Source organism: Streptomyces sp. NPDC002795 (assembly GCF_042888725.1).
Lineage (GTDB): Bacteria > Actinomycetota > Actinomycetes > Streptomycetales > Streptomycetaceae > Streptomyces.
Genome location: NZ_JBIAQB010000007.1, coordinates 229,185 through 285,680, shown reverse-complemented (window position 1 = coordinate 285,680; position 56,496 = coordinate 229,185). Strand labels below are relative to the sequence as shown.

The following is a 56,496-nucleotide window of genomic DNA, read 5'->3' as shown; positions in this document are numbered from 1 at the left end:
CCGCGCAGGGCGGTGAGGGCGTCGGCGGCCATGGAGGAGGCGAGGATGCCGTCGAGGGCGGCGCGGGCGGAGGAGAAGGGGTCGCGGGCGGGGCCGATGCCGTCGGGTGAGGGGTAGAGGACGACGCCGAAGTCGTGTTGGGCCGCGATGCGGGCCGCTCCGGTGTAGACCCCGGCGAAGAACTCGTTGGTGAGTGCGGGGACGACGAGGAGGGCGGTGCGGGTGCGGCCGGTGCGGAGGTTGCGGGCCGCGAGGTTGGGGCGGTAGCCGAGCCGTTCTGCGGCGGCGCGTACGCGTTCGGCGGTGGCCTCGGAGACTCGGCCGCGCCATTTGCCGCCCATGACGAGCGAGACGGCCGCCTGGGAGACGCCGGCCGCGCGGGCGACGTCCCTGCTGGTGGGGCGGGCGGTCGTGGTGCCGTCCGGGCCGCTGGTCACTGGTGCCTCCGTGGGTGTCGTTCAGGGTTCCCGACGTTATCGGGTGGCTCTGTCTGCCGGGCACGTGGTACGTATAACGCCGAGACGTTATACGTAAAACTTCAGGGTGGGGGCGGGGCGATGGCCGCGGGGTATGCGGAGATCCTCAGGACGCGGCACGCGATGCGGTTGCTCACGGGGACCTTGGTGGGCAGGCTGCCGAACGCGACGGCGCCGATCGCCGTCGTGCTCTTCATCCGGGCCGAGGGCGGCTCGTACAGCCTGGCGGGTGCGCTCGCGGCGGTGTACGGGGTGGCGAACGCGATCGGGCAGCCGCTCCTCGGCCGCCTCGTCGACCTGCGGGGGCAGCCGAAGGTGCAGCTGCCGGCGGCGGTCCTGTCGGCGCTGGCGATGACGGTGTTCGCGTTCGTCGGGATGGACTCGCTGCCGTTGGCGTACGCGGCGATGGCCCTGGCCGGACTGTTCACGCCGCCGCTGGAGGGTGGCCTGCGCGCGTTGTGGCCCAGCGTGCTGTCGCGCGAGGGGCAGGTGCACACGGCGTACGCGATGGACGCGATCGCGCAGGAAGTCATGTTCACCGTCGGGCCGTTGCTGGTGACGCTGTGCGTGTCGCTGTGGTCGGCGCAGGTCGCGCTCGTGGTGCTCAACGTGATCGGTGTGCTCGGCGCGCTCTCTGTGGTGCTGTCGAAGCCTTCGCGCGCGTGGCGTTCGGCTCCGCGTGAGGCGCACTGGCTGGGTGCGTTGCGTTCGCCGGGGCTGCTGGTCCTGCTCGTCACCTTCTTGTTCATCGGGACCGCGCTCGGTTCGATCACCGTGGCGGCGATGTCGTACGCGGAGGGGCGGGGCGGTGATGCCGTGTACGGCTGGCTGATGGCCGCGGTCGGGATGGGCGCGTTGGTGGGCGGCAGTGTCTACGGGGCGCGGCAGTGGAGTGGCGCTCCGGAGCGGCGACTTCGGTGGCTGGTGGCTCTGCTCGCGTTGTTCTACGTGCCGTTGGTCCTGATGCCGGGGCCGGTGGCGATGGTGGCTCTGACGGCGGTGGCGGGGGTGTTCCTGGCGCCGTGCATCGCGTGTGCGTTCATCGTCGTGGACCGGCATGCGCCGCTGGGCACGGTGACGGAGGCGTTCTCGTGGCTCGTGACGACGTTCATGGTGGGCTCCAGCGTGGGAACGGCCGTTGCGGGCCCGGTCGTCGAGTGGGCCGGCACGCGGTGGGGGTTCGCCGTTCCGGCCGTCACTGGCGCGCTCGCACTGGTCGTCCTGCTTTCAACGGCTCGGGTCCTGGCGGAGCCGCGCACGTCCGGGCGTGTCGCACGCTGGCTCGGGTCCTGGCGGAGCCGCGCACGTCCGGGCGTGTCGCACGCTCGTCGGAAAATGATCCAAACCGTGCCGTCGAACCCCGTTTCAGCTCGGGGGATCGGGCGTAATGTTCAGTCATGGACCGCCGCATTTTCGGGCTGGAGAACGAGTACGGCGTCACGTGTACGTTCAGGGGACAGCGCCGCCTGTCTCCTGACGAAGTGGCGCGGTACCTCTTCCGCCGTGTCGTGTCATGGGGCCGCAGCAGCAATGTCTTTCTGCGGAACGGCGCCCGCCTTTACCTTGACGTCGGGTCGCATCCGGAATACGCAACTCCCGAGTGCGACAACGTGACCGAGTTGGTCACGCACGACAAGGCGGGCGAGCGCATTCTGGAAGGCCTGCTCGTCGACGCCGAACGCCGCCTGCATGAGGAGGGAATCGCGGGCGACGTATACCTGTTCAAGAACAACACCGACTCGGCGGGTAACTCCTACGGCTGCCATGAGAACTACTTGGTGGCGCGGCACGGGGAGTTCTCGCGGCTCGCGGACATTCTCATCCCCTTCCTGGTCACAAGGCAGTTGCTGTGCGGTGCGGGCAAGGTGCTGCAGACTCCGCGCGGTGCTGTGTACTGCGTGAGCCAGCGTGCCGAGCACATCTGGGAGGGCGTCAGTTCCGCGACGACGCGTTCCCGGCCGATCATCAACACCAGGGACGAGCCGCACGCGGACGCCGAGCGCTATCGCCGTCTGCACGTCATCGTCGGCGACTCGAACATGTCAGAGACGACGATGCTGTTGAAGGTCGGTGCCACCGATCTCGTCCTGCGCATGATCGAGGCGGGCACGGTGATGCGGGACCTGACGCTGGAGAACCCGATCCGGGCGATCCGCGAGGTGAGCCACGACATCACGGGCCGCCGTAAGGTGCGGCTCGCCAGTGGCCGGGAGGCCTCGGCTCTCGAGGTGCAGCGCGAGTACTACGAGAAGGCTGTGGACTTCTGCGAGCGCAGGGGTATCCGCAGCGGCACCGTGGAGCAGGTTCTGGAGCTGTGGGGTCGCACGCTCGACGCGATCGAGTCCGAGGACCTGGACCGGGTGGGCACCGAGATCGACTGGGTCATGAAGTACAAGCTCATCGAGCGTTATCGCGCGAAGCACAACATGACGATGTCGCACCCGAGGGTCGCGCAGATAGACCTCGCGTATCACGACATCCACCGGCAGCGCGGTCTCTACTACCTCCTGGAGAAGAAGGGCCAGGCCGAGCGGATCTGCAACGATCTGAAGATCTTCGAGGGCAAGTCGGTGCCGCCGCAGACCACGCGCGCGCGGTTGCGCGGTGACTTCATTCGCCGTGCACAGGAGCAGCGTCGTGACTTCACGGTCGACTGGGTGCATCTGAAACTGAATGATCAGGCGCAGCGCACGGTGCTGTGCAAGGACCCGTTCCGCAGTGTGGACGATCGGGTGGAGAAGTTGATCGCCGGTATGTGATCGCCGGTATGTGGGCGCACACGCTGAGCAATCCGGCCAGGGGCCTCGTACGAATCATTCGTACGAGGCCCCTGGCTGTCCCCTGGAATGACAGGGGGAGGGCCTAGAGTGGCCGGACCCCATTCGAGCGACTTGAGGACCACTGTGCGACGCCGACTTGCAGCACTACTGATCGTGCCGGCACTGGCGCTGACCGCGACGGCTTGCGGCAGCGACGACGGCAAGAAGGATTCGGCGGACAAGGCCGACTCGTCGTCCTCCTCGCCGAAGGCGGCCGCGGTGCCGAAGGCGGTCGACAAGGCCGACCCGATGCCGGGGGTGTCGGGGGCGTACGGCAAGCAGGCGAAGATCTCGCTGCCGAAGGGTGACCCGAGCGACAAGTTCGTCGTGCACACGGTGTCCCAGGGCGACGGTCCGGCGGTGAAGAAGAACGACCTGGTGTCGATGAACTTCACCGGCAAGGTCTGGAAGGGCGGCAAGGACCTCGGGTCCACGTACGGCTCGCAGGGCGGTGGCGACCAGATGGTGACCGCGGGCGCCGAGGGTCAGCTTCCGGCGTTCTCGCAGGCCGTGCTCGGGCAGAAGGAGGGCAGCCGGGTCCTCGTCGTGGCGCCGCCGGCCGCGGGCTTCGGCAGCCAGGGCAACCAGCAGGTGGGCATCAAGGGCACGGACACGCTCGTCTTCGCCCTGGACGTCGGCAAGGTCATCCCGAAGAAGGCCGAGGGCGAGCAGGCCTCGATCCCGTCGGACCTGCCGCAGATCCAGGCCGACAAGGAGGAGCCGGCGACGATCTCGATCCCGAAGAGCGACCCGCCGAAGGACCTGGTCGACAAGGTCCTGATCCAGGGCAAGGGTGGCGAGGTCAAGAAGGGCCAGACGGTCACCATGCAGTACAGCGGTGCCGCCTGGAAGATCAACGAGGGCAAGAAGAAGGCCGAGCTGTTCGACTCGTCCTGGAAGAGCGGTCAGCCGTTCACGACGCCGATCGGCGCCGGTCAGGTCATCAAGGGCTGGGACAGCGGGCTCGTCGGCAAGCACGTCGGTGACCGGGTGCTCCTGGTGATCCCGCCGGAGCAGGCGTACGGCAAGAAGGCGCAGGGCAAGACGCTGCCGGCCAACTCGACGCTGGTCTTCACGGTCGACATCCTCGCGGCGCACTGAGCCACAGAAGATGGCAGACTGTCCCGGTTCCAGAGCAGTCAACAAGCAGGAGCGCTTCACGTGAACATCGACAAGCCCGAGGTCGACTTCCCGATCGGTGACGCACCGACGGACCTCCAGATCGAGGAGATCTGGGAGGGCGACGGCGCCGAGGCCAAGGCCGGCGACTTCGTGAAGGTCCACTACGTAGGCGTGGCCTTCTCCACCGGCGAGGAGTTCGACGCCTCCTGGAACCGGGGCAACCCGCTGGAGTTCCAGCTGGGCGCCGGTCAGGTCATCGCGGGCTGGGACAAGGGCGTGCAGGGCATGAAGGTCGGCGGTCGTCGTCGGCTGACCATCCCGGCGCACCTCGCGTACGGCGACCGTGGCGCCGGTGGCGGCCGCATCGCCCCCGGCGAGACGCTGATCTTCGTGTGTGACCTGATGGGCGTCTGAGTCCGGTCGCACTCCGACCGCAAGCGGTCAACGGAAGGCCCATGCCGTCTGGCATGGGCCTTCGGCTTTTGCCAGGACACGCCCGAGCGGTACGGTCGTCCGTCGGGAGTCACCTTCAGGAAAGGGCGTCGATGGCGATTGCCAAGGCCGAGCGGCTGATGAATCTGGCGCTGTGTCTGCTCGGGACGCGGCGTCCGCTCAGCAAGCGCGAGCTGCGTGGCTCCATCGAGGCCTACCTCGAAGCGGGCAGCGACGATTCCTTCAACCGGATGTTCGAGCGCGACAAGGACGATCTGCGCGAACTCGGCCTGGTCATCGAGACCGTGGAGAACCTGGACGGTGAGGTCGGCTATCTGGCCGGCCGCGACAGCAACCGCCTGCCGCCCGTCACGCTCGACGCGGAGGAGGCCGCCGCCCTCGGTCTCGCCGCGAAGGTCTGGCAGCAGGCCCGGCTCGCCGGAGCGGCGAGCGGCGCCCTGCAGAAGCTGCGCGCGGCCGGGATGCCCGAGGACATGGACCCCTACGAGAGCCATGGCGCGCTCGAACCGAGGATCCCGGCGCACGAGGCGTCCTTCGAGCCGCTGATGCTGGCCTGCCGCGACCGGCGCCCCGTCGTCTTCGACTACCGCAAGGCCACGGCCGCCCGGCCCGAGCAGCGGCACGTCGAGCCGTGGGCCCTGGAGTGCTGGCGCGGCCACTGGTACCTCGCGGGCTGGGACCGCGACCGGCAGGCCGAGCGGGTCTTCCGGCTGTCCCGGATCACCGGCAAGGTGCGCTCGCGCGCGGGACAGTTCAAGGTGCCCGTGCCGGACGTGGTGACCGTGCGGGAGACCGTCGCGAGCTGGGCGGGGGAGACCGCCGACCGCTCCGCGCTGATCAGGCTGCGGGCGGGCAGCGGCTACCCGCTGCGCGCCAAGGCCGCCTCCGTGCGCGAGCTCGGCGACGGCTGGGACGAGATGGAGATCCCGTACGGGCACGGGCTCGACGCCTGGCTCGTGGAGTTCGGTCCGGACGTGGTGGTGCTGGAGCCCGCCGAACTGCGGGCCGATGTCGTGGACCGGCTGCGCGCCGTGGCCAAGGGCTGAGGGGGAGTACGTACAAGCATGGCTTCCAATGCCATTGACCAGACCCGGCGGATGTTGTCCCTGGTGACGTATCTGCGCGAGCGCCCCGGCGCGCGCGTGGAGGACGTCGCGCGGGCCTTCGGCATCACCGAGGACGAGCTGATCTCCGACCTGGACGTGCTGCCGCTGTGCGGGACGAGCTTCCGCGGCGGCGACCTCCTCGACATCGACACCGACGGCGACCGCATCTGGTGGCACAACCCCGACGATGTCGCGGAGCCGCTGCGGATCGCCGCCGACGAGGCGACCGCGCTTCTTGTGGCGGCCCGTGCGGTGGCGACGCTGCCGGGGCTGCGGGAGAGCGACCGTCTCGCGCTGCTGCGGGCGACCGCGAAGCTTGAGACCGCGGCCGGTGAGGTGGCAGGCGCCAGTGCGCGCCTGAGCGTCACCTTCGAGTCGGAGGGCGGCGTCTTCGCGGACGTCGACCGGGCGATCTCGGAGCGGCGCCGGCTGTGGATCCGCTACTACTCACCCGCCCGCGACGAGGTCACCGAGCGGGAGATCGACCCGATCCGGCTGGTGAGCGTGGGCCACACCTACGTAGAGGCGTGGTGTCGTCGTTCGGAGGCGCGGCGGACGTTCCGGCTCGACCGGGTCGCCGAGATCAAGGTTCTGGACGAGCCGTCGGCGCCGCCGCAGGTCGAGCTGCGGGATCTGTCCGAGGGGCTTGTGCAGCCGGCGGCCGAGGACCCCGAGGTGGTCGTCGAGGTCGGTCCCGGTGGCCGCTGGGTAGCGGAGTACTACCCGCACGACAGCGCCGAGGAGTTGCCGGAGGGTGGGCTGCGGATCACGCTGCGCACGCCGGAGCCGTCCTCGCTGCGCCGGCTCGCGCTGCGGCTCGGCCGGGACGGGCACATCGTGGCGCCCGCCGAGCTGGCGACCAGTGCGCGGGACGCGGCGCGTGAGGCGCTCTTGGCGTACGACGGGGCGGCGTGAGGTGCGCGACATGACTGGTGTGGCCGGTTTCACCGGTATTGCCGAACTGCCCGCCACGGCGTCGACCGTGGTGCCCGTCGTCTTCAGGGCCGCGTGCCCCGACTGTCGTGCCCGCTTCGAACTGGCCGCGTCGGCGATCCGGTTGGCGATCGGGGCCAGCCGCCGCACCACGTTCTACTCGTTCACCTGCCCTGAGTGCGAGACCTCGGTGCGCAAGCACGCGGGCGAGCGCATCATCGAACTCCTCACCGGTGGCGGGGTGCGCACGCTGCGCCTCCACCAGACCGTCTAGGCTCGGCGCATGTTCTGGGCGATGCTGGCGGTTGCTGTGGGTTTCGTGGGGCTCGCCGTGCTGGCGGTCCTCGCGGTGCGGGTCTTCGTCGAGGCGCAACGCCTCGGGCGTCAAGTGGCCGACACCACGCAGCGGATCAACCGTGCGGCGGAGGATCTCGAGCGGGCCGCCGTGGGGGTCGCGAAGGCCGGCGGCGACGTGGTCTGACACCCTGTCGGCGCCCTCGGCGAGAGAGTGGAAAGCGCTTTACCGCCGCGGCCTGTCCTGTTGTCGGTGTCGGCGGGTACGCTCCCTTTGGCGGTCCGGTAGTGAGGCGCGGTCCGCAATTGGGAGGATGCACGGGCATTGCCTCGTGTTTACCCCCACGGGATACGATCGCTGCCAGCACGGTGGTCGGACACCAGTCCGAGGTCCGATCGGTACCGGCAGCCCCGCCCCTGCCGCCTCAGTGAGAAGGTAAACGGATATGTTCGGAAGGCTCGGTGCACCCGAGATCATCCTGATCCTCGTAGTGGTCATTCTGCTGTTCGGCGCGAAGAAGCTTCCCGACATGGCGCGCTCGCTGGGCAAGTCGGCCCGCATCCTCAAGAGCGAGGCCAAGGCCATGAAGAGCGAGGGCGGAGACAAGTCGGCCGCTCCCTCGGACCCGCCGCAGGACGCCTCGACCCCGCCGGCGCAGCGCACCATCAAGGCGGCCCCCGGTGACGTGGACAGCTCGCGTCCCGTGAACGAGCAGACGAACCAGACGACCAAGAGCTGATCGAAGGCCGCCCCTGCCGTGGCGGCCTGCCGCACGAGATGAGGACGTGGGTTGCTCAAGTCTGCCCGCAAAGAGGAGAAGGATCCCGAGGGGCGGATGCCTCTCGCGGAGCACCTGCGTGAGCTCCGCAACCGGCTCGCGAAGGCGCTCCTGGCCATCGTTGCGATCACGGTCGTCGCCGCGTTCTTCTACAACGACATCATCAACCTGATCACCCGGCCGATCCTCGACTCGGTCGGCTGTGAGCAGTCGTTCTCGGAGCTGGCGAGGACCACATCGGACAAGCCCTGCGCCCAGATCACCCTCAATGGTCTGCTCACCCCCTTCACGCTGGCGCTGAAGGTGTCGCTGATGGCCGGTGTCGTGGCGGCCTGCCCGGTCTGGCTGTACCAGCTCTGGGGCTTCGTCGCGCCCGGACTGCACGGGCACGAGAAGAAGTACGCGTACGCGTTCGTGGGCACGGGTGCCCCGCTCTTCGTGGCCGGCGCCTACTTCGCCTACTCGGTGCTGCCGACGACGGCGAAGGTCCTCATCGAGTTCACTCCGGGCAACGCCCAGAACCTGCTGCCCCTCGATGACCTGCTCGACCTCGTGCTGCGCATGGTGCTCGTCTTCGGCCTCGCCTTCGAGCTGCCGCTGCTGCTCATCTTCCTCAACCTGATCGGGGCGATCACCGGCAAGCGGATGCTCGGCTGGTGGCGCGCGATGATCATGGGCATCACGGTGTTCGCCGCCGTCGCGACGCCGAGCACGGACCCGCTGACCATGCTGGCGCTCGCCGGTCCCATCTGGGTCCTCTACTTCGCGGCGGTGTGCTTCTCACTCCTCAACGACCGGCGCAGGCGGCTGAGCGAGGCCGCGGGGCCCGATGACGACGAGGCGTCGGAGCTGGACCTGACGCCCGACGACATCGGCGAGATCGAGTCCGTCCCGGCTAGCCGGGCGCTCCCTGAGCAGACGACCTCCGAGCGGGGGGACGTGGCGACACGGACCGACCGGGTCAACGGTTACGACGATGTGACCTGAGGTAACTCCAGTTCAGGGCGGGGCACTTGCTAGGGTCCGCCCGTGAGCAGTGAGATCACCCTCTTCGTCAATCCCACCGCGGGACGCGGCCGGGGCGCACAAGCTGCGCAGCCGGCCGCTTCCGCTTTGCGGGCAGCCGGTTTCCAGGTGCGCACCGTCGTCGGAGCGGACGCCGACGACGCCCTCGTACGCGCGCGTGAAGCGGTGGCGGAGGGGACCGGTGCGCTGGTGGCCGTCGGCGGGGACGGCCTCGTGAACCTCGCGCTCCAGGCGGTCGCCGGGACCGACACACCGCTCGGGATCGTCGCCGTGGGCACCGGCAACGACTTCGCCCGCGCCCTCGGGCTCCCGATACGTGACCCGGCCGCGGCCGGGAGACTCGTCGCCGACGGGCTGTTGGGCTCGCTGACCCGCGAGATCGACCTCGGCAGGATCGGCGACCAATGGTTCGGCACGGTGCTCGCCTCCGGCTTCGACTCCCGCGTCAACGACCGCGGCAACCGGATGCGGCTCCCGCTCGGCCGCTTCAAGTACGACCTGGCGATCGCGCTGGAACTGGCCACCTTCAAGGCGGTGCCGTTCAAACTGACCCTCGACGACGGCTCCGTACGCGCGGTCGCGGCGACCCTGATCGCCGTCGGCAACGGGACCTCGTACGGCGGTGGCATGCGGATCTGCGCGGAGGCCGACATGAGCGACGGGCTGTTCGACGTGACCGTGGTCGGGGACTGTTCCCGTACGACGCTGTTGAAGGTGTTCCCGCGCGTCTACAAGGGGACCCACCTCGACCACCCGGCGGTGAGCGTGTACCGGGCCGCGCGTGTCGAGCTGGCCGCCCAGGACATCACGGGCTACGCGGACGGGGAGCCGGTCGGCGCGTTGCCGCTGGTCGCGCAGTGCGTGCCCGGGGCGGTGCGAATCCTCACCGGAGGCCGTACCGGATAATGATCGTCCGATGTCAGTGGTCGTCGGTAGGCTGGAAAGCACGATGACAGAGGACCTCTCTCCGGCCGAGCGGTATGCGGCAGCCCGTAAGCGGGCCGCCGAGCAGGCCACCGCACTCGCGACCTTCCGCGAGATGTACGACTTCGGCCTCGACCCCTTCCAGATCGAGGCGTGCCAGGCGCTGGAGGCGGGCAAGGGCGTCCTGGTCGCGGCGCCCACCGGCTCCGGCAAGACGATCGTCGGCGAATTCGCCGTACACCTTGCCCTGGAGCAAGGCAAGAAGTGTTTCTACACGACCCCCATCAAGGCCCTGTCGAACCAGAAGTACCAGGACCTCGCGAAGCGCTACGGCGCGGACAAGGTCGGCCTCCTCACGGGCGACAACAGTGTGAACAGTGACGCGCCCGTGGTCGTGATGACCACCGAGGTGCTGCGCAACATGCTGTACGCGGGCTCGCAGTCGCTCCTCGGGCTCGGCTACGTCGTCATGGACGAGGTGCACTATCTCTCCGACCGCTTCCGTGGCGCCGTCTGGGAAGAGGTGATCATTCACCTCCAGGAGTCCGTGACACTCGTCTCCCTGTCGGCGACGGTGTCGAACGCGGAGGAGTTCGGCGACTGGCTCGACACCGTGCGCGGCGACACCGAGGTGATCGTCTCCGAGCACCGGCCCGTGCCGCTGTTCCAGCACGTGCTCGCCGGGCGCCGGATGTACGACCTCTTCGAGGAGGGCGAGGGCAGCAGGAAGGCGGTCAACCCCGACCTGACGCGGATGGCGCGCATGGAGGCCAGCCGCCCCTCGTACCAGGACCGCAGACGCGGCCGGCACATGCGCGAGGCCGACAGGGAGCGGGAGCGCAGGCAGCGCTCCCGGATCTGGACGCCGGGCCGCCCCGAGGTCATCGAGCGCCTCGACTCCGAGAACCTGCTGCCCGCCATCACGTTCATCTTCAGCCGGGCCGCCTGCGAGGCCGCGGTCCAGCAGTGCCTGTACGCGGGCCTTCGGCTCAACGACGAGGACGCGCGGGCCGAGGTCCGTTCGATAGTCGAGGAGCGCACGGCGGCGATTCCCGACGAGGACCTGCACGTCCTCGGCTACTTCGAGTGGCTCGAAGGCCTTGAGCGCGGCATCGCGGCGCACCACGCGGGCATGCTGCCGACCTTCAAGGAGGTCGTCGAGGAGCTCTTCGTACGCGGCCTGGTGAAGGCCGTGTTCGCGACGGAGACGCTGGCGCTGGGCATCAACATGCCCGCCAGGTCGGTGGTGTTGGAGAAGCTCGTCAAGTGGAACGGCGAGCAGCACGCGGACATCACGCCCGGCGAGTACACGCAGCTCACGGGCCGCGCCGGACGCCGCGGCATCGATGTCGAGGGCCACGCCGTGGTGCTGTGGCAGCGCGGCTTCAGCCCCGAGTACCTGGCGGGGCTCGCGGGCACGCGCACGTACCCGCTCAAGTCGAGCTTCCGGCCGTCGTACAACATGGCGGTGAACCTGGTCGAGCAGTTCGGCCGCCACCGGTCGAGGGAGCTTCTGGAGACCTCCTTCGCCCAGTTCCAGGCGGACCGTTCGGTCGTGGGCATCTCGCGGCAGGTGCAGAAGAACGAGGAGGGGCTCGAGGGCTACCAGGAGTCCATGACCTGCCACCTCGGCGACTTCGAGGAGTACGCGCGGCTGCGGCGTGAACTCAAGGACCGCGAGACCGAGTTGGCCAAGCAGGGCGCCGCGCAGCGCCGTGTGCAGGCGGCCGCGGCGCTGGAGAAGCTCAAGCCGGGCGATGTCATCCACGTACCGACGGGGAAGTTCGCGGGCCTCGCGCTCGTGCTCGACCCGGGCCTGCCGGCCGGCCGGTCCAACGGGCATCGCGGCTTCGAGCACCACGACGGGCCGAGGCCGCTGGTGCTGACCGCCGAGCGGCAGGTCAAGCGGCTCGCCTCGATCGACTTCCCGGTGCCCGTGGAGGCGCTGGAGCGGATGCGGATCCCGAAGTCGTTCAACCCGCGCTCGCCGCAGTCCCGGCGCGATCTCGCCTCCGCGCTGCGCACCAAGGCAGGCCACATCGTGCCCGACCGGCACAAGAAGAAGGGCCGCTCGCAGGCCGCGGACGACCGGGAGATCACCCGTCTGCGGGCCGAGCTGCGGGCGCACCCGTGCCACGGCTGCTCCGACCGCGAGGACCACGCGCGGTGGGCCGAGCGCTACTACCGGCTCAAGCGGGACACCGGGCAGCTGGAGCGGCGGATCGAGGGGCGCACGAACACGATCGCGCGGACCTTCGACCGCATCGTCAAGCTCCTCACCGAGATGGACTATCTGCGCGGCGACGAGGTGACCGAGCACGGCAAGCGGCTCGCCCGCCTCTACGGCGAGCTGGACCTGCTCGCCAGTGAGTGCCTGCGGGACGGTGTCTGGGAGGGTCTCAGCCCGGCCGAACTCGCGGCGTGCGTCTCGGCGTTGGTCTTCGAGGCACGGGTCGCGGACGACGCGCTCGCGCCCAAGCTGCCCGCGGGCAGGGCGAAGGCGGCGCTCGGCGAGATGGTGCGGATCTGGGGGAGGCTCGACGCCCTGGAGGAGGAGTTCCGGATCAACCAGGCGGAGGGGGTGGGCCAGCGCGAGCCCGACCTCGGCTTCGCCTGGATCGCGTACCAGTGGGCCTCCGGCAAGGGGCTCGACGAGGTGCTGCGGGAGGCGGAGATGCCGGCCGGTGACTTCGTGCGCTGGTGCAAGCAGGTCATCGACGTGCTGGGGCAGATCGCGGCGGCCGCGCCCAGGGAGGGCTCCACGGTGGGGCAGAACGCGCGCAAGGCCGTGGACGCCGTGCGCAGGGGAGTCGTCGCCTACTCCTCGGTGGGGTAGCGGCCCCGGAGCGGAAGCAGGACGTACGTCGGCGGGCCCACCTGGATTCCGGGTGGGCCCGCCGCTGCGTTCGGAGGCGTTGCGCTTCGGAGGCGTTGCGCTGGGGTGCGTTCGCGCGCGCGGACGCCATTGCTCCACGTGTGCGAATCACGACCGAGCGTGTAAATGCAGCGAGTGTATTCCTGTCGTGGGGCCGATTTCAGGGCCTTGCTGAATATGACACGGCAATGATCCGGCGGGACTAAGCTCGCTCGCAGCGCACCGAGTTGAGATGGATTCGGCCGCTTGTTCCCTTCTGCGCCAAAGTTCCGTAATGCGGCGCACATGAAGCGTGACGAACCATCCTGAATCTCAGACGTTCCCAGACCCGACCGTTCAGAGGGCATACATGGTGAGTGTTCAATCGCCTCCCGGTGGCCGAGAAGTCCCCTATCTGCGCGTGCTGTTGCTGCCCGCCATGGTCTTGGCGGCCGCCACCGGAGCAGCCGCCGCCCTGGTCACGGAGCCCGCCCGGCCGGCCGTCGCCCTGTGCGGCGCGCTCGGCGTGCTCCTCGTGCTCGCCGTCTCCGCCGAAGCGGTCCGCCGTGGCCGCGTCAACAGGGCACAGCGCGCCCGGTACACCCAGCACGTAGCCGAGTTGGAAGCCCATATAGCCGCCCAGGAGCACCGCACGATGCGGGTGGCCAAGGAGGTCTTCCCGCACGCCCTGGACCGGTTGATCATCGGCGACAAGCCGTACGACGCCGTCCGCAACACCTGCGACTCCGAGCCCGCCTTCCGTGATGTCACGGCCGGCGAGCGCGAGTTGATGAGTGCGGCCCTCAGGGAGATCGACAACGAGATCACGATGCGGGACGCCGCGCAGCGCGCCTTCGTCTCCGTCGCCCGTCGCGTCCAGGCCATCGTGCACAAGCAGGCAGAGGAACTCCGCGAGATGGAGGAGGACCACGGCCGCAACCCCGAGGTCTTCGACGACCTGCTGCGCGTCGACCACGGCACGGCCCTGATCGGCCGCCTCGCCGACTCCGTCACCGTCCTCGGCGGCGCCCGCCCCGGGCGCCAGTGGCCCAAGCCCGTCAAGCTCTACAGCGTGCTGCGCGGCGCCATGTCGCGCATCCTCGAATACCCCCGTATCGACCTGCACGCCATCTGCGACGTGGCCGTCAGGGGCGTCTCCGTCGAGCCCGTCATCCACGCCTGCGCCGAACTCCTCGACAACGCGACCCGCTACTCGCCGCCGACGACCCGAGTGCACGTCACCGCGGTGGAGGTGCAGACAGGCGTCGCCATCGAGATCGAGGACGGCGGCGTCAGCCTCAGCGAGGAGCAGCGCCGCAAGACCGAAGGAATGCTGGACAAGGCCAAGGCCGGCTACGACCTCAACGACCTCGGCGAGAATCCGCGGCTCGGTCTCGCGATCGTGGGCCGGCTCTGCGCGATGTACGACATGCAGATCTCGCTGCGCCAGTCCGCCTACGGCGGCGTGCGCGCGGTGCTCGTCGTGCCGCGCGCCATGCTGAGCACCCAGCCCGCCCCCGGCCTCGCCCACGGCATCGGCGCCTCCGCCGTGCCCCGCGTCGACCACAAGGGCCTACCGGTCAAGGAGGAGCCGCGGCTGAAGAAGACGCGCCGTCCCACCACGGGCCCGCGTCCCGTCACTGGCCCGCGCCCCTCCGCCCCGCTCGTCGCCGCAATGGAGGACGACGTTCCCGTGGTCACGGAATGGCGGCCCAACGGCCTGCCGCAGCGGCGCAGGAAGTACGACACGAAGGTCATCGAGGACCAGATCATCGTGACGCCCCGCAACCCGGACCTGTCGATGCCGCCACCCGCGGCGGAGCCCGGCCCCGCGGCGTACGGGGCCCCGGCCTCCGCCGCACCCGGCGAGCCGGACCGGCACGGAGGGGCCGAACAGCCCGAACCCGGCCTGTGGGTCGAGGCGTTCATGAATGGACTGAGGCCCGAGGGGGGCTCGGCGGAGACGGCCGACGCGGTGGGGCACACCGCGCAGGACCCGGAGATCTCGGCCAAGCCGCATGACGACGCGTACAACCAGCAGGTCGACGAGGGAGACCGTCAGTGATCCAGCAACGGGCCAATTTCGACTGGATGCTCAAGGAGCTCGCCGAGTGCGTGCCCAATGTGAAGCAGGTGGTCGTGCTCTCCTCGGACGGGCTGCGCATCGCCCGCTACGGCGGTGACCCCGACGCCGCCGACCGGATCGCCGCCGCCTGCGCGGGACTTCAGTCCCTGGCCTCCGCCGTCGCCACGGAAATCCCGGAGAGCAGCGGCAAGATGAACATGGTCATCATCGAGGTCGACGGCGGCTTCTTCTATCTGATGGCCGCGGGCAAGGGCGCGTATCTCGCCGTGCTCGCCGACCAGTTCGTCGACGCGGGCCTCGTCAGCCACCAGATGCGCGACCTCGTCATCCGGATCGGCGCCCATCTGACGAGCCCGCCCCGGCGCAACGGCCAGACCGTATGACGTACCGTCCCCCCGAACCACCGTTCAGGGAACCGCCGCCCAAGCGTGAGCGACGCCCGCAGCAGGGCGACGGAAAACCCGACCCCGAGCGTCTCTACGTCATCACGGGCGGCACCGACGGAAGCGACCGCGTGCCGCTCGACCTGGTGAGCCTGATCGTGGCGCGCGGTGATCCGCCACCGTCGTCGCCGCCCGAGCAGGCCGCCGTCATCCGCCTGTGCAAGACGCCCCTGTCGACGGCTGAGATCTCGGCCTACCTCCAACTGCCGTTCAGCGTGGTCACCGTGCTGCTCGGCGAACTCCTCGCGGCCGAGCTGGTGCAGGCGCGTGCGCCGGTGATCCGAGGCGCGGTCGCGGACCGTTCCCTTCTCGAAGCGGTGATGCATGGACTACAGAAGCTCTGACAGCACGGCCGGGACCGACACCGCGATGAGCGCTCACATCCCGGGGCCCCGGGCCGAGGAACGACTGCCCGACACCGTCACGTCGGCCGTCAAGATCGTCATCGTGGGCGGCTTCGGTGTCGGCAAGACCACCATGGTCGGCTCCGTCAGCGAGATCCGGCCGCTCACCACCGAAGAGACCATGACGCAGGCGGGCATCGGCGTCGACGACAACTACGGTTCGGAGACCAAGACTGCCACGACCGTGGCCATGGACTTCGGCCGGATCGGCATCACCGAGGAACTCGTCCTGTACCTCTTCGGCACGCCGGGGCAGGAGCGGTTCTGGTTCCTGTGGAACGGCCTGTTCGAGGGCGCGCTCGGCGCCGTCGTGCTCGTCGACACCCGTCGTCTCGAAGTGAGCTTCGATGTGATCGGGCGGCTCGAGGAGCGCGGAGTGCCGTTCGTGATCGCCAACAACACCTTCCCCGACGGGCCGAGTTACCCCACGGAGGAGCTGCGCACGGCGCTCGACCTGGACCCCCACGTCCCCATCGTCGAGTGCGACGTGCGCCGCAGGGCGTCGAGCCGCGAGGTGCTGCTCACGCTGATGCGATTCCTGCACGAGATGGCGCTGCACCACGCCTGAGTGCCGCTCAACCGAATTTCTGTCGACCACACCGACCGGAGCCAACCCGTGACGTCACCCTCCCAACCTCCGCAGTCGCCCGCCGGATTCGACGCACCCGCAGACGCCGCGCTCGCGCCGCCGCCCGGCTGCCCCGCCCACGCCCTCGGCCCCGACGGCCTGCGCCGGCTCTACGGTCCCGAGGCCGACGCGGACCTCGCCGGCGTCTACGAGAAACTCCGCGCGGAGTACGGCCCGGTCGCCCCGGCGCTCATCCACGAGGACGTACCCATGTGGGCGGTGCTCGGGCACAGCGAGAACCTCCAGATGGTGAGCACCACCTCGCTGTTCAACCGGGACTCACGGAACTGGACCGCCGTCAGGGACGGCACCGCGGGGCCCACGCACCCGCTCGCCCCCGTCTTCACCTGGCAGCCGATGTGCGCGATGGAGGAGGGCGCCGAGCATCTGCGGCTGCGCAGCCCGGTCACCGCCGCCGTCGAGACCGTCCAGCACCGTGAGCTGCGCCGCTCCATCAACAGGGCCACGCAGGAGATCATCAACCGGTTCTCCGAGCGCGGCAGGTGCGAGGTCGTCAGCGAGTTCGCCGAGCACCTCCCGATGATGGTGATGCTGGAGCTGCTCGGTGCCCCCGAGGCCTACAGCGAGCGCATCGTGCAGGCGACCCGCGATCTGCTCAAGGGCGGTGAGTCGGCCATCGCTTGCAACGAGTACCTGATGGGCATCCTGATGGACCTCGCCGTGCGGCGCCGCGCCGCGCCGCTCGAGGAGGACTTCACCAGCACCCTCATCGCCTCCCCCTCCGGGCTCACCGACGACGAGGTGGCGCAGACCCTGCGGCTCATCCTCATCGCCACGTACGAGGGGTCGGCCAACCTCATCGCGAACGTGCTGCGTGTGGTGCTCACCGACCCCCGGTTCCGCGCGCGGCTCAACGGCGGGCAGATGACCGTGCCGGAGGCGGTCGAGCAGTCGCTGTGGGACGAGCCGCCGTTCAGCGCCAACGTCGGCTACTTCGCCAAGGCGGACACGGAGCTGGGCGGGCAGCGCATCCGCGCGGGCGACGGCCTGATCTTCGGCATCCAGCCGGGCAACGCGGACCCGAGGGTGCGCCCCGAACCCGGCGCGCACATGATGGGCAACCGCTCGCACCTCGCGTTCGGTGGCGGCCCGCACGAGTGCCCCGGGCAGGACATCGGGCGTGCGGTGGCGGAGATCGGGGTCGACGCGTTTCTGATGCGGCTGCCCGACGCCGAACTCGAGGTCGCCGAGAGCGAGTTGAGGTGGGTCTCGACGATCATGGGGCGGCACCTGGTGGAGCTGCCGGTGGACTTCACGCCGCGTCCGCCGCAGGACGTGAAGACCCAGCCGGGCCAGCTGCCCTCGCAGCGGCCGGACTGGAAGATCACTTCGGGCCTGCCGTCCACGTCGCCGCCGGCCACGCCACGGTCGGCCACGCCGCCGTCGGTCACGACGCCCGTGGCCGCGCCCGCCCCGCCGGTGGCCCCCGAACCGGTCGTGCAACCGCCGCGCCCGTCCGCGCGTCCGCACCGGCAGGAGCCGGCCGGGGGCGGCGTCTGGCAGCGTTTCCTGCGCTGGTGGCGCGGTGAGTGAGCCGGTTTCCTAACCCGGTCCCCGCTCCCACTCCTCGTGCGAGGTCCAGGCCGTGAGTTCCCTTCGGCTCGCGAAGCGGTGCTCGCGGCCGCTCACCGGGTCCGTGAACTCCAGGGTCCGGGAGAGGAGTTGGAGGGGACGCCGGAAGTCGTCGTCCGCCGCCCGCTCGGCGACTTCCGGGAAGAACGGGTCGCCGAGGATCGGCAGGCCGACACGGTTCATATGGACGCGCAGCTGGTGCGTGCGGCCGGTGTGCGGGGTGAGCCGGTACAGCGCCAAGTCCCCTTTGCGCTCGGCGAGTTCGATGCGGCTCTCGGCGTTCGGCTCGCCGTCCGGCACCTCGAACGCGGCGAGCCGTCCCGGCTCCTTCTCGATCCGGCCGCGCAGGGTGACGGGGAGCTCCACCGCCGGGTCGTACGCGGCCACCGCCTCGTACTCCTTGGTGACCCGGCGGTCGCGGAACAGGGTCTGGTAGCTGCCGCGCTCCTCGGGCCGCACCACGAACAGGACGAGCCCGGCCGTGAGGCGGTCGAGGCGGTGGGCCGGGCTCAGCCGCTCGATGCCGAGGTCGTGGCGGAGCCGGGCGAGCACGGTCTCGGTGACATGGCTGCCGCGCGGCGTCGTGGCGAGGAAGTGCGGCTTGTCGGCGACCACGATGTGCTCGTCGCGGTACACGACGTCGACGGCGAACGGTACGGGGACCTCGGGCGCGAGCTCCCGGTGGAACCACACGGTGCCGCCCACCTCGTACGGGCTGTCGGCGGTGACCGGACGGCCGTCCGCGGTCACGAACGCCCCCTGCGCGATCATCTGGTCGATCACCGCGTCCTCGGCGGGGAGCCGGTGCACGAGGTGATCCCGGACGGTGCGCCCCGGCCCGCCCTCGGGCATCCGTACGCGAACGGCGTCGATGCCTGCGCGCTGCGGGAGCGGGGAGGGCGGTGGGGTGGGGCGCTTGCGTCTTCTCACAGAGGGAAAGGGTACGGCGGCCGGGGCGCGGGATCAGGCCTCCTGCTCGGCCTCCACCTGCGCGTTCCAGTCGCGCTTCGAGGCCTGCCAGCCGTCCTCGTTGTGCCCGAGGCGCCAGTAGCCGGAGATCGACAGGTCCTCGCGCGGGATCGCGCGGTCGACCCGCAGATGCCGGCGCAGCTCCTTCACGAAGCCCGCCTCGCCGTGCACGAACACGGACGGGCGGCCCTCGGGGAAGTCGAGCCCGGTCACCGCGGAGATGAGCGCCTGCCCGACCGGGCGGCCCGCGCGGTGCAGCCAGGTGACCTCGACGGGGGAGTCGATCTTCTGCTCCTCCTCGGGGCCCTCGACCTCGACGAAGGCGTGTGCCCGCGCGCCCTCGGGCAGCGCTTCGAGGGCGGCGGCGATCGCCGGCAGGGCGCTCTCGTCACCGGCGATGAGGTGCCAGTCCGCCGTGGTGTCGGGGTGGTAGGCGCCGCCGGGGCCCATCATGTGGATGGTCTCGCCCCCTTCGACGCCCGCGGCCCACGGCCCGGCCAGGCCCTGGTCGCCGTGCACCACGAAGTCGAGGGTGAGCTCAAGGGTCTTCGGGTCCCAGGCGCGCACCGTGTACGTACGCGTCACGGGCCACTGGTCGCGGGGCAGCTCCTCGCGGATCCTGGCCATGTCGAAGGGCTCTTCGTAGGTCACCCCCGCCGGAGCGAAGAGCAACTTCACGTAGTGGTCGGTGTGTTCGAGCTCTTGCGGGAAGTCCGCGAGCCCCTCACCGCCGAGCACCACCCGTCGCATGTGCGGCGTGAGGCTCTCGGCGCGCACGACCTGTGCGGAGCGGGCCTTGCGGGGCGGGCGTGCGGGGCGCTCGGCCATGGGCGGTCTCCCTTGATCCACTATTAGTTAGGTATACCTAAGCTAACACCTCATTCGGAGAGGGTGGTGAGGAGGCGCTGCAAAGAACCTCCCAAGCCCCAGCGGGCCGCCAACTCCTCAAGGGCGGCGGCGTCGTGCGGCTCGTGCGGCAGAGCCGTGTCCACCTCCGGCAGGGGCACGTCGCCCGCGACGAGCACCACCGTCGGCGCCACCGCCAGATACGGGCGCGCCTCGTCGAGCCGTCTGCGCTGTGTCGGTGTCAGCTTCGACTTCCGGTCGTCGACGGCCGCCATGATCCCGGCCAGGTCCCCGTAGCTCGCGAGCAGCTTCGCCGCCGTCTTCTCGCCGATGCCGGGCACGCCCGGCAGTCCGTCGCTCGGGTCGCCGCGCAGCAGCGCCATGTCCGCGTATCCGGCGCCGTCCACCCCGTACTTCTCGCGGAGCAGGTCCTCGTCCGTCACCTGGAGCGTGCCGACACCCTTCAGTGGGTACAGCACGCGCCGCTCCAGCTTGTCGTCGACCAGCTGGAACAGGTCACGGTCGCCCGTGACGATGTCGACAGGCCCCTCGGCGCGCCCCGTGAACGTACCGATCACGTCGTCCGCCTCGTACCCCTCCACGCCCACGCGCGCGATGCCCACCGCGTCGAGCACGGCCTCGATGATCGGGACCTGGGGGGAGAGGGTGTCGGGGATCTCCTCCTCGTCCGGCGAGCCCGCCGACGTCTCCTCGGCGACGCGGTGCGCCTTGTACGAGGGGATGAGGTCGACGCGCCACTGGGGGCGCCAGTCCGCGTCCATGCACGCCACCAGGTGGGTGGGGCGGTGGTCGTGCACGAGGCGGGTGATGAATTCGAGGAGGCCGCGCACCGCGTTCACCGGGGTGCCGTCCGGGGCCTTCACCGAGTCCGGCACCCCGAAGTAGGCCCGGAAGTACAGAGATGCGGTGTCGAGCAGCATCAGGCGCCGGTCCGCCGATCCTGTCGTGGATGTCGTCTGGGTCACGTTCGCATCATGCCGCACGCCACTGACAGTCACCTCTGCCAGTCACCGAATGTAAGTATGCGATCTGCGTGAGTGAACACACTGTGAACTGGGTAACTCCCCCGTTTGTTTGAGATAAACGGGGGCAGGCGCGGCCACGGAGCGGTGCCGGTCCGTACTTCAACTATTGAGGTCGACCGGTCAAGCGGACGGATCCGTATCGCTCTACGGCCCGCCGGCGGGGGAGGCGGGCCGTGTTGTTTCGACCCGAGAGGTGTATGTGTCCAGGCTTGAAGCCGAAGACCTGTACAAGGTGTTCGGCAGACGACCCGATGAGGCTGTGGAGAAGCTCCGCAGTGGTGCAGACCGTGAGGAGCTGCGGGCCGAAGGAACCACCGCCGCCGTGATCGACGCGTCGTTCACGGTGGAGTCCGGCCAGATCTTCGTCGTCATGGGTCTGTCGGGATCCGGTAAGTCCACGCTCCTGCGGATGCTGAACGGACTCCTGGAGCCCACCGCGGGACACGTGCGCTTCGACGGTGAGGACCTGACTGCCCTGGCGCCCAAGGCGCTGCGCGACGTCCGCTCGCACAAGATCAGCATGGTGTTCCAGCACTTCGCGCTGTTCCCGCACCGCTCCGTGATGGAGAACGCGGGGTACGGACTGGAGGTGCAGGGCGTTCCGCGTGCCGAGCGCGAGGAGCGGGCGGTCGAGGCGCTGCGGCTGGCGGGTCTTGAGGGGTGGGAGAAGTCCTTCCCCGACGAGCTGTCCGGCGGTATGCAGCAGCGTGTGGGTCTGGCCCGCGCGCTGGCCACCGACGCGGATCTGCTGCTGATGGACGAGTCCTTCAGTGCGCTGGACCCGCTGATCCGGCGTGACATGCAGGACCAGCTCCTTGAGCTGCAGAAGACGCTGAAGAAGACGATCGTCTTCATCACCCACGACCTCAACGAGGCCATGCGTCTGGGCGACAACATCGCGGTCATGCGTGACGGGCGGATCGTCCAGATCGGTTCGGCCGAGGACATCCTCGTCACGCCGGCCAACGACTACGTGGCCTCCTTCACCCAGGACGTCGACCGTTCCCGCGTGCTGAGCGCGCGGGCGATCATGGCCGACGCCGAAGACGGCTACGACATGGCCGACGCCCCGGCGAAGATCCACCAGGACGCGCCGATCATCGAGCTGTTCACGCCGTGCTCGACGAGCGAGATACCCGTCGCCGTCGTCGACGACGAGGGCGAACTCCAGGGTGTGGTGCCGCGCGAGCGGCTGCTCGCCGTGCTCGGTGAGCCGATGAAGACCGTCGAGAACGGTACGAACGGTGAGGCCGCCGGCCTCACGAAGGACAAGAAGGACGCCGTCCCGTCGCCGCGTGGCGAGGGCGACGAGCCTGCCGAGAAGGTGAATGCCGGTGCCTAGGATTCCCTTCGGTGACTGGGTCAACAGCATCGTCCAGTGGATGCTGACCCACCTGGACTGGCTGTTCGGCTTCTTCGAGAGCATCTTCAACGGCGTCTACGACGGTCTGAGCGAGGTGCTCCAGGCGCCTGAGCCGCTGCTGCTGGCGGGCATCTTCGCCGTCATCGCGTTCTGGCTGCGCGGCACACTCGGCGCCGTACTGACGTTCATCGGGTTCTGGTTCATCCAGAACCTGGAACTGTGGGACGACGCGATGCTCACGCTGTCGCTCGTCCTCGTGTCGACGATCATCGCGTTGATCATCGGTGTGCCGCTGGGTATCTGGGCGGCGCGCTCGAACCGGGTCAGCAATCTGTTCCGTCCGGTCCTCGACCTGATGCAGACGCTGCCGGCGATGGTCTACCTGATCCCGGCCATTCTGTTCTTCGGCTCGGGTGCACCGGCCGGTATCGTCGCGACGCTGATCTTCGCGGTGCCGCCGGGCGTGCGTATGACCGAGCTGGGTATCCGGCAGGTCGACAAGGAGCTGGTGGAGGCGGCCGACGCGTTCGGTACCAAGCCCAGCAACACCCTGTGGCGCGTGCAGCTGCCCCTGGCGCTGCCGACGATCATGGCGGGTGTCAACCAGGTCATCATGCTGGGCCTGTCGATGGCCGCGATCGCGGGCATGGTCGGCACCGGTGGTCTCGGTGGCGCTGTCAACGAGGCCATCGGCCAGCTCAACGTGGGTCTGGGTGCCGAGGCCGGTATCTCGATCGTGATCCTGGCGGTCTACCTGGACCGTATGACCAGCTCGCTGGGTCAGCAGGTCTCCCCGCTGGGGCGGCGCGCTCTGGCGAAGCTGCGGGTCGCGCACGGTCTGAAGATCTGGTCGTACCGTCCCCGTCCGGCGGTCGCCGTGGTCGGTGTCGTCGTTCTCGCGCTGGTCGCGGGCGGCATGGGCATGTTCGGCCAGAACAACGCCGCCACCTCCCCGGCCGCCACGTCCACGAACGTGGGCCAGGGCAAGAAGATCTCCATCGGCTACATCCCGTGGGACGAGGGCGTCGCCTCGACGTTCCTGTGGAAGGAGATCCTCGAACAGCGCGGTTTCGACGTCGAGACCAAGCAGTTCGACGCAGGCCCGCTCTACACCTCGCTCGCCGACGGCAGCGTCGACTTCCAGACCGACTCCTGGCTGCCGACGACGCACGAGCAGTACTGGAAGAAGTACGGCGACAAGCTTGAGGACCTGGGTTCCTGGTACGGGCCCACGTCCCTTGAGCTGGCTGTGCCGTCCTACATGAAGGACATCAAGTCCATGGAGGACTTGAAGGGCCAGGCCGACAAGTTCGACGGCAAGATCACCGGCATCGAGGCCAGCGCCGGTGAGATGCAGCTGCTGAAGAGCAAGGTCCTCAAGGCCTACGGCCTCGACAAGGAGTACAAGGTCGTCGACAGCTCCACGCCGGCGATGCTGGCGCAGCTGAAGCGTGCGTACGCCGCGAAGAAGCCGATCGCCACGACGCTGTGGTCGCCGCACTGGGCGTACAACGACTACAAGCTCACCAAGCTCAAGGACCCGAAGGGTGCCTGGGGCAAGGGCGACGGGGTGCACTCGCTGGCCCGCAAGGGCTTCGGCAAGGAGTTCCCCGAGGTCAACAAGTGGGTCAAGGACTTCAAGATGAGCGAGACGCAGCTCACGAGTCTTGAGGCCGAGATCAACAAGGTCGGCAAGGGCAAGCAGCAGGACGCCGTCAAGGCGTGGCTGAAGAAGAACCCCGGCTTCGTCAACAAGGTGGCCCCCGTCAAGCAGGGGCCTCCGGCCGAGGCCAAGCGCCCGGTGAACGTCGCGTGGTTCCCGTGGGACGAGGACGTCGCGGTCACGTACCTCTGGAAGAACGTTCTGCAGAAGAAGGGCTACAAGCTCAATCTGAAGCAGATGGACGTCGGCCCGGTCTACACCGGCCTCGCCAGTGGTGACCTGGACGTCAACTTCGACGCCTGGCTGCCGCACGCGCAGAAGAACTACTGGGATGCCAACAAGGACAAGCTCAAGGACCTGGGCACCTGGTACAGCCCGACCTCCTTGGAAGTCGCTGTCCCGTCCTACGTGAAGGGCATCAAGTCCCTCGCGGACCTGAAGGGCAAGAGCAAGACCTTCGACGGGAAGATCATCGGTATCGAGCCCGGTACCGGCGTCATGAGCACCGCCAAGAAGGACGTGCTGCCGGGCTACGGCCTGGACAAGGAGTACAAGGTCGTCGACGGCTCCACGCCGGCGATGCTGGCCGAGCTCAAGCGCGCGTACGCCAAGAAGGAGCCGGTCGCGGTTCTGCTCTGGTCGCCGCACTGGGCGTACAGCGACTACAAGCTGACGAAGCTGGCCGACCCGAAGAAGAAGTTCGGTGAGGGCAACACGATCCGGACGATCTCCAACAAGGACTTCCCCAGCAAGTACCCGCAGCTCACGAAGTGGTTCAAGAACTTCAAGATGAGCGAGGACGAGCTGGCGAGCCTGGAGTCCGTGATCAAGAAGCAGGGTCAGGGGCACGAGGAGGAAGCCGTCTCCACGTGGCTCAAGACGCACCAGGACGTCGCGAAGCGGATGACCGCTTCCTGACCGTCTGACGCGTGATCGCCCGTGAGGGGCGGGTTCCCGAGAGGGGCCCGCCCCTCACGGCGTTTGTGGCGCTCACATGAAACCGCGGGGTGAACATGCGTAGGGTGCATTCAAACGAATCGGGCACATCAAGAAGTGGGAGGGAGCGGACGTCATGGACGAACACAAGGAATCACTTCGCGTGGGCGCGGCCGTCCGACGCCGCCGCCGCTCCCTCGAACTGACCCTTTCGGCCGTCGCCGAGCGCAGCGGCCTGTCGGTGCCGTTCCTCAGCCAGGTCGAGAACGAGCGGGCGCGGCCCAGCCGCCGCTCCCTGGAGAAGGTCGCCGACGCGCTCGGCACCACCGCCGTCGAGCTCCTCGCCGCCGCCGACCCGGCCCGCACCGTGGACCTGGTGCGCGCGGACGACACCTCCGTGGAGAGCGGTACCGGCGAGGACGCGGAGGGGTTCGTCGTACGGTCCCTGGTCCGCGGTCACCACCAGATGCACGCCCAGGAGTTCGTCGGCGACCACGATCCGGGCCGCGAGTTCCAGCTCCGCAACGACGTGCTGATGTATGTGACGCAGGGCGCCGTGGAGGTCGAGGCGGAGGGGCGCGCGTACCGGCTCGTCCGCGGTGACACCCTGTACCTGACCGGTGGCGTGCGGCACCGGTGGCGGGCGACCGTGCCGGACGCGCGCGTGGTCGTCGTGGCCGTCGCCGAGCACATCGACGCGGTCGACGAGCCGGGACCGAAGTAGGCCCGCCGCCGTGCGCGTCGTCTCGCTGGTGCCGTCGCTGACGGAGGCGGTCGCCGTGACGCTGCCCGGGGTGCTCGTCGGCGTGACCGACTGGTGCACACATCCGCCCGATCTCGACGTGGCCAGGATCGGCGGCACCAAGAACCCCGACGTACGAGCGGTTCTCGCGCTGCGTCCGGACCTGGTCGTCGCCAACGAGGAGGAGAACCGGCCGGCCGACATCGCCGACCTGCGCGCGTCCGGCGTCGAGGTGCTGGTCACCGAGGTGCGTGAACTGCCGCAGGCCGTACGGGAGTTGGACTGGCTGCTGCGGGCGTGCGGGGCGGTGACGCGGCCGCGGTGGCTGGACGCCGCGGAGGCCGCCTGGGACCGACTGCCCACCCCTGAGCGCAGGTTGTCGGCCGTCGTGCCGATCTGGCGGCGGCCGTGGATGGTGCTCGGCCGGGACACCTTCGCGGGGGACCTCCTGGCCCGGCTCGGCGTCGACAACGTGTACGCGGGCCACGCCGAGCGCTATCCACGCATCGCGCTCGACGAACTCCGCGCCCGGAACCCGGACGTGGTGATCCTCCCGGACGAGCCGTACCGCTTCACGGCGGACGACGGACCGGAGTGCTTCGAGGGGGCGAGCGTGCTGGTCGGCGGACGCCATCTGACGTGGTACGGGCCGTCGTTGGCGGAGGCGGCGGGGGAACTCAGCTCGGCGCTGCGAGCAGCCGCCCGCTGAGCAGACCGCGCCCCGTGTGGACCGCGGCAACGGTCCAGATCGCCACCAACCCCACGTACAGCACGACGGCCAGACCGTCGAACACCGCGAGGCCCGTGTGCTTGCCCAGGCCCTCCGCGCCGGTCACGCACGTGCCGACGGGGAAGGTGAACGCCCACCACGTCATCGCGAAGCGCATGCCCCGGCGGCGCGCCCGCAGCACCATCGCGAGGGCGAGCGCCAGCCACATCAGGGCGAAGCCCAGCACCGGAACCCCGTACAGGACGGCGAACGCGGTGAAGCCGTGCGCGTACGAGGCGGGGAGCACGCCGCCCGCGACGTCGGCGAACTTGTTGGCGGCCGTCGTCGACTGGCCCAGCGGGCCGAGCACGAGGAACAGCGTCGGAGTGAGCAGCAGCGGCAGCGGGCCCGCCGTGACGAGCCGCGTGAAGATCACCGGCAGCATGACCAGGGTCGCGAGCAGGCTCAGGCCGAACATGGCGTAGCAGGCGAACAGCAGCGTCTGCTGCGCCTGCCCGGACGGCAGATGCGGCAGCAGCAGCGGACCCACGGCCGCGGACACCATCGGCGCGACGACCGGCAGCAGCCACACCGGCGAGGCATCATCGGCGGCGATGCGGTGGCGGACCACCATCAGATACGGGATGGCGACCGCGGCGACGAGCCCGATGGCCGTGCCGACCACGAACAGCACCGCGTCCACGGCGACCGCCGCATCGAGGCCGATCCAGTCCTGTCCTACGAGTACCGTCCCCGCGCCCACCGCGAGGAGCGCCATCGAGAGGCAGCCGTAGAACGGCGCGGCCGTCGGGTCGAGCAGCTGCTCCCTGGCCCGGTCGCGGTGGTGCGTCCAGTGCAGGGCGCGGGCGCCGAGGAGGACGAGGAGCAGCGCGAACGACAGGGCCCACACCACCGTGAGGGCGGTGCGCAGGCCCGTGAACTGGACGGGCAGCGTGGCGCCCCCGTTGGCGATGATCGCGGTGCCCATGACGGAGGCGTACCAGTTCGGGCCGAGCTGCCGGACGGCGGCGCGGACGCCGGTCATCGGGAGGGGGAGGGGACGGGGCGCGGAGTGGGCGGCAGTGACCATGGTCCTACGGTCCCGCCGGCCATCGGCCCCCACCAGGGGCGATCGCGCTATGAGCGCATAACCTGGCCTTATGAGCCAGGAGTACACAGGGATCACGGAGCAGGCACCGGACGCGGGGCTCGCCCACCGCGTGCCCGAACTCGGCGCGCTGCAACTGCTTCTCGCGGTGGCCCGCCTCGGCAGTCTCGGCGCCGCCGCCCGTTCCCTCGGCATCACGCAGCCCGCCGCGAGCAGCCGGATCCGGTCGATGGAGCGGCAGCTCGGGCTCGCCCTCGTCGACCGCTCGCCGCGCGGCTCCCGGCTCACCGACAGCGGCGCGCTCGTCACGGACTGGGCCCGGCCCATCGTGGAGGCGGCCGAGCAGTTCGACGCGGGGGCGTCGGCGCTGCGGGACCGGCGCGACTCGCGGCTGAGGGTGGCGGCGAGCATGACGATCGCCGAGTATCTGCTGCCGCGCTGGCTGATCGCGCTGCGCGCCGAGCGGCCCGACACGGCGGTGTCGCTGCTCGCGGGGAACTCGACGGTGGTCGCGGAGCGGCTGCTCGGCGGTGAGGCGGACCTCGGGTTCGTGGAGGGGCGCACGGTCCCCGCGGGGCTCGACTCGGCGGTCATCGCGCACGACCGGCTGATCGTGGTGACCGCGCCGGGGCACCCTTGGGCGCGTCGCCGTAAGCCGCTGGCCGCGGGGGAGCTGGCCGTCACCCCGCTCATTCTGCGGGAGGAGGGGTCGGGGACGCGGCAGGTGCTCGACGCGGCGCTCGGCGGGCTCGCCCGGCCGTTGATCGAGTTGTCGTCGACGACCGCGGTGAAGTCGGCGGCGGTGAGTGGGGCGGGGCCCTCCGTGCTGAGCGAGTTGGCGGTGGGGGAGGAGTTGGCGGGGCGGCGGCTCGTGGAGATTCCGTTGGAGGGGGCGGAACTGGCGCGGGAGCTGCGGGCGGTGTGGCCGACGGGTCACCGTCCGGTGGGCCCTGCGAGGGACCTGCTGTCGCTGACCCGATCTGGGTGAGGCCGCGGCGGGGTTGCGGTCGCGGGGCTCTGCCCCGGACCCCGCTGCTCAATCGCCGCAGGGGCTTGATGTGGGCACTCGCCGCCGAGGCTGCTTGGTGGGACATTCGCCGCCGGGACTGCTTGATGGGTCACTCGCCGTTGAGGCTGCTTGATGTGGGCACTCGCCGCCAGGGCTGTTTGGTGTGGGCGCTCGCCGTCGAGACCGCATGAAATGGTCACTCGCAGCCGAGCGGGGCGAGTGAAACCGGGTGGCGGGACGATGGTCGTCGGCGGGACCATCGCTTCATGAACTCTGCGCCTTCCGCCGCCGGTGTGCGTGCTCCCTGGAGTGCGTTGCCCGGGGCTGTCCGTATCGGGGTCGAGGAAGTGCTCGGTGCCGCCGTTGTGGAGGCTGTGACGCAGGTCGGGGGGTTTTCGCCCGGGGTCGCCGCGCGGGTCGTGCTTGCTGACGGGCGGCGGGCGTTCGTGAAGGCGGTCAGTGGTGAGGTGAATCCGGTCAGCCCGCGCTTTCACCGCCGGGAGGCGCGGAACGCCGCCGCGCTGCCGGACGGGGTGCCCGCTCCGCGGTTGCTCGGTGCGTACGACGACGGGACCTGGGTGGCCCTCGCCTTCGAGGACGTGGAGGGGCGGCAGCCCCATGTGCCGTGGCGGGCAGGGGAGTTGGGGCGGGTGCTGGAAGGCGTGGGGGAGCTGGCCCGTGTTCTCACGCCTGCCCCGTTCCCCGCACGCGCCGTCGGTGAGGAGCTCGGTGAGCGTTTCAACGGGTGGCGGGTGCTGCTCGACGAGGGGCGGGTGGCGGATGCGGGGCTTGATCCGTGGGCCGTTCGTCACGTCGAGTGGCTGTCCGAACTCGCCGCGCCTTGGGGCGGGTTCGCGTCCGGTGACACGCTCGCGCACGCGGACCTGCGCGCCGACAACATCCTGCTCACCGAGCGCGACGTCGTCTTCGTGGACTGGCCGCACGCCCTGCGCGCCGCTCCCTGGTTCGACCTGCTGCTCATGCTGCCGTGCGTACGGGCGCAGGGCGGGCCCGACCCCGAAGTGGTGTTCGCAGGGCACCCGTTGGGGCGTGCGGCCGACCCGGAGGGTGTCACCCGGACGCTCGCCGCGCTCGCCGGGTTCTTCCTGGAGCACGCGGCCAGGCCCGCGCCGTCCGGCCTGCCCACCCTCCGGCCCTTCCAGCGCGCGCAGGGCGCCGCCGCACTGGCCTGGCTGACGACCCGGCTCAGAAACCGTGCGGCGTACCCGCTGCCCGTACCAGACCTTCCGTGACCCGGGCGTCCTCGCCCATCTCGGGGTGCCACTGCACGCCCATCACCCAGGACATGCCGGGGAGTTCGACCGCCTCCACCGTGCCGTCGTCCGCGTGGGCCGAGGCGACGAGGCCCTTGCCGAGGCGGTCGACCGCCTGGTGGTGGTAGGTCGGGACCTCGGCGGGCTCCGGGACGAGGTCGCCGTAGCGCGTGCCCGGCACCGGAGTGACGGTGTGGGTGCCGAAGGTGCCCGTCTCCTTCACGTGGCCCTCGATGTGCTGCGTGAGCGTGCCGCCCAGGGCGACGTTCAGGAGCTGCATGCCGCGGCAGATGCCGAGCAGCGGCGTGCCGGACGTCAACGCGGCCCGGATCAGGGCGAGTTCCCACGTGTCCCGCTCCCCGGCGGCGGGCCCCGTGCGCGGGTCGCGCTCCGCGCCGTACCGGACCGGATCCACGTCCGGGCCGCCCGCGATGATCACCCCGTCGAGCCGGGCCACCACCGACGGCGCGTGCTTCGGGTCGTCCGGGGGTGTCATCGCGGCGAGGCCGCCGGACTCCTGCACGAGCCGCGGGTAACCGATGGGCAGCAGCGCCGCGGGAAGCTCCCAGATGCCCCAACTGGCCTTGCTCTCCAGGTAGGTGCTGATGCCGATCAGCGGCCTGCTCACCATGGTGTCGCGCTCCCCGTTGCCGTTCCCCGATGCCGTACGTCCCGAGCACCCGAGCGTACGAGATCACGGAGCGCGCCACCGGGGCGTTCAGCATGCGGGCAGCGCCACCGGGGCAGTGTCCACTCGGCGTGCCACGTGGCTGCTTCCCAGGTGGCAGCCCGGCGATTACGTTGTGGTTCCGGTTCACCTGAGGAGGATCTTCCCGTGGCAGACCGCACACCCCCGCTGACCGTGGAGGAGCTGCACGCTCTCGTCAGAGGCGGAGAGATCGACACCGTGGTCCTGGCGTTCCCCGACATGCAGGGCCGCCTCCAGGGCAAGCGTTTCGCCGCCGGCTTCTTTCTCGACGAGGTCCTGGAGCACGGCACGGAGGGCTGCAACTACCTGCTCGCCGTCGACACCGACATGAACACCGTCGACGGCTACGCGATGTCCTCCTGGGACCGCGGCTACGGCGACTTCGCCATGCACCCCGACCTGTCGACCCTGCGCCGCGTCCCGTGGAACGCGGGCACGGCCATGCTCACCGCCGACCTCGCCTGGGAGGACGGCTCCCCGGTCGTCGCCGCGCCCCGGCAGATACTGCGCCGCCAGCTGGAGCGCCTCGCCGAGCTGGGGTTCACCGCCCAGGTCGGCACCGAACTCGAGTTCATCGTCTTCAAGGACACGTACGAGCACGCCTGGGACGCGAACTACCGGGGGCTCACACCCGCGAATCAGTACAACATCGACTACTCCGTCCTCGGCACCGGCCGCATCGAGCCTCTTCTGCGCCGCATCCGCAACGAGATGGCGGGCGCGGGCCTCACGGTCGAATCCGCAAAGGGGGAGTGCAACCCCGGGCAGCACGAGATCGCCTTCCGCTACGACGAGGCCCTCGCCACCTGCGACCAGCACGCGATCTACAAGACGGGCGCCAAGGAGATCGCCGCGCAGGAGGGCTGCTCGCTCACCTTCATGGCGAAGTACAACGAGCGGGAGGGGAACTCCTGCCATATCCATCTCTCGCTCGCCGACGCCGATGGTGTGAACGTGATGGCCGGGCCCGGCGGGCACGGCATGTCGGAGCTCATGCGGCACTTCCTCGCCGGGCAGCTCGCCGCACTGCGCGACTTCTCCCTCCTCTACGCGCCGAACATCAACTCCTACAAGCGGTTCCAGCCGGGCTCCTTCGCACCGACCGCCGTCGCCTGGGGGCACGACAACCGCACCTGTTCGCTGCGCGTCGTCGGCCACGGCCGCTCGACCCGCTTCGAGAACCGGCTCCCGGGCGGGGACGTCAACCCGTATCTCGCGGTGGCGGGGCTCGTGGCGGCGGGCCTGTACGGGGTGGAGAACAAGCTGGAACTCCCCGAGGCCTGCGCGGGCAACGCCTACACCGCCGACTACGCGCACGTCCCCTCCACCCTGCGCGAGGCCGCCGAGCTCTGGGAGAACAGCCCGCTCGCCAAGGCCGCCTTCGGCGACGAGGTCGTCGCCCACTACCGCAACATGGCGCGCGTCGAGCTCGACGCCTACGACGCCGCCGTGACCGACTGGGAACTCCGCCGGGGATTCGAGAGGCTGTGACGCCGTGAAGGGGAGCGCCTTGCTGCACGTACTGAACCCGGCCACGGAAGAGCTCGTGGCCACGATCCCGCCCGCCACCCGCGAGGACGTCGACACCGCCGTCGTCCGTGCCACCGGCGCCCAGCGCGCCTGGTCGGCGGCCGCCCCCGCCGACCGGGCCCGGCTGCTGCGCCGCTTCGCCGCCACCGTCGACCAACACCTCGAAGAACTCGCCCAGTTGGAGGTCAGCGAGGCCGGTCACCTCATCGGCAACGCCCGCTGGGAGGCCGGCAACGTACGCGACCTCCTGGAGTACGCGGCCGGGGGCGTCGAGCGACTGACCGGACGTCAGATCCCGGTGACCGGCGGCCTCGACATCACGCTCCTCGAACCGCTCGGCGTCGTCGGCGTCATCGCGCCGTGGAACTTCCCGATGCCGATCGCCGCCTGGGGCACGGCCCCGGCCCTCGCGGCGGGCAACGCGGTGCTCCTCAAGCCCGCCGAGACGACCCCGCTGACCGCTCTGCGGCTCGCCGAACTCGCCCTGGAGGCGGGGCTTCCCGAGGGGCTGTTCCAGGTGCTCCCGGGGGAGGGGCCCGTGGCCGGGGACGCCCTCGTCGAGCATCCGGGCGTCGCCAAGATCGTGTTCACCGGGTCCGCACGCGTCGGCAAGCAGGTCATGGCCAAGTGCGCGGACCGCGTCAAGCGCGTGACCCTCGAACTCGGCGGCAAGAGCCCGAACATCGTGTTCGCCGACGCGGACGTCGAGGCCGCTGCGCTGGCCACCCCCATGTCGTTCCTCGACAACTCCGGCCAGGACTGCTGCGCCCGCACCCGCATCCTCGTACAGCGATCCGTGTACGAGCGGTACCTGGAGCTGCTCGCCCCGGCCGTGGAGTCGGTCCTCGTCGGCGACCCGTCCGACGAGAAGACGCAGATGGGGCCGCTCATCTCCAAGGCGCAGCTGGAGCGGGTGCGGTCCTACGTTCCGCTGTGCGAGCCCGCCATCAGGGGCGCGGCCCCGCAGGGACCCGGCTTCTGGTTCCCGCCCACCGTCCTCACCGGAACCGCTCCCGACGCGCCCGCCGCCGTCGAGGAGGTCTTCGGCCCGGTCGCCGTCGTCCTCCCCTTCGACGACGAGGCGGACGCCGTGCGCCTCGCCAACGCCACCGACTACGGCCTCGCCGGTTCGATCTGGACCCGCGACGTGGGCCGCGCCCTGCGCGTCTCCCAGGCCGTCCGGGCGGGCAATCTGTCCGTCAACTCTCATTCCGCGGTGCGCTATTGGACCCCGTTCGGCGGCTACCAGCAGTCCGGACTCGGCCGCGAACTCGGCCCTGACGCCCTCGCCGCCTTCACCGAGACCAAGAACGTCTTCATCAGCACGGAGAGCACGGAGGCCTGAACACCTTATGAGCGAAGACATCATCTGCCGCCGCCTCGTCGGCCGCACCGCCGTCATCACCGGCGCCGGCAGCGGCATCGGCCTCGCCACCGCGCGCCGGCTCGCCTCCGAGGGCGCGCACGTCGTCTGCGGCGACATCGACGAGAGCGCGGGCAAGAAGGCGGCCGAGGACGTCGGCGGGACCTTCGTGAAAGTCGACGTCACCGACTCCGAGCAGGTCGAGGCGCTGTTCAAGACCGCGTACGACACCTACGGCAGCGTCGACATCGCCTTCAACAACGCGGGCATCTCGCCGCCCGACGACGACTCGATCCTCGACACGGGCCTTGAGGCATGGAAGCGCGTCCAGGAGGTCAATCTGACCTCCGTGTACCTGTGCTGCAAGGCGGCCATCCCGTACATGCGGCGCCAGGGCAGGGGCTCCATCATCAACACGGCGTCGTTCGTGGCCCGGATGGGCGCCGCCACCTCGCAGATCTCCTACACCGCGTCCAAGGGCGGCGTCCTCGCCATGTCCCGCGAGCTGGGCGTGCAGTTCGCCCGCGAAGGTATCCGCGTGAACGCGCTCTGCCCCGGACCGGTCAACACCCCGCTCCTCCAGGAGCTGTTCGCCAAGGACCCCGAGCGGGCGGCGCGCCGGCTCGTGCACATCCCGGTCGGCCGGTTCGCCGAGGCGACGGAGATCGCGGCGGCCGTCGCCTTCCTCGCCAGCGACGACGCGGCGTTCGTGAACGCCACCGACTTCCTGGTGGACGGAGGCATTTCCGGCGCGTACGTGACACCGGTGTGAGAACTCTGTGGCCGCAGGGCTCATGCGTGTACGGTCCACTCACATGCGTAACAGACATGTTGCCGCGTGGACCTCGGTCGCGGCCGCCGCCCTCATGGCGGCCGCCGGCCTCGCCACACCCGCGGCCGCCGCCACGTCCGCACGGCCCACCGCCGCCAAGTGCCCCCAGCTGTCGACGAAACTGCCCTGGTACGGCCAGAACCGGGCCAAGCTCCAGCGCATGATCGACGAACGGGGAATCTGCGGCGGACACAAGGGCCCGCGTCCCGTCGCCGCGTTCGACTGGGACAACACCGTCGCCAAGAACGACGTCACCGACGCCGCCATCGCCTGGTCGCTCAAGCACGACAAGATCCTGCGGCCCGCGAGCTGGAAGAAGACCAGCAAGTGGATGACCGACGACGCCGACAAGGCACTCACCACCGCCTGCGGCACGGACGTCCCCGTGGGCGCACCGCTGCCCACCTCCACCGACACCGACTGCACGGACGAGATCTTCAACATCCGTGAGTCCGGCGAGACGATGAGCGGCGCCGCCGCCTTCGCGGGCGAGTGGAACCACCGCCGCACCGTGCCCCAGTACGCCTGGGTGCCGCAGCTGTTCGCGGGCCACACCGTCCCAGAACTGGAGTCGTACGCCGCCGCCGCCCGCACCGAGGCGCTCGCCGCGCCCGTCGGCTCCAAGCAGAAGCTGGGCACGCACACCATCCCCGGCTACGTGCGCTATTACGAGCAGCAGCGCGACCTGATCCGTACGCTCCAGCGGGCCGGATTCGACGTCTACATCGTGTCCGCCGGATCCGAGCCGGTGACCGAGGTGTGGTCGCGGGGCGTCGGCATCGACCGGGGGCACACCATCGCCATCCGCTCGGTCCTCGACCGCGAGGGCCGCATCACCACGTACAACGAGGGCTGCGGCGGCGTCGGCGTGAACAAGGGCGAGGCCATCCCGTACATCGACGGCAAGCGGTGCTGGATCAACCAGGACATCTTCCACATCAAGGGGAAGTCGGCCTGGGAGAAGCAGCGCTGGGACAAGCGCATCGCGCTCGGCGGCGGTGACGCCGACACCGACGTGACCTTCGTCGGCGACGCGACCGGCGCCCACCTCGTCCTCAACCGCAACAAGCCCGAGATCATGTGCCGGGCCTACGACAACGCCGACGGACGCTGGGTCGCCAACCCGATGTTCATCGAGCCGTTGCCGCGGAAGACGGGCACGTACCCGTGCTCCACGGCCGGTCACAACAAGCCGGAGGGCGGCTTCGGGCCGCTGCTCAGGGACGACGGCTCGGTCGTCCCCGACCAGGTCGACTCGATCTTCTGAGCCCTGCGTCGATGGGTGAGGGCTACAGGAACGTGTAGCCCTCACCCCGGTACGTCGGCACCGACTCCGTGATCCGGTCGCCCGACACCAGGTGCAGCGACTCGAACCGCTCGCACAGCTCCCCGGCCTTCGCGTGCCGGAACCACACCTTGTCCCCGATGAGCAGATCGTCGGCGGGCGAGCCGAGCAGCGGCGTCTGCACCTCGCCGGGGCCCTCCTGCGCGTCGTAGCGCAGCCCCTCCGGCAGATACGGCACCGGCAGCCGGTCGGCGCCCGCGGCGCCCGAGGCCGGATAGCCGCCGCCGAGCACGGTGACGACACCCACGCCCGGCCTGCGCACCACCGGCTGCGCGAACAGCGCGGCCGGACGCCCGGTGAACGACGTGTAGTTGTCGAACAGCCGCGGGACGTAGAGCCCCGAGCCCGCCGCGATCTCGGTCACGGCCGCCTCCGCCGCCGTGTGCTGCACGCTCCCCGTGCCGCCCCCGTTCACGAACTCCAGGTCAGGCGCCACGGACCGCACCGCGCGCACCACTTCCGCCCGCCGCACCGCCAGCTCCTTGCGCGCCGCGGCCTGCATGAGCCGGATCGCCCGCGAACGCACCGGCCGCCCGGCGAGCGAGTCCCCGACGCCCGCGACATGCCCCTCGTACGCCATGATCCCCGCCAGCCGGAAGCCGGGGCGGCGGGTCACGACGCGGGCCAGGTCCGCGAGTTGGGAGGGCGTACGCAGGGGTGACCTGAGCGCGCCGACCCGGACCCGGCCGCCGAGCGTGCGCCACGAGGTGTCCAGCTCCACGCAGACCCGGATCTCCTCGCGGCCCCCGTCCCGAGCGCCCTCGATCAGCCGCAACTGGGCCGGATCGTCGACCATCACGGTCACGGCCGCCGCCAGCTTCGGGTCGTGCGCCAGCTCCGCGAAGCCGGAGCGGTCGGCGGAGGGGTAGGCGAGGAGCACGTCGTCGAACCCGGAGCGCGCGAGCCACAGCGACTCGGCGAGGGTGAACGACATGATCCCGGCGAAGCCCGGCCTCGCGAGCACCCGTTCCAACAGGGCGCGGCAGCGCACGGACTTGCTGGCGACGCGGATCGGCTTTCCGGCGGCCCGGCGCACCAGGTCGTCGGCGTTGGCGTCGAACGCGTCCAGGTCCACGATGGCCAGAGGGGCGTCGAGATGAGCGGTGGCCCGGTCGTACCGGGCCCGATCGGCGGCGCGCGGTGTCATGGGCGAAGCCTGCCAGACAGGATTACCGCAGGGTAGGGGGACGGATGGTGATGGATCGGTCGATCCCGTGTGCGGAGTACGCGTTGACCTGGTCGGGCCCGTTAGAGTGACGCCCACGTTGGCTTGAGAAGACGGGGGAGGCATGAGTACGGAAGCCCGACGCGTTCCGCCGCGCCCTGCCGGCCCGCCCCAGCCCACCGAACTTCCCCCCACGGCCCCACCGTTGCCCTCCATACCCCCACCGCCCCCGGCCCCGTCGACCCGGCTCCCGGACGCGCCACCAGCCGCGTCGACGGGTGCCCCGCTTCCGCCGGAGGTTCCGGCCGAGTCCACCACCCGGTTGCGCCCAGTACCCCCCGCCCCGGATGGGCAAAATCCAGCCCCTGCGGCGTTTGAGCAGCAGAGCCCCGCGACCGCACCCCCGGTCCCGCCCATGCCCCCCGTCCCACCACAGCCCTCCCGCCGCCCCATAGGCGCGGTCGACATGACCCCCCACCCGGAAACCGCCGGCAGGCCCTTCGTACGGTTCGCCCGCCCGGAGCACTACGACGACAGCACCACGCTCCTGCGCCCCGTCGGCACCCGCCTCACACCGCGGACCGCGGCCGTCGCGGCCTGCCTCGTGCTCGGCCTCGGCCTGATCGGCGGCGCCACGACGGGCTCCCTGCTCACCGGCGACAACAGCGGCCCGCCGTCCGTACAGACCGCGTACCGCGAGGCGGGCCAGCTCTGGCACGGTGTCCCCGTCGACCAGCTGTTCCCGCGCACCCTCAAGGGCGAGGGCGCGGGCCCCGGCCGGGCCGACCGCACCTGGACGCGGATAGCGGTCGCCCCCGACACGACCTGCGCGGATGCCTTCGACCCGCTGCTGCACAAGGCGCTGCGCTCGGCCGGCTGTCTGCGCCTGCTGCGCGCCACGTACACCGACGCCACACAGAGCGGCGTCACCACGGTCGGCCTGATGTTCACCAAGGCCGACGCGGAGGCCACACAGGCGCTGCGCTCCCGCTTCATGGAGCAGGGCCTGGACCGGCGCGACGACCTCATGCCCCGGCCCTACGCCGCCAAGGGCACCCTCGCCGCCGGCTTCGGCGACCACCAGCGCGCGTCCTGGGCGATCAACATCCTCACCGACGCCCCCGTCGTCGTCTACGCGGTCTCCGGCTTCGCCGACGGCCGCACCGTCAGCGAGCCGCAACCCGCCGCCGACGCCATGAAACCCGGCGCCACCAGCGCCCCCGCGCAGGCGGGACTCGGCCACGACGCTCAGGGCGTCGCCGACCGGATCGAACGCGACCTGCGCAAGACGGTCAAGAAGGCCGCCGACCGGGACACGGAGCAGTAGGCATGAACCGCCAGCACATGATCGCCGCGATGGGCGCCGCGGCACTCCTCGCGCTGCTCCCCTCCACAGCCGCCCACGCCGACTCGGTCCGCTCCCAGCAGTGGGGCCTCACCGCGCTGCACACCGACGAGGCCTGGAAGACGACGCGCGGCAAGGGCGTCACCGTCGCCGTCCTGGACACCGGCGTCGACGACGAGCACCCGGACCTCAAGGGCAGCGTGCTGCCCGGCAAGGACCTCATCGGCTTCGGCGCCGAGCGCGGCGACCGCCCCTGGGCCCGGCACGGCACCGCCATCGCCGGCATCATCGCGGGCCACGGGCACGGCAAGGACGAACGCGACGGCGTCATGGGCGTGGCCCCGCAGGCGAAGATCCTCCCGGTCCGGGTGATCCTGGAGGACGGCGACCCGTCCCGCGCGAAGGCCCGCGAGACCCGCGGCAACGCCCTCGCCGACGGCATCCGCTGGGCCACCGACAACGGCGCCGACGTCATCAACCTGTCCCTCGGCGACGACTCGAACACCGCCCACCCCGAGGCGAGCGAGGACGCGGCCGTCCAGTACGCGCTGAAGAAGGGCGTCACCGTCGTCGCCTCCGCGGGCAACGGCGGCGAGCAGGGCGACCGCGCCTCCTACCCGGCCGCGTACCCCGGCGTCATCACCGCCACGGCCGTCGACGCCACCGGCACCCGCGCCTCGTTCTCCACCCGCCGCTGGTACGCCTCCGTCGCCGCGCCCGGCCGCGGCATCGTCACGGCCGACCCCGACCGCAAGTACTACTCGGCGTGGGGGACCAGCGCCGCCTCCGCGTTCGTGTCCGGCGCAGTCGCCCTGGTCCGCGGCGCGCATCCAGGCCTGAGCCCCGCGCAGATCAAGAAGCTCATGGAGGACACGGCCGAGGACCCGCCCTCCGGCGGCCGCGACGACTCCCGGGGCTTCGGCCTCGTCGACCCGGCCGCCGCGATCACCGCGGGCGCGAAGCTGAAGCCACAGCGCCTGACCTCGGCCGCGTACGGCGAGAAGTACTTCGGCCCGGGCCCCGACGACGACTCCGGCGGCTCCCTCGCCACCTGGGCGGGGATGCTCGCGGGCACCATCGGAGTGCTGCTGCTCGGCACGGCCGGCTATCTGTGGCGCGGCCACCGCCTCACGCGCCGCTGACCACCCCCGCGGCGGCCTTCGCCACGTCCTCGACGAGAGCGACGCCCGCGGCCTTGGTGACGCTCCCGTTGGAGACGACGGCCACCAGGTACCGCCGCCCGTCGACGGTGACCTGCCCGACGCTGTTGACGACCCAGAGCCCCGTGGTGCTGCGCGGCAGCCACCCGTTCTTCAGTGCCGCGCCGCCGTCCCCGGCCGCCGACACGCCCCACGCCTGATCGCTCACCACGTTCCGCATGAGCCCCTGGACATACGTCCGCGACTCCCCGCTCAGGGCGAGAGCGTCGTCGCCGACCCCGAACACCTGCTTGAGGAGGGCGAGTTGATCGGCCGCTGTGGTCTGTGTGAGCCCCCACAGCGGCCCGTCGCCACCGCTGGTCCGGGTGAGCCCGAGCCGCTCGTTCGCCGCGTCGAGGCCTTCGGCCCGGCCCAGCTGGTTCCACAGCGCGGTCGTCGCGTCGTTGTCGCTGCTCTCGATCATCGCGGTGGCGTACGCCCGCTCCCGCGCGGTCGGCGTCCGCCCCTCGTCCTGCGCCCGCAGCAGCAGCGCGGCGAGCATGTCGACCTTGACGATGCTCGCGGTGTCGTACGTCCCGCCCCCCGAGGCGTACGACGCGCTCGTCCCGTCGGCCTCGTTCAGCACGGCGACGGACACCTCGCCGCCGTGCCCCTGAGTGGCCGCCTGCACGGCCCCGGCCAGCTCGGCGTCCCTGCGCACGGCCACGTATGACCTCCCTTTTCCGACCCAGGGTCCGCCGAGGAACCGCCCCCGGCCGCTCGGTAGGCTCGGTGAACGTGGCGAACAAGAACATTCCCGACCCCGGCTTCTCCGACGACGACGGTACGGCGGACCCGCACCTGACCGAGGCCCTGGCCGCGTGGTCGAAGGACCGCACGGCCCACGGCCCGGTCCTCGCGGCACTCAAGGACACCCGGCTGCTCGTCCCCGTGGTCGCCGTGCTCGGCGAGGTCGAGGAGGACGAGAACGGCCTGCGCCGCGAGAAGACGTCGGACATGGCGGTCCCGACGCTGAAGGCCGCCGGCCGCAAGGCGCTCCCGGCCTTCACCTCGACCGCGTCGCTCGCCCTCTGGGACCCCGAGGCCCGCCCGGTCGCCGTCCCGCTGCACCAGGCGCTCCAGGCCGCCGCCCACGAGAAGGCCGACACCGTCGTCCTCGACATCGCGGGCCCCGTCCCGTACGAGCTGACGGGCCCGGCCCTGTACGCCCTCGCGGAGGGCCGCACCGACGCCGATCCGCTCGCCGACCCGGCCGTCAGGGAAGCGGCGCGCGCGGCGGTCGCCGCCGAGCCGTCCGTGGCCCGCGCCTACCTGGGACCCGGCCAGTCGGACGGCACGCTGGCCCTGGTCCTCGACGCGGGCGCCGACGTCCAGGCCACGGCCCGGGCCCTCGCCACCCGCATCGCCGCCGATGAAACACTGAGGGCCCGCCTGGTGCGCGGCCTCGACCTGGCACTCCTGCCGACCGAGGCGACGCCGCCGGGCGAGCCCCTCTACGTACGTCAGTGACTTTGGCTACGTACGAAGTACGTAGCCCTTTGATGAGCTCTTTTGGTGAGCCCTTTGTCGCTCAGCCGTACACGGCGCCCGTGTACTTCTCGCCGGGGCCCTTGCCCGGCTCGTCGGGCACGACCGAGGCCTCGCGGAACGCGAGCTGCAGCGACTTCAGGCCGTCCTTCAAGGGAGCGGCGTGGAAGGAGCTGATCTCCGTCGCACTGCCGTCGAGCAGGCCCGCCAGGGCGTGGATCAGCTTCCGTGCCTCGTCGAGGTCCTTGTGGGCGTCGCCCTCATCGGTGAGGCCGAGCTTCACCGCGGCGGCGCTCATCAGGTTCACCGCGACCGTCACGATGACTTCTACGGCGGGCACCTCGGCGATGTCGCGGGTCAGCGCGTCGTAGTCAGGGGTGCCGGGGTTGTCGGTTGCTGGGGTCGCGTCACTCATGGGCCCCACGATATGTCGCGCGCACCCGATTGGGCGCACCCCCCAAGTCCTGCTAACCTTGTGTAACGACCGGCCGGACACCACGCCCTCGCGGATGAAGTGACCGGCCCACAAGTGGAGGCTCCGATCTCCCACCTGACCGCCCGTCCAGGGCGGTGGGTCACCGGTCAGACGGTCCCCGTCGTTCCGTACGGACGACGGAATCGTCCGATGTTGCGCCCCGCGGTTCACCGTGGTGGTGCTCCGGTATTTCTTGGAGCCCCGCCTGTGTACCGTCCGGGGCATTTTCTGTGTTTCGGCGCGGTTGGTACTTACGTCAAAACGTACGCGGCGGTCCGCCAGGCCGTCGTGTGGTGCTACCGAGGAGGATCCATCAGCGCCGAGCCCCGCATCAACGACCGGATTCGCGTTCCCGAAGTGCGACTTGTCGGTCCAAGCGGCGAGCAGGTCGGGATTGTTCCGCTTGCCAAGGCCCTTGAGCTTGCTCAGGAGTACGACCTCGACCTGGTCGAGGTGGCGGCGAACGCCCGCCCGCCCGTATGCAAGCTCATGGACTACGGGAAGTTCAAGTACGAGTCGGCCATGAAGGCCCGTGAGGCGCGCAAGAACCAGGCGCACACGGTCATCAAGGAGATGAAGCTCCGGCCGAAGATCGACCCGCACGACTATGACACCAAGAAGGGTCACGTCGTCCGGTTCCTCAAGCAGGGCGACAAGGTCAAGATCACGATCATGTTCCGTGGTCGCGAGCAGTCCCGTCCGGAGCTCGGCTTCCGGCTTCTGCAGCGTCTCGCGAACGACGTCCAGGACCTCGGGTTCATCGAGTCGAACCCGAAGCAGGACGGCCGAAACATGATCATGGTTCTCGGTCCGCACAAGAAGAAGACCGAGGCGATGGCCGAGGCCCGCGAGGCGCAGGCCGCCCGTAAGGCCGACGCGAAGGCCAACCCCGGCAAGTCGCAGAACCTTGCCGAGGACCAGGTCGACGAGGACGTCGTCGAGGCATCCGCGGAGACCCCCGCCGAGGCTCCGGCCGAGGCATGATCCGTGCGGCGCACAGCCCGTGCGTCACGGATACCAACTGACACAACTGACGTTCCATCACGGCCGGTTCGCGCCACGCACGGACCGGCCGGGAGCGCCACTGACGAGGAGAGAACGGCGCCATGCCGAAGAACAAGTCGCACAGCGGTGCCAGCAAGCGCTTCAAGATCACCGGCTCCGGCAAGGTGATGCGTGAGCGCGCCGGCAAGCGCCACCTGCTCGAGCACAAGTCGTCCCGCGTGACGCGTCGCCTCACCGGCAACGCCGAGATGGCCCCGGGCGACGCCGCGAAGATCAAGAAGCTTCTCGGCAAGTGATGTACGGGCGTCTGCACGCCCTGTACGTCAGCTAGACCGGGACCCATTCGAATTCGGGCCGGGTGACAACAACCCCGGCCCCGCTACAAGGAGTTAACAGTGGCACGCGTCAAGCGCGCGGTGAACGCGCACAAGAAGCGTCGGGCGATCCTCGAGCAGGCCAGCGGCTACCGCGGTCAGCGTTCGCGCCTGTACCGCAAGGCGAAGGAGCAGGTCACCCACTCCCTCGTCTACAACTACAACGACCGCAAGAAGCGCAAGGGCGACTTCCGTCAGCTGTGGATCCAGCGCATCAACGCCGCTGCCCGCCAGAACGGCATGACGTACAACCGCCTCATCCAGGGTCTGAAGGCCGCCAACATCGAGGTGGACCGCAAGATCCTGGCCGAGCTGGCCGTGAACGACATCAACGCGTTCGCCGCCCTCGTCGAGGTCGCGCAGAAGGCGCTTCCGGCCGACGTGAACGCGCCCAAGGCTGCGTGAACGCTCCGCTGAGCCGTATGTGACGTGGGACCCGCAAGCCGTGTGGCTTGCGGGTCCCACGTTGTTCGGGCCCCGTCACCGCATGCCGCACCGCGCGGGGCTCTGCCCCGGACCCCGCTGCTCAATCGCCGCAGGGGCTCAAATGACACCGGAAAGTTAGGCGCATGGTCGCAACGCCCGAGTTGATCTCTTCCAAGTCGCCCCGCGTGGTCGCCGCGCGGCGGCTGGCCAAGCGGAACTTCCGGGGGAAGGAGCGGCTGTTCCTCGCCGAGGGGCCGCAGGCCGTGCGGGAGGCAGCCGCGCACGGCGGGCTCGTCGAGATGTTCGCGACCGTCGACGCCGCCGAGCGCTACGCCGACATCGTCGGGGAGGCCAGGGACGCGGGCGCCCGGGTGCACCTCGCCGAAGAGGACGTCATCGGCGACATCTCCACCACGGTCACCCCGCAGGGCCTCGTCGGAGTGTGCCGGTTCCTGGACACACCGTTCGAGGAGATCCTCGCCGCGCGGCCCAAGCTCGTCGCCGTCCTCGCCCACGTACGTGACCCCGGGAACGCCGGGACCGTGCTCCGGTGCGCCGACGCCGCGGGCGCCGAGGCCGTCGTGCTGACCGACGCCTCCGTGGATCTGTACAACCCGAAGGCCGTGCGGGCTTCCGTCGGTTCGCTGTTCCACCTGCCCGTCGCCGTGGGCGTACCCGTCGAGGAGGCCGTCGCCGGGCTCAAGGAGGCGGGCGTTCGGATCCTCGCCGCCGACGGAGCGGGCGAGGACGACCTCGACGACGAGCTGGACCAGGGGACCATGGGCGCCGCGACCGCCTGGGTGTTCGGCAACGAGGCCTGGGGCCTGCCGGAGGAGACCCGTGCACTCGCCGACGCCGTCGTGCGCGTGCCCATCCACGGCAAGGCCGAGAGCCTCAACCTCGCGACGGCCGCCGCCGTTTGCCTGTACGCCTCCGCGCGTGCGCAGCGTGCCCCCGGAGGGTGCCGCTCCGTCACTCCCGGCTAGTAGGGTGACTCCTCCGGATCGACCGCCGGGAGGGGGAGCGCGGGAGATGAGCGTCGTCAACGGCAGCGGCTCGCGCGACCTGACCGGATCCGACGCGTCCGGTCCGGACGGACTCGCGGCGCTCGGCGTGCACCCCGACGACCTGCCCGACGGCCTCGTCGTCGCGGACGAGCGCGGCCGCGTCATCTGCTTCAACGCCGCGGCGGAGCGCATCACCGCGGTCCGCGCGGACACCGCGCTCGACGCGCCGCTGGAGCGCGTCCTTCCGTTGGAGGACCTCGAAGGCCGCCGCTGGTGGCAGCTCACCGATCCGTACGGCGGGCTCGCCACGAAGGTCCGGCAACCCGAGCGGAACCTGCTGCTGCCGGGCGGCCGGGAGGTCCTGGTCACCGCGCGTTACGTACGCGTCCGGCCGAAAGGGCCCGTGCGCCGCGTCGTCGTGTCGCTCCGGGACACCGAGGCCCGGCAGCGCACCGAACGCAGCCACGCCGAGCTGATCGCCACCGTCGCCCACGAGCTGCGCTCCCCGCTGACCTCGGTCAAGGGCTTCACCGCGACGCTGCTCGCCAAGTGGGAGCGGTTCACCGACGAGCAGAAGCGGCTGATGCTGGAGACCGTCGACGCCGACGCCAACCGCGTCACGCGGCTCATCGCCGAGCTGCTCGACATCTCCCGCATCGACTCCGGCCGGCTCGAACTGCGGCGCCAGCCCGTCGACGTCGCGGCGGCCGTCTCCCGGCACATCCAGGCGCACGTCGCCGCGGGCCAGTCGGCCGAGCGGTTCCTGCTGCGCGTCAAGCATCCGCTGCCCGACCCGTGGGCCGATCCGGACAAGGTCGACCAGGTGCTGAGCAACCTGCTGGAAAACGCGGTGCGCCACGGCGAGGGAACCGTCACCATTGATGTCGAGCCGACCCGGCCCACCGGCACGTCGGTCACCGTGAGCGACGAGGGCCCAGGCATCCCGGAGGAGTCCATGAACCGCGTCTTCACCCGCTTCTGGCGGGGCAGCAAGCGCGGCGGGACGGGCCTCGGGCTCTACATCGTCAAGGGCATCGTGGAAGCGCACGGCGGTTCGATCACCGTCGGCCGGGCCTCCGGCGGCGGCGCCGAGTTCCGATTTACGTTGCCCGTGGCGACGCCGGCGTATCTCACCAGCTGAGTACCAAGGCCCCACGGGCGCATTCGTACACCTCACCCCCGCCAGACGAGTAGATCCGCGCTCCCGCCTGACCGGATCGGCCCGGCACGCACGCTCGCGGCGTTGTCGTCACTCGACGATGCTCCGCATCGACTCCCTCCTCCGCCTTGCGATCGCACGCGCCAGGCCGATCCGGTCCCGCCCTTCGGGCGGACGACGGGAGCGCGGATCTACTCGTCTAGACTCGTCCTTTGGCACGTTTGCGTCCCAGCCACTCGACGGCCGTCGAACGCGTCTGCGGGACCCTCAGCCACGCCAATCGGAAGCACGGGAAGAGATGTCGGCACCGAACAAGTCGTACGACCCTGTCGAGGTCGAGGCACTGAAACCGGAAGAGATCGAGCGCGTCCAGGGAGAGGCGCTCGCCGCCTTCGCCGCCGCGGACTCGCTCGAGGCGCTTCAGGAGGCCAAGACCGCGCACACCGGCGGCACCTCGCCGCTCGCGCTCGCCAACCGCGAGATCGGCGCGCTGCCGCCGCAGGCCAAGGCCGCGGCAGGAAAGCTCGTCGGGCAGGCCCGCGCAACCGTCGGCCGGGGCCTCGCCGCCCGCCAGGCCGAGCTGGAGGCCGAGCGCGACGCACGCGTCCTGGTCGAGGAGGCCGTGGACGTCACGCTGCCCCACGACCGTGCGCAGGCCGGCGCCCGGCACCCGCTGACCACGCTCTCCGAGCGCATCGAGGACGTCTTCGTGGCCATGGGCTACGAGGTCGCCGAGGGCCCGGAGATCGAGGCCGAGTGGTTCAACTTCGACGCGCTCAACATCGGCCCCGACCACCCCGCCCGCGGCACCCAGGACACCTTCTTCGTCCAGGGCGCCAAGGAGGCGCAGGGTGAGGACGAGGCCGGTCTGGTGCTGCGTACGCACACCTCGCCCGTGCAGATCCGTTCGATGCTCGACCGCGAGCCCCCGGTCTACGTGATCTGCCCCGGCCGCGTGTACCGCTCCGACGAGCTGGACGCCACGCACACCCCCGTCTTCAACCAGGTCGAGCTGCTCGCCATCGACGAGGGCCTGACCATGGCGGACCTCAAGGGCACCCTCGACCACATGGTCCAGGCGCTGTTCGGACAGGGTATGAAGACGCGGCTGCGCCCGAACTTCTTCCCGTTCACCGAGCCGTCCGCCGAGATGGACATGGTCTGCTACGTGTGCCGCGGCGAGTCCGTCGGCAACGCCGACCGCCCCTGCCGCACCTGCTCCTCCGAGGGCTGGATCGAGCTGGGCGGCTGCGGCATGGTCAACCCGAAGGTGCTCGTCGCCTGCGGTGTGGACCCCGAGAAGTACAGCGGATTCGCCTTCGGGTTCGGCATCGAACGGATGCTGATGTTCCGCCACAACGTCGAAGACATGCGAGACATGGTCGAGGGTGACGTCCGTTTCACCCGGCCGTTCGGGATGGAGATCTGATGCGTATCCCGCTTTCCTGGCTGCGGGAGTACGTCGATCTCCCCGCCTCCGAGACCGGCCGCGACGTGCAGGCCAAGCTCGTCTCCGCCGGCCTTGAGGTCGAGACCGTAGAGCAGCTCGGCGCAGGCCTCAAGGGCCCCCTCGTCGTCGGTCAGGTGCTGACCATCGAGGAGCTGGAGGGCTTCAAGAAGCCGATCCGCTTCTGCACCGTCAACGTCGGGCAGGCCAACGGCACCGGTGAGCCGCAGGAGATCGTCTGCGGCGCCCGGAACTTCGCCGTCGGCGACAAGGTCGTCGTGGTCCTGCCGGGCGCCGTGCTGCCCGGCGACTTCGCGATCGCCGCGCGCAAGACGTACGGCAGGACCTCGCACGGCATGATCTGCTCCGGCGACGAGCTGGGCATGGGCGACGACGGCAGCGGCGGCATCATCGTGCTGCCGCCGGAGCACGAGGTCGGCACCGACGCCATCGAGCTGCTCGAACTGGTCGACGAGGTCCTCGACATCGCCGTCACCGCCAACCGCGGCGACTGCCTGTCCATCCGCGGCGTCGCCCGCGAGGCCGCCATCGCCTACGGTCTGCCGCTGCGCGACCCGGCCCTCCTCGACGTGCCGACGCCGAACGCCGACGGCTACCCGGTGCAGATCACCGACCGCCTCGGCTGCGACCGCTTCACCGCGCGCACGGTCGGCGGCCTGGCCCCCGAGGCCCGCTCGCCGATCTGGCTGCAGCGCCGCCTGCAGAAGGTCGGCATGCGCCCGATCTCGCTCGCCGTCGACGTCACGAACTACGTGATGATGGAGCTCGGCCAGCCGCTGCACGCCTACGACCGCACCCTGGTCCAGGGCGCGATCGGCGTCCGCCGCGCCGAGCAGGGCGAGCGGCTCACCACCCTCGACGGCGCCAAGCGCACGCTCGACGCCGAGGACCTGGTCATCACCGACGACCGAGGCCCCATCGGCCTCGCCGGCGTGATGGGCGGCGCCAACACGGAGATCGCCGACCACGAGGAGAGCGCCGGTACCACCGACGTCGTCATCGAGGCCGCGCACTTCGACGCCGTCTCCATCGCCCGCACCGCGCGCCGCCACAAGCTGTCCTCCGAGGCGTCCAAGCGCTTCGAGCGCGGCGTCGACCCGCAGGCCGCGTCGGCCGCCGCCCAGCGCGCCGTCGACCTGCTCGGGCTGCTCGCGGGCGGCAAGGCAGGCCCCGGTGTCACCGAGGTCGTCGCCCCGTCCGGGCCGCACACCATCACCGTCCCGGCCGACCACCCGGACAAGGTGGCGGGCGTGGCGTACGGCCGCGAGACCGTGGTGCGCCGCCTCCAGGCGGTCGGCTGCGACGCGTACGGCCAGGACGTCCTGACGGTCACCGTGCCGTCCTGGCGCCCCGACCTCGTGGACCCGAACGACCTCGCCGAAGAGGTCATCCGCCTGGAGGGCTACGAGAACCTGCCCTCCACGCTGCCCAAGCCCCCCGCGGGCCGTGGCCTGACCGCGCGGCAGCGCCTGCACCGCCGCGTCGGCCGCGCCCTGGCCGGTGCCGGGTACGTCGAGGCGCTCAACTACCCGTTCCTGGGCGAGGGCGTCTTCGACCAGCTCGGCCTGGAGGCCGACGACGCCCGCCGCAAGGTCGTCAAGCTGATCAACCCGCTCAACGACGAGGAGCCCGCGCTCCGTACGACGCTGCTGCCGGGCCTGCTGAACGCGCTGCGCCGCAACGACGGCCGCGGCAGCCACGACCTGGCGCTCTTCGAGACCGGCCTGGTGTTCCGGCCGACCGGCGAGGAGATCGCCCCGGTCCGCCTCCCCGTCGACCGCCGCCCGACCGACGAGGAGATCGCCGGTCTGGACGCCGCGCTGCCCGCGCAGCCGCGCCGTGCCGCCGTCGTCCTCGCGGGCGCCCGCGAGCAGGCCGGCTGGTGGGGCAAGGGCCGCCCGGCCGACTGGGCCGACGCCGTCGAGGCCGCGCGCATCCTCGCCCGCGAGGCACACGCGGAGCTCACGGTCCGCGCCGACCGGCACGAGCCGTGGCACCCCGGCCGCTGCGCCGCCCTGTACGTGGGCGACCAGCTGATCGGCCACGCCGGTGAGCTGCACCCGCGCGTCGTCAAGGCGCTGAGCCTGCCCGAGCGCACCTGCGCGATGGAGCTGGACCTCGACGTCCTGGAGCGGGCCGGCACCGGTCCGCTGGAGGCGCCGCGGATCTCCACGTTCCCCGTCGCCACGCAGGACGTCGCGCTGATCGTCGGCAAGACGGTCCCGGCCGCCGAGGTCGAGCAGGCACTGCGCGAGGGCGCCGGTGAACTCCTGGAGTCCATCCGCCTGTTCGACGTGTACGAGAACGCGGAGCAGCTCGGCGAGGACAAGAAGTCGCTCGCCTACGCGCTGTGCTTCCGGGCCGGCGACCGCACGCTGAAGGCCGACGAGGCGTCAGCCGCGCGCGACGCCGCGGTGGCGCTCGCCGCCGAGCGCACGGGCGCGGTGCTGCGCGGCGCGTAACAGCGCAACGTAACAGCGCACGCAGGCGCACATGAGGGGTGCATCCGGGAGACCGGGTGCACCCCTCACTCGTTCGAGTGGGGATTCTCCATGATCCGGTCCCGAACGGGCAGGCGATCGACAGAATCATTGCGGCCGCCGGGCCGACCGGCGAGCGCGCGCTGTAGTGGGCCGAGGGGGCCGTCGGCATGATCCGTATCAAGACCAAGGCGCCCACCGGACTCGAACCCCGGCGCGTCAGGCGCACGTTGATGCTGGGCCTGCCGACCATGTGGGGTGCGGTCGCCATGACGTACAAGTTCGTCTGCCCGCTCGCGCAGCTGGACGGGACGGGTGCGCGGATCGCGACCAGCGCCGTGTTCTTCGCCGTCGGCACCGGGCTGATATTGCGCGTACGCCACACCCTGATGCGGGAGTTGAGTGAGACGCGGGCCGTCGCGGACGCCGCGCAGTCCGCGGTGCTGCGCCCGCTGCCGCCCCGGCTCGACGGTCTCGCACTCGCGGCGGGACAGCTCTCCGCCGACCGCGCCGCCAGCGTCGGCGGCGACCTGTACGACGTCGTCGCCACCGACCACGGCGTCCGCGTGGTCATGGGCGACGTACGAGGGCACGGGATCGCCGCGCTCGGCACCGTCGGCGCCGTCCTCGGCAGCTTTCGCGAGGCCGCGCACGACGAGGAGGAACTCGGGCCGCTGCTGCGCCGGTTGGAGCGCGCACACGCCCGCTACCTGCGCCAGTGCGCCGGGGACGGGCACCCGGTCGCGGAGGAGTTCGTGACGGTGCTGCTCCTGGAGATCCGGGGGGACGGCGCGGTGCACGCCCTCAACTGCGGTCACCCGTGGCCGTATCTGCTGCGTCCCGGCGCCGTGCGCTGCGTGGAGCCGATGAGCGGCGGCGATCCGATGCCGCCGCTCGGCCCGTTCCCGCTGCCCGCCGAGCTGCCGCCCGTGTGCTGCGGGCGGGTCCGGCCCGGCGAGGGGCTCCTCCTGCACACCGACGGCGTCGAGGACGCCCGAGACCGCCACGGCCGGTTCTTCGCACTGCGCTCCACACTCGACGGGGCGGTGCGCCGCGGCCCCATCACTCCGCAGGCCGTCATCCACGCCGTCTACAGCCGGCTCCTGTGCCACGTCGGCGGACGGCTCGGCGACGACGCCGCGCTGCTCGTGCTGCGCAACGACCGGAGCAGGGTGCCCGCCCAGCACACCGGGCCCGACGTGCGCACCCCCCACAAAGTGCTCTGAGAACCCGGCCGTTCACGACCGTTCTTCACGGCCGTTCTTCACGACCGTACGAGGCCGGGGGCCGCGTCGTCCGCCCGTCGCGGAGTGGGTCGGGCAGGCGAGCGGGCGGACGACGCGGGATTCGGGCCGTCGCGCTGTACGAGGGGGAGCCGACGGCCCGGCCGGCCTCTTGCGAGGCAGTTCAGTCAAGCGGGTACCAACCAGCCACAACAGCGCGCACACGTCACGGACTTGGGCATTCCGATCACACCCCGTGTGAAGGCGGCTCCACTAGGCTGACGGCACCGGGCCAATGAAGGGCAACGGAGGCTCTCGATGCAGCCCAACACCTTGCTCGACGCGATTCTCGACGAGGCCGGGATCTCCCACGCGGGACTCGCGGCCCATGTGAACCAGATGGGCAAAGCGCGCGGCCTCGCCCTCCGCTACGAACACACGGCGGTCGCCCGCTGGCTGAAGGGCCAGCGGCCGCGCGGCCAGGTGCCCGACCTGATCTGCGAGGTGCTGGCGGCGCGGTTGCAGCGGCACGTCATCCTCGACGACATCGGCCTCGGCGTCTCCTGCGAGCCCGCCGCCGCGCATGTGACCACGCTGTCCGGCTTCGTGGAGCGGGCCACCGCTCTGTGGCGCTCCGACCAGCAGCAGCGCCGGCACATCCTGGACGCGCCCGCCGTCACCGGCACCCCGGCCGTGATGCCGGTGTGGGAGTGGGAGAACCCGCCCGAGGACAACGACGTGTCGCGCGGCGGCCGCCATCCGGTCAGCGTCGCCGACCTGGAGATGATGCGCTCGGCCCGCGCCCACTACGAGCAGATGTACCGCAAGGCGGGCGGCATAGCGACGCGCAGCCGCATCGTCGGCTTCCTCAACACGGAGGCGGCGCCGCTCCTGCGCGGCAGCTACACCGACGACACCGGACGCCAACTGCACCGCGCCACGGGTGGGTTGGTGGCCATCGCGGGCATCTGCGCCTACGACTCCGACGCGCACGGGCTCGCGCAGCGCTACTTCCACCAGGCGCTGCGGCTCGCGAAGGCCAGCGCGGACAGGGGACTCGGGGCGTACGTCATCGCGCTGCTCGTCAACCAGTCGCTGCACATGCGCGATCACCGGCAGGCGGTCGCCTTCGCGGAGGCCGCGCTGCGGGCCGCCGGGCGGCATATCTCGCCCGCGCTCGCCTCGGATCTGTACGCGATGCAGGCGAAGGCGTACGCGCACCTCGGCGACGGCACGAGCGCCCTGGAGTGCATCCGGCGTGCCGAGTCCGCCGCCGATCGCATCCGGCGCGGGCACGAGCCGGACGAGACGGGTTACGTGCAGCCGGGATTCGTCAACGTACAGGTGGCGGAGGCCCTGTTGAGTCTCGGGGACTACGCGGCCGCGAAGGAGCACGCGCAGGAGGCGGTGCACACCCCTGCGCACGATCGGGGGCGTGTGCACCGGCTCGCCGTGCTCAGCCAGATCCAGCTCAGACAGGGGAACGCGGAACAGGCCGTGGCCACCGCCGTGGAAATGGCCGAGACCGCTCGGGGCATGGAGTCGCAGCGGCTGCGCGACAGACTCCGGGCGGTGCGCGAACACCTCGTACGCAGCGGTTGCGCGGGTACGGCCGAGGCCGCCGAACTCATCGACGGAGCGCTGCGCGTGCCGCTCTGAGCCATTACGCGGGGAGACCGCGAACGCCACTGCTGCGATATTGCCATCAACTCGGCGGAAGGTGGCAGAACCGTGCAGTGGACGAAACAGAACGAACAAACTGTGTATGCAAACCGATGGTTCAGCGTCAACCTGGCAGACGTCGCTCTGCCGGACGGCCGGCACCTCGACCACTTCGTGATACGGCTGCGCGCCGTGGCCGTCGCCACGATCGTCAACGAGGCGCATGAAGTGCTCCTGCTGTGGCGGCACCGCTTCATCACCGACAGCTGGGGCTGGGAACTCGCCGCGGGTGTCGTCGAGGACGGGGAGGACATCGCGTACGCGGCGGCAAGGGAATTGGAGGAGGAGACCGGCTGGCGGCCGGGACCGCTGCGGCACCTGATGAGCGTCGAACCGTCCAACGGCCTCACGGACGCCCGGCACCACATCTACTGGACCGACGAGGGAACGTACATCGGCCACCCCCAGGACGATTTCGAGTCGGACCGCAGGGAATGGGTCCCGCTCAAACTCGTCCCCGACATGATCGCTCGCGGAGAGGTCCCGGCCGCCAACATGGCGGCCGCACTACTTCTCCTGCACCACCAAAACCTCGGCTAGCGCCCTTCGGGGGCTAGTGTCCGAGGGCCTGCCACACCGCGATGACCAGCGCTCCGACCGAGGTCAGGGCGGCCACCGTGGGCAACGGCCAGCGGGTGTTCTCGAGAGAGCTGAGCCGGGTGCTGAGGTCGTCCTGATCCTTGACGGTCTGGTCGTCGCGGTGCGTGTGCAGCGCCAGTTGACCGTCGATGCGGGCCAGTTGGACCTCGAAGACCCGTCGTAACTCTGCGAGTTCTTCGGGGACCACGGGATTCTCCGGGTCGGTGGTCACGAGTGCGCTCCTTTCCGTAGGCGTGACATCACTTGATGTACGCACCGGAAGTCAACTCGGCTGGTGGGCGCGGCGGGAGCGTGTGCGGACGGCATATGCGGGTCTGTGGCGCGCACCCCGTGCGAACGCGATGGGCCCGGTGCTCCGAAGAACACCGGGCCCACTCGGGGATTACGCTGCGTGCTCAGGCGTAGGTGTAGAAGCCCGAACCGCTCTTGCGGCCGAGCCGGCCCGCGTCGACCATCCGCTGCAGCAGCGGGGGAGCGGCGTACAGCGGCTCCTTGTACTCGTCGTACATCGAGTCCGCGATGGAGACGATGGTGTCGAGGCCGATCAGGTCGGCGAGCTTGAGCGGGCCCATCGGGTGGGCGCAGCCGAGCTCCATGCCGTTGTCGATGTCCTCGCGGCTCGCGATGCCCGACTCGAACATCCGGACGGAGGAGAGCAGGTACGGCACGAGCAGCGCGTTCACCACGAAGCCCGAGCGGTCCTGGGCGCGGATGGCGTGCTTGCCGAGGATCTTCTCCACCATGACCTGGGCGCGGCTGATCGTGCCCTCGGAGGTGGTGAGCGCCGGGATCAGCTCGACGAGCTTCTGCACCGGTGCCGGGTTGAAGAAGTGGATGCCGACCACGTGGTCCGGGCGGGACGTCGCCACGGCCAGCTTCACCAGCGGGATGGAGGAGGTGTTCGACGCGAGGATCGCGTCGGCCCGGGTCACGACCTGGTCGAGGACCTGGAAGATCTCCGTCTTCACCTGCTCGTTCTCGACGACCGCCTCGATGACGAGGTCACGGTCGGAGAACTCACCGAGGTCCGTGGTGAAGGTGAGACGCTCCTGCGTCTCGGCCAGCTCCTCCTCGGTGATCTTGCCGCGTGAGGCCGCCTTCGAGAGGGAGCTGAGCAGCCGCGTGCGCCCGTACTCCAGGGCCTCGCCGGTGGTCTCGGCCACCATCACGTCGAGTCCCGCACGGGCGCAGACCTCCGCGATTCCGGCGCCCATCTGGCCGCAACCCACCACGCCGACGCGTTGGATGTCACTCAAGGGGTCCGTCACCTCGTGCCTTTCGCTCTTCGTCCGGGGATCATCGATGCCGGGGCACGGTGTCTCGCCGGGGGCTTCCGGACCCGCACGTTACCCCGTAGACATGAGTGGGGTGGAGCCCGGGTTAACGCCTGTTCATGCGGGCCCCACCGTGTCACACGAGGTTGGGGGGAACCTATGGGACGTATCTCACGTATTTCGCGGCGCGGTTTCACTCTCGGGGCGGCCCTCGCACTGACCGCGCTGACGGCGGCGGACGCCGCCGCCTCGGTGCCGGTACGGCGGGAGCTGCGGGGCATGTGGCTGGCCACCGTGGCCAACCGGGACTGGCCCTCGCGGGCGGGCCTGAGCGCCGCCGAGCAGCGCGCCGAACTGATCGCGCACCTGGACACAGCCGTTCGCCGCCGGCTCAACACCGTGATCTTCCAGATCCGGCCGACCGCGGACGCCCTGTGGCCCTCCGCTCACGAGCCGTGGTCCGCCGTCCTCACGGGAACGCAGGGGCAGGACCCCGGCTGGGACCCGCTGGGCACGGCGGTCGCCGAGGCGCACGCGCGCGGCCTGGAGCTGCACGCCTGGTGCAATCCGTACCGGATCGCCAACCACACGGACCCGGGCCGCCTGATCCCCACCCATCCCGCGCGGCTGCACCCCGACTGGGTGGTCACCTACGGCGGCAAGCTCTACTACAACCCCGGACTGCCGGAGGTCCGCCGTTTCGTCACGGACGCGATGCTGGACGCGGTCGAGAAGTACCCCGTCGACGCCGTGCACTTCGACGACTACTTCTACCCGTATCCCGTCGCGGGACAGACCTTCGACGACGACGCGGCCTACGCCACGTACGGCGGTGGCTTCCCCGACCGGGCGGCCTGGCGGCGCGACAACATCGACCGGCTGATCCGGGAGATGGCGGCGCGCATCAAGAAGACCAGGCCGCGTACCCGGTTCGGCATCAGCCCCTTCGGGGTGTGGCGCAACAAGGCGACCGACCGGCTGGGCTCCGACACCACGGCCGGTGTGCAGACGTACGACGACCTGCACGCGGACACCCGTAAGTGGGTGCGCGAGCGGTGGATCGACTACGTGGTGCCGCAGGTGTACTGGAACATCGGGTTCGCGGCGGCCGACTACGCGAAGCTCGTGCCGTGGTGGGCCGAGGTCGCGCGGGGTACGGGCGTGCGCCTCTACGTAGGCGAGGCGCTCTACAAGGCCGGCGATCCGGCGCAGCCCGCCGCCTGGCAGGACCCGGCCGAGCTGTCCCGGCACCTCACGTTCGCGGGCCGCTTCCCGGAGGTGCGCGGGCACGTCTTCTTCTCGGCCAAGGAGGTCGGGCAGGACAGGAACGGCGCGATGGCCCGCGCGGTGGCGGACCACTACAGCTGACGGCGGGGTCAGGTCTTTTTGGTGGCCGGGTGCCGGACGACCGCGTCCGGACCCGGCGACATGATCGCCTCGTGCCCGTCCTCGTACCGCACCCGGAACGGCGGATCGCCGTCCGCGCCGAGCACTTCGACGATCTGCGCCACCCGGTCGTGCTGCCCGACGACCCGGCCGTGCACCAGGAGCTGGTCACCTACGGTTGCGCGCATCAGGAGTGACCTCCTTAGTACGTGCCGTGCTTTGCGCCAAGTGTACGGCGGTGCGCGGAGCTTGGACCCTCCTCAGCCACGCGCGCGTTGGGTGGCCGCGATGCACAGCAGCACCGCCGCCGCGGTGAGCGGCGCCGCGACCGGCAACGCCTCGCCGAGCAGGGCGACCGACCAGACGAGGGTCAACAGCGGCTGTGCGAGCTGGAGTTGGCTCGCCTTCGGGATGCCGATCAGCGCCATGCCCTTGTACCAGACGACCAGGCCGAGGAACTGCGAGCCGACCGCCACCCACAGCAGCCCCGCCACGGCGTGCCCGGTCAGGTGCACCGGCTCGTACGGGAGGGAGATCGCCGCGCCCGCCACGGCGAGCGGCAGGCACAGTACGAGCGCCCACGCGATGACCTGCCAGCCCGGCAGCACGGACGCGAGCCGGCCGCCCTCGGTATAGCCCGCCGCGCAGATCAGCAGCGCCCCGAAGAGGTACAGGTCGGCCCGGGTGAGGGCGCCGCCGCTCTGCTGCACCGTGAACGCGATGACCGCCGCCGCGCCCACGCACGAGGCGATCCAGAACGTGCGCGAGGGCCGGGTCCCGGTGCGTATCGACGAGAAGACGGCCGTGGTCAGCGGCAGCAGGCCGACGACGACGGCGGAGTGCGCGGTCGTCGCCGTCTCCAGCGCGAGCGTGGTGAGCAGCGGGAAGCCGAGCACCACTCCGGCGGCGACGACGGCGAGGCCCGCCCAGTGCCGTCGCTCGGGGACGCGGACCCGCAGGGCCAGCAGACAGGCGCCCGCGACGAGCGCGGCCAGGGCGCAGCGCACGCTGATCAGCGAGTAGGGGCCGAAGCCTTCGAGACCCCAGACGGTGGCGGGGAAGGTGAGCGAGAAGGACGTGACACCGACGGCGGCGAGCAGGGTTCCGGCGAGCCGGCCCGGCCGGTTCCGGGGCTTGGCCCGGGGCGCGAGCGGGGCGGCCGCGGCGGTCGGCCGCTCGGCAACTGCTACCCGATCTCGCTCGATAGCGCTATTCTGTGCTCTCATGCAACAGAGTAGCAGCGTGGGCGAACTGGCGAAACAGCTCCGATCCGAGCTGAACCGCTACTCACCGGGCGAAAAGCTGCCGTCGAGCCG

The 56,496-nt window shown here is 70.6% G+C and carries 54 protein-coding genes and 1 pseudogene (2 of these 55 running past the window's edge); 42 read left to right on the top strand and 13 right to left on the bottom strand.

The features are described 5' to 3' along the window. Positions 1–437: the 5' portion of a LacI family DNA-binding transcriptional regulator gene (locus tag ACFYWS_RS22725; RefSeq protein WP_389279423.1), read on the bottom strand. It extends 610 nt beyond the left edge of the window; 437 of the gene's 1,047 nt are visible here — the first part of the coding sequence; the start codon lies at positions 435–437; its stop codon lies off the left edge, out of view. 120 nt (positions 438–557) lie between these two features. Between ACFYWS_RS22725 and ACFYWS_RS22720 the strand changes: the two are divergent. The 17 genes and pseudogenes from ACFYWS_RS22720 to ACFYWS_RS22640 all read left to right on the top strand — a co-directional run bounded on the left by ACFYWS_RS22720 (position 558) and on the right by ACFYWS_RS22640 (position 17,901). After that, positions 558–1,864 (top strand): annotated as a pseudogene (locus tag ACFYWS_RS22720) (MFS transporter). A gap of 9 nt (positions 1,865–1,873) precedes the next feature. After that, positions 1,874–3,235: a Pup--protein ligase gene (pafA, locus tag ACFYWS_RS22715; protein WP_327664188.1), complete on the top strand. Its 1,362-nt coding sequence runs from the start codon at positions 1,874–1,876 to the stop codon at positions 3,233–3,235. 144 nt (positions 3,236–3,379) lie between these two features. Next, the gene (locus ACFYWS_RS22710) at positions 3,380–4,396 is read left to right on the top strand and encodes an FKBP-type peptidyl-prolyl cis-trans isomerase (RefSeq protein WP_389279421.1); all 1,017 of its coding nucleotides are present in this window, start codon (positions 3,380–3,382) and stop codon (positions 4,394–4,396) included. A gap of 60 nt (positions 4,397–4,456) precedes the next feature. After that, the gene (locus ACFYWS_RS22705) at positions 4,457–4,831 is read left to right on the top strand and encodes an FKBP-type peptidyl-prolyl cis-trans isomerase (protein WP_389279417.1); all 375 of its coding nucleotides are present in this window, start codon (positions 4,457–4,459) and stop codon (positions 4,829–4,831) included. Positions 4,832–4,962: 131 nt separating this feature from the next. Next, the gene (locus tag ACFYWS_RS22700) at positions 4,963–5,916 is read left to right on the top strand and encodes a helix-turn-helix transcriptional regulator (RefSeq protein ID WP_389279415.1); all 954 of its coding nucleotides are present in this window, start codon (positions 4,963–4,965) and stop codon (positions 5,914–5,916) included. 18 nt (positions 5,917–5,934) lie between these two features. Next, entirely contained in the window at positions 5,935–6,891 is a 957-nt protein-coding gene (locus ACFYWS_RS22695; RefSeq protein ID WP_389279413.1) for a helix-turn-helix transcriptional regulator, read from the top strand. A 10-nt stretch (positions 6,892–6,901) separates the two neighbouring features. Next, positions 6,902–7,183, top strand: a complete 282-nt coding sequence (locus tag ACFYWS_RS22690; RefSeq protein WP_389279411.1) for a hypothetical protein — start codon at positions 6,902–6,904, stop codon at positions 7,181–7,183. A 9-nt stretch (positions 7,184–7,192) separates the two neighbouring features. Then, positions 7,193–7,390, top strand: a complete 198-nt coding sequence (locus ACFYWS_RS22685) for a hypothetical protein (protein ID WP_389279409.1) — start codon at positions 7,193–7,195, stop codon at positions 7,388–7,390. Positions 7,391–7,649: 259 nt separating this feature from the next. Further along, the gene (gene tatA / locus ACFYWS_RS22680) at positions 7,650–7,943 is read left to right on the top strand and encodes a Sec-independent protein translocase subunit TatA (protein WP_327664193.1); all 294 of its coding nucleotides are present in this window, start codon (positions 7,650–7,652) and stop codon (positions 7,941–7,943) included. 51 nt (positions 7,944–7,994) lie between these two features. Then, positions 7,995–8,969 carry a twin-arginine translocase subunit TatC gene (gene tatC / locus ACFYWS_RS22675; protein ID WP_389279407.1) on the top strand — a complete coding sequence of 325 codons (975 nt, stop codon included), beginning with the start codon at positions 7,995–7,997 and terminating at the stop codon, positions 8,967–8,969. Positions 8,970–9,011: 42 nt separating this feature from the next. After that, positions 9,012–9,914: a diacylglycerol kinase gene (locus ACFYWS_RS22670; RefSeq protein WP_389279405.1), complete on the top strand. Its 903-nt coding sequence runs from the start codon at positions 9,012–9,014 to the stop codon at positions 9,912–9,914. Positions 9,915–9,957: 43 nt separating this feature from the next. After that, positions 9,958–12,768, top strand: a complete 2,811-nt coding sequence (locus ACFYWS_RS22665) for a DEAD/DEAH box helicase (protein WP_389279403.1) — start codon at positions 9,958–9,960, stop codon at positions 12,766–12,768. 388 nt (positions 12,769–13,156) lie between these two features. Beyond that, entirely contained in the window at positions 13,157–14,851 is a 1,695-nt protein-coding gene (locus tag ACFYWS_RS22660; RefSeq protein ID WP_389279401.1) for an ATP-binding protein, read from the top strand. Further along, positions 14,848–15,255, top strand: a complete 408-nt coding sequence (locus ACFYWS_RS22655) for a roadblock/LC7 domain-containing protein (RefSeq protein WP_266721521.1) — start codon at positions 14,848–14,850, stop codon at positions 15,253–15,255. The genes ACFYWS_RS22660 and ACFYWS_RS22655 overlap by 4 nt, the downstream gene beginning before the upstream one ends. After that, positions 15,252–15,659 (top strand): DUF742 domain-containing protein, encoded by a 408-nt coding sequence (locus ACFYWS_RS22650; protein ID WP_389279399.1) that lies wholly within the window; start codon positions 15,252–15,254, stop codon positions 15,657–15,659. The genes ACFYWS_RS22655 and ACFYWS_RS22650 overlap by 4 nt, the downstream gene beginning before the upstream one ends. Further along, the gene (locus ACFYWS_RS22645) at positions 15,640–16,287 is read left to right on the top strand and encodes an ATP/GTP-binding protein (RefSeq protein WP_389279397.1); all 648 of its coding nucleotides are present in this window, start codon (positions 15,640–15,642) and stop codon (positions 16,285–16,287) included. Before ACFYWS_RS22650 ends, ACFYWS_RS22645 begins: the two co-directional genes overlap by 20 nt. A 48-nt stretch (positions 16,288–16,335) precedes the next feature. Then, positions 16,336–17,901 carry a cytochrome P450 gene (locus tag ACFYWS_RS22640; RefSeq protein ID WP_389279395.1) on the top strand — a complete coding sequence of 522 codons (1,566 nt, stop codon included), beginning with the start codon at positions 16,336–16,338 and terminating at the stop codon, positions 17,899–17,901. Between the two features lie 9 nt (positions 17,902–17,910). On the opposite strand, the gene ACFYWS_RS22635 is transcribed toward ACFYWS_RS22640, so the two are convergent. From ACFYWS_RS22635 to ACFYWS_RS22625, 3 genes are read right to left on the bottom strand one after another with little or no spacing between them, the layout of a single operon-like run. Further along, positions 17,911–18,870: a pseudouridine synthase gene (locus ACFYWS_RS22635; RefSeq protein WP_389279393.1), complete on the bottom strand. Its 960-nt coding sequence runs from the start codon at positions 18,868–18,870 to the stop codon at positions 17,911–17,913. 33 nt (positions 18,871–18,903) lie between these two features. After that, complete coding sequence (locus ACFYWS_RS22630; protein ID WP_389279391.1) at positions 18,904–19,737, bottom strand: siderophore-interacting protein; 834 nt, start codon at positions 19,735–19,737, stop codon at positions 18,904–18,906. 50 nt (positions 19,738–19,787) lie between these two features. Next, positions 19,788–20,696 carry a 5'-3' exonuclease H3TH domain-containing protein gene (locus tag ACFYWS_RS22625; protein WP_389279815.1) on the bottom strand — a complete coding sequence of 303 codons (909 nt, stop codon included), beginning with the start codon at positions 20,694–20,696 and terminating at the stop codon, positions 19,788–19,790. 304 nt (positions 20,697–21,000) lie between these two features. On the opposite strand from ACFYWS_RS22625, the gene ACFYWS_RS22620 reads away from it, so the two are divergent. From ACFYWS_RS22620 to ACFYWS_RS22605, 4 genes are all read left to right on the top strand, one after another. Next, on the top strand, positions 21,001–22,143 hold the full coding sequence (locus tag ACFYWS_RS22620; RefSeq protein ID WP_389279389.1) for a glycine betaine/L-proline ABC transporter ATP-binding protein: 1,143 nt from the start codon (positions 21,001–21,003) through the stop codon (positions 22,141–22,143). Then, complete coding sequence (locus ACFYWS_RS22615; protein WP_389279387.1) at positions 22,136–24,745, top strand: ABC transporter permease/substrate binding protein; 2,610 nt, start codon at positions 22,136–22,138, stop codon at positions 24,743–24,745. The genes ACFYWS_RS22620 and ACFYWS_RS22615 overlap by 8 nt, the downstream gene beginning before the upstream one ends. 154 nt (positions 24,746–24,899) lie before the next feature. Then, positions 24,900–25,487: a helix-turn-helix domain-containing protein gene (locus ACFYWS_RS22610; protein ID WP_389279385.1), complete on the top strand. Its 588-nt coding sequence runs from the start codon at positions 24,900–24,902 to the stop codon at positions 25,485–25,487. A 10-nt stretch (positions 25,488–25,497) separates the two neighbouring features. Further along, the gene (locus ACFYWS_RS22605) at positions 25,498–26,214 is read left to right on the top strand and encodes a helical backbone metal receptor (RefSeq protein WP_389279383.1); all 717 of its coding nucleotides are present in this window, start codon (positions 25,498–25,500) and stop codon (positions 26,212–26,214) included. Here ACFYWS_RS22605 and ACFYWS_RS22600 read toward each other — a convergent pair. Next, on the bottom strand, positions 26,183–27,304 hold the full coding sequence (locus tag ACFYWS_RS22600; RefSeq protein WP_389279381.1) for a TDT family transporter: 1,122 nt from the start codon (positions 27,302–27,304) through the stop codon (positions 26,183–26,185). The genes ACFYWS_RS22605 and ACFYWS_RS22600 overlap by 32 nt on opposite strands. 70 nt (positions 27,305–27,374) lie before the next feature. Between ACFYWS_RS22600 and ACFYWS_RS22595 the strand changes: the two genes are divergently transcribed. Together ACFYWS_RS22595 and ACFYWS_RS22590 are read left to right on the top strand one after the other, a co-directional pair. Beyond that, entirely contained in the window at positions 27,375–28,310 is a 936-nt protein-coding gene (locus ACFYWS_RS22595; protein WP_389279379.1) for a LysR family transcriptional regulator, read from the top strand. A gap of 287 nt (positions 28,311–28,597) precedes the next feature. Beyond that, a complete protein-coding gene (locus ACFYWS_RS22590; protein WP_389279377.1) occupies positions 28,598–29,584 on the top strand; it encodes a phosphotransferase family protein in 987 nt (328 codons plus the stop codon). On the opposite strand, the gene ACFYWS_RS22585 is transcribed toward ACFYWS_RS22590, so the two are convergent. After that, on the bottom strand, positions 29,538–30,236 hold the full coding sequence (locus ACFYWS_RS22585; protein WP_389279375.1) for a gamma-glutamyl-gamma-aminobutyrate hydrolase family protein: 699 nt from the start codon (positions 30,234–30,236) through the stop codon (positions 29,538–29,540). The genes ACFYWS_RS22590 and ACFYWS_RS22585 overlap by 47 nt on opposite strands. Before the next feature lie 204 nt (positions 30,237–30,440). Here ACFYWS_RS22585 and ACFYWS_RS22580 point away from each other — a divergent pair, with 204 nt between their 5' ends. Genes ACFYWS_RS22580 through ACFYWS_RS22565 form a run of 4 tightly spaced genes read left to right on the top strand, consistent with a single transcriptional unit; the run spans position 30,441 to position 35,306 of the window. Then, complete coding sequence (locus ACFYWS_RS22580) at positions 30,441–31,805, top strand: glutamine synthetase family protein (protein WP_389279373.1); 1,365 nt, start codon at positions 30,441–30,443, stop codon at positions 31,803–31,805. Between the two features lie 19 nt (positions 31,806–31,824). Next, positions 31,825–33,189, top strand: a complete 1,365-nt coding sequence (locus tag ACFYWS_RS22575) for an aldehyde dehydrogenase family protein (RefSeq protein WP_389279371.1) — start codon at positions 31,825–31,827, stop codon at positions 33,187–33,189. A gap of 7 nt (positions 33,190–33,196) precedes the next feature. After that, complete coding sequence (locus ACFYWS_RS22570; protein WP_389279369.1) at positions 33,197–33,979, top strand: 3-oxoacyl-ACP reductase; 783 nt, start codon at positions 33,197–33,199, stop codon at positions 33,977–33,979. Between the two features lie 43 nt (positions 33,980–34,022). Next, entirely contained in the window at positions 34,023–35,306 is a 1,284-nt protein-coding gene (locus ACFYWS_RS22565; RefSeq protein WP_389279367.1) for a haloacid dehalogenase-like hydrolase, read from the top strand. Positions 35,307–35,328: 22 nt separating this feature from the next. Here the strand turns inward: ACFYWS_RS22565 and ACFYWS_RS22560 are convergent, their stop codons facing one another. Then, positions 35,329–36,531 (bottom strand): amino acid deaminase/aldolase, encoded by a 1,203-nt coding sequence (locus tag ACFYWS_RS22560; protein ID WP_389279365.1) that lies wholly within the window; start codon positions 36,529–36,531, stop codon positions 35,329–35,331. A 484-nt stretch (positions 36,532–37,015) separates the two neighbouring features. Between ACFYWS_RS22560 and ACFYWS_RS22555 the strand changes: the two genes are divergently transcribed. Continuing rightward, positions 37,016–37,876, top strand: coding sequence for a hypothetical protein (locus ACFYWS_RS22555; RefSeq protein ID WP_389279364.1), 861 nt, complete (start codon positions 37,016–37,018; stop codon positions 37,874–37,876). A gap of 2 nt (positions 37,877–37,878) precedes the next feature. Further along, positions 37,879–39,036 (top strand): type VII secretion-associated serine protease mycosin, encoded by a 1,158-nt coding sequence (gene mycP, locus ACFYWS_RS22550; RefSeq protein ID WP_389279362.1) that lies wholly within the window; start codon positions 37,879–37,881, stop codon positions 39,034–39,036. On the opposite strand, the gene ACFYWS_RS22545 is transcribed toward mycP, so the two are convergent. Continuing rightward, complete coding sequence (locus ACFYWS_RS22545; RefSeq protein WP_389279360.1) at positions 39,023–39,760, bottom strand: serine hydrolase; 738 nt, start codon at positions 39,758–39,760, stop codon at positions 39,023–39,025. The genes mycP and ACFYWS_RS22545 overlap by 14 nt on opposite strands. 71 nt (positions 39,761–39,831) lie before the next feature. On the opposite strand from ACFYWS_RS22545, the gene ACFYWS_RS22540 reads away from it, so the two are divergent. Beyond that, positions 39,832–40,563, top strand: coding sequence for an SseB family protein (locus tag ACFYWS_RS22540; protein WP_389279358.1), 732 nt, complete (start codon positions 39,832–39,834; stop codon positions 40,561–40,563). A gap of 61 nt (positions 40,564–40,624) precedes the next feature. Here ACFYWS_RS22540 and ACFYWS_RS22535 read toward each other — a convergent pair whose 3' ends face one another. Next, positions 40,625–40,996, bottom strand: a complete 372-nt coding sequence (locus ACFYWS_RS22535) for a DUF1844 domain-containing protein (protein WP_389279356.1) — start codon at positions 40,994–40,996, stop codon at positions 40,625–40,627. A 348-nt stretch (positions 40,997–41,344) separates the two neighbouring features. Here ACFYWS_RS22535 and infC point away from each other — a divergent pair, with 348 nt between their 5' ends. The 10 genes from infC to ACFYWS_RS22485 all read left to right on the top strand — a co-directional run bounded on the left by infC (position 41,345) and on the right by ACFYWS_RS22485 (position 52,460). Beyond that, positions 41,345–42,040 carry a translation initiation factor IF-3 gene (gene infC, locus ACFYWS_RS22530; RefSeq protein WP_389279354.1) on the top strand — a complete coding sequence of 232 codons (696 nt, stop codon included), beginning with the start codon at positions 41,345–41,347 and terminating at the stop codon, positions 42,038–42,040. Positions 42,041–42,162: 122 nt separating this feature from the next. Beyond that, on the top strand, positions 42,163–42,357 hold the full coding sequence (gene rpmI / locus ACFYWS_RS22525) for a 50S ribosomal protein L35 (RefSeq protein WP_266721587.1): 195 nt from the start codon (positions 42,163–42,165) through the stop codon (positions 42,355–42,357). Between the two features lie 99 nt (positions 42,358–42,456). Further along, complete coding sequence (rplT, locus tag ACFYWS_RS22520; protein ID WP_326014662.1) at positions 42,457–42,840, top strand: 50S ribosomal protein L20; 384 nt, start codon at positions 42,457–42,459, stop codon at positions 42,838–42,840. Between the two features lie 164 nt (positions 42,841–43,004). Beyond that, on the top strand, positions 43,005–43,847 hold the full coding sequence (locus ACFYWS_RS22515; RefSeq protein ID WP_389279351.1) for a TrmH family RNA methyltransferase: 843 nt from the start codon (positions 43,005–43,007) through the stop codon (positions 43,845–43,847). Positions 43,848–43,893: 46 nt separating this feature from the next. Then, positions 43,894–45,009 (top strand): ATP-binding protein, encoded by a 1,116-nt coding sequence (locus ACFYWS_RS22510; RefSeq protein ID WP_389279349.1) that lies wholly within the window; start codon positions 43,894–43,896, stop codon positions 45,007–45,009. A 316-nt stretch (positions 45,010–45,325) separates the two neighbouring features. Beyond that, positions 45,326–46,456 (top strand): phenylalanine--tRNA ligase subunit alpha, encoded by a 1,131-nt coding sequence (pheS, locus tag ACFYWS_RS22505; protein ID WP_389279347.1) that lies wholly within the window; start codon positions 45,326–45,328, stop codon positions 46,454–46,456. After that, positions 46,456–48,957, top strand: a complete 2,502-nt coding sequence (pheT, locus tag ACFYWS_RS22500) for a phenylalanine--tRNA ligase subunit beta (RefSeq protein WP_389279345.1) — start codon at positions 46,456–46,458, stop codon at positions 48,955–48,957. Before pheS ends, pheT begins: the two co-directional genes overlap by 1 nt. Before the next feature lie 188 nt (positions 48,958–49,145). Then, the gene (locus ACFYWS_RS22495) at positions 49,146–50,201 is read left to right on the top strand and encodes a PP2C family protein-serine/threonine phosphatase (RefSeq protein ID WP_389279343.1); all 1,056 of its coding nucleotides are present in this window, start codon (positions 49,146–49,148) and stop codon (positions 50,199–50,201) included. Positions 50,202–50,516: 315 nt separating this feature from the next. Beyond that, positions 50,517–51,857, top strand: a complete 1,341-nt coding sequence (locus ACFYWS_RS22490) for a transcriptional regulator (protein WP_389279341.1) — start codon at positions 50,517–50,519, stop codon at positions 51,855–51,857. A 72-nt stretch (positions 51,858–51,929) separates the two neighbouring features. Next, positions 51,930–52,460, top strand: coding sequence for an NUDIX hydrolase (locus tag ACFYWS_RS22485; protein ID WP_327664226.1), 531 nt, complete (start codon positions 51,930–51,932; stop codon positions 52,458–52,460). Between the two features lie 13 nt (positions 52,461–52,473). Here ACFYWS_RS22485 and ACFYWS_RS22480 read toward each other — a convergent pair whose 3' ends face one another. Both ACFYWS_RS22480 and ACFYWS_RS22475 read right to left on the bottom strand, forming a co-directional pair. Then, positions 52,474–52,731: a hypothetical protein gene (locus tag ACFYWS_RS22480; RefSeq protein ID WP_389279340.1), complete on the bottom strand. Its 258-nt coding sequence runs from the start codon at positions 52,729–52,731 to the stop codon at positions 52,474–52,476. 184 nt (positions 52,732–52,915) lie between these two features. Further along, a complete protein-coding gene (locus ACFYWS_RS22475) occupies positions 52,916–53,776 on the bottom strand; it encodes a 3-hydroxybutyryl-CoA dehydrogenase (RefSeq protein ID WP_389279338.1) in 861 nt (286 codons plus the stop codon). Positions 53,777–53,962: 186 nt separating this feature from the next. Here ACFYWS_RS22475 and ACFYWS_RS22470 point away from each other — a divergent pair, with 186 nt between their 5' ends. Then, entirely contained in the window at positions 53,963–55,162 is a 1,200-nt protein-coding gene (locus ACFYWS_RS22470; RefSeq protein ID WP_389279813.1) for a glycoside hydrolase family 10 protein, read from the top strand. Between the two features lie 8 nt (positions 55,163–55,170). Here ACFYWS_RS22470 and ACFYWS_RS22465 read toward each other — a convergent pair whose 3' ends face one another. Next, positions 55,171–55,368: a DUF1918 domain-containing protein gene (locus ACFYWS_RS22465; protein ID WP_389279336.1), complete on the bottom strand. Its 198-nt coding sequence runs from the start codon at positions 55,366–55,368 to the stop codon at positions 55,171–55,173. A 72-nt stretch (positions 55,369–55,440) separates the two neighbouring features. After that, positions 55,441–56,406, bottom strand: a complete 966-nt coding sequence (locus ACFYWS_RS22460; protein ID WP_389279334.1) for a DMT family transporter — start codon at positions 56,404–56,406, stop codon at positions 55,441–55,443. Between ACFYWS_RS22460 and ACFYWS_RS22455 the strand changes: the two genes are divergently transcribed. Further along, positions 56,405–56,496, top strand: partial view of a PLP-dependent aminotransferase family protein gene (locus tag ACFYWS_RS22455; RefSeq protein ID WP_389279332.1) — the beginning only. Its footprint extends 1,378 nt past the window's final position; 92 of the gene's 1,470 nt are visible here — the first part of the coding sequence; it begins with the start codon at positions 56,405–56,407; the stop codon falls past the right edge of the window. The genes ACFYWS_RS22460 and ACFYWS_RS22455 overlap by 2 nt on opposite strands.

What these genes read in the sequence shown, in the direction of transcription:
- pafA (WP_327664188.1), top strand. Translation starts at nt 1,874, where the DNA reads ATGGACCGCCGCATTTTCGGGCTGGAGAACGAGTACGGCGTCACGTGT.
- ACFYWS_RS22700 (WP_389279415.1), top strand. Translation starts at nt 4,963, where the DNA reads ATGGCGATTGCCAAGGCCGAGCGGCTGATGAATCTGGCGCTGTGTCTG.
- ACFYWS_RS22695 (WP_389279413.1), top strand. Translation starts at nt 5,935, where the DNA reads ATGGCTTCCAATGCCATTGACCAGACCCGGCGGATGTTGTCCCTGGTG.
- ACFYWS_RS22690 (WP_389279411.1), top strand. Translation starts at nt 6,902, where the DNA reads ATGACTGGTGTGGCCGGTTTCACCGGTATTGCCGAACTGCCCGCCACG.
- ACFYWS_RS22685 (WP_389279409.1), top strand. Translation starts at nt 7,193, where the DNA reads ATGTTCTGGGCGATGCTGGCGGTTGCTGTGGGTTTCGTGGGGCTCGCC.
- tatA (WP_327664193.1), top strand. Translation starts at nt 7,650, where the DNA reads ATGTTCGGAAGGCTCGGTGCACCCGAGATCATCCTGATCCTCGTAGTG.
- ACFYWS_RS22665 (WP_389279403.1), top strand. Translation starts at nt 9,958, where the DNA reads ATGACAGAGGACCTCTCTCCGGCCGAGCGGTATGCGGCAGCCCGTAAG.
- ACFYWS_RS22660 (WP_389279401.1), top strand. Translation starts at nt 13,157, where the DNA reads ATGGTGAGTGTTCAATCGCCTCCCGGTGGCCGAGAAGTCCCCTATCTG.
- ACFYWS_RS22650 (WP_389279399.1), top strand. Translation starts at nt 15,252, where the DNA reads ATGACGTACCGTCCCCCCGAACCACCGTTCAGGGAACCGCCGCCCAAG.
- ACFYWS_RS22645 (WP_389279397.1), top strand. Translation starts at nt 15,640, where the DNA reads ATGGACTACAGAAGCTCTGACAGCACGGCCGGGACCGACACCGCGATG.
- ACFYWS_RS22630 (WP_389279391.1), bottom strand. Translation starts at nt 19,737, where the DNA reads ATGGCCGAGCGCCCCGCACGCCCGCCCCGCAAGGCCCGCTCCGCACAG.
- ACFYWS_RS22625 (WP_389279815.1), bottom strand. Translation starts at nt 20,696, where the DNA reads ATGCTGCTCGACACCGCATCTCTGTACTTCCGGGCCTACTTCGGGGTG.
- ACFYWS_RS22610 (WP_389279385.1), top strand. Translation starts at nt 24,900, where the DNA reads ATGGACGAACACAAGGAATCACTTCGCGTGGGCGCGGCCGTCCGACGC.
- ACFYWS_RS22600 (WP_389279381.1), bottom strand. Translation starts at nt 27,304, where the DNA reads ATGGTCACTGCCGCCCACTCCGCGCCCCGTCCCCTCCCCCTCCCGATG.
- ACFYWS_RS22595 (WP_389279379.1), top strand. Translation starts at nt 27,375, where the DNA reads ATGAGCCAGGAGTACACAGGGATCACGGAGCAGGCACCGGACGCGGGG.
- ACFYWS_RS22590 (WP_389279377.1), top strand. Translation starts at nt 28,598, where the DNA reads ATGAACTCTGCGCCTTCCGCCGCCGGTGTGCGTGCTCCCTGGAGTGCG.
- ACFYWS_RS22585 (WP_389279375.1), bottom strand. Translation starts at nt 30,236, where the DNA reads ATGGTGAGCAGGCCGCTGATCGGCATCAGCACCTACCTGGAGAGCAAG.
- ACFYWS_RS22570 (WP_389279369.1), top strand. Translation starts at nt 33,197, where the DNA reads ATGAGCGAAGACATCATCTGCCGCCGCCTCGTCGGCCGCACCGCCGTC.
- ACFYWS_RS22565 (WP_389279367.1), top strand. Translation starts at nt 34,023, where the DNA reads ATGCGTAACAGACATGTTGCCGCGTGGACCTCGGTCGCGGCCGCCGCC.
- ACFYWS_RS22560 (WP_389279365.1), bottom strand. Translation starts at nt 36,531, where the DNA reads ATGACACCGCGCGCCGCCGATCGGGCCCGGTACGACCGGGCCACCGCT.
- ACFYWS_RS22555 (WP_389279364.1), top strand. Translation starts at nt 37,016, where the DNA reads ATGACCCCCCACCCGGAAACCGCCGGCAGGCCCTTCGTACGGTTCGCC.
- mycP (WP_389279362.1), top strand. Translation starts at nt 37,879, where the DNA reads ATGAACCGCCAGCACATGATCGCCGCGATGGGCGCCGCGGCACTCCTC.
- ACFYWS_RS22535 (WP_389279356.1), bottom strand. Translation starts at nt 40,996, where the DNA reads ATGAGTGACGCGACCCCAGCAACCGACAACCCCGGCACCCCTGACTAC.
- rpmI (WP_266721587.1), top strand. Translation starts at nt 42,163, where the DNA reads ATGCCGAAGAACAAGTCGCACAGCGGTGCCAGCAAGCGCTTCAAGATC.
- ACFYWS_RS22515 (WP_389279351.1), top strand. Translation starts at nt 43,005, where the DNA reads ATGGTCGCAACGCCCGAGTTGATCTCTTCCAAGTCGCCCCGCGTGGTC.
- ACFYWS_RS22510 (WP_389279349.1), top strand. Translation starts at nt 43,894, where the DNA reads ATGAGCGTCGTCAACGGCAGCGGCTCGCGCGACCTGACCGGATCCGAC.
- pheS (WP_389279347.1), top strand. Translation starts at nt 45,326, where the DNA reads ATGTCGGCACCGAACAAGTCGTACGACCCTGTCGAGGTCGAGGCACTG.
- pheT (WP_389279345.1), top strand. Translation starts at nt 46,456, where the DNA reads ATGCGTATCCCGCTTTCCTGGCTGCGGGAGTACGTCGATCTCCCCGCC.
- ACFYWS_RS22495 (WP_389279343.1), top strand. Translation starts at nt 49,146, where the DNA reads ATGATCCGTATCAAGACCAAGGCGCCCACCGGACTCGAACCCCGGCGC.
- ACFYWS_RS22490 (WP_389279341.1), top strand. Translation starts at nt 50,517, where the DNA reads ATGCAGCCCAACACCTTGCTCGACGCGATTCTCGACGAGGCCGGGATC.
- ACFYWS_RS22465 (WP_389279336.1), bottom strand. Translation starts at nt 55,368, where the DNA reads ATGCGCGCAACCGTAGGTGACCAGCTCCTGGTGCACGGCCGGGTCGTC.
- ACFYWS_RS22460 (WP_389279334.1), bottom strand. Translation starts at nt 56,406, where the DNA reads ATGAGAGCACAGAATAGCGCTATCGAGCGAGATCGGGTAGCAGTTGCC.